This window comes from Maribacter antarcticus DSM 21422 (assembly GCF_000621125.1).
In the GTDB taxonomy this organism is placed as follows: Bacteria; Bacteroidota; Bacteroidia; order Flavobacteriales; family Flavobacteriaceae; genus Maribacter; species Maribacter antarcticus.
Window position 1 is genome coordinate 791,986 of sequence record NZ_KK211214.1, and the last position, 57,671, is coordinate 849,656.

The window sequence follows — 57,671 nt, forward strand, 5'->3', positions numbered from 1 at the left end:
TTTTAATAGGCCAGTGTTTTCTATGGGTAACATAAACATACCCTTTAAATATGAGCGGTATTCATTTGCATTAAATACAGAGGTAAAAACTAATTTAAAATGGAATACAGAGGATAATAGCGCCGTTATTTTAGAAGGTTTTTTCGAGCAATTAATCAAAATGATAAGAAACACGGTTTTTGTAAATAACGGAGCTGTTGAAAAAACGAAAATTATATGGTCATATCCTGCAAGCATGTCGGGCTTTCAACTTTCCTTACTTGAAGAGAAGTGGACAAGTTCTATTTTTAAATATTTTGGGAAGCAAGTAAGCATTCAAAAAGTTTGTGAAAGCCTTACTCCATTTTATTATTATACAGGGGTTTTAGGAGTTCCTTCATTTAAACCAGTAGTGTCTATAGATATAGGTGGCGGAACATCAGATATAGCGGTTTATCAAAATGACTCACCAATACTTTTTTCATCTTATAAATTTGCCGGCGATGCCATATTCGGTGATAATTATAAAAGAAATATAAATATTAATGGTTTTGTTAAAAAGTACTTTGATAAAATTCAATCAATTTTATCATCAAATAAAGAGACAAATTTATCTACAATATTAGGTGGAATTAAATCTAGAAATAACTCAAACGATATTATAAATGCGTTTTTTAGTCTTGAAAATAATAAACAACTTGTAGATAAAAATATCTTGATTAGTTTTCTAGATCGACTAAAAGGAGATGCCGAATTAAAGATCATCTTTTTGTTATTTTACACCTCGCAAATTTACCATGTAGCTCAGCTTTTGAAATCTAAAAATATTGCGATTCCACACACATTTATATTTTCAGGAACTGCGTCAAAATTATTGGCAGTTGTGGACTCTTCTAGTAACCACAAAAGCTTGCAAAAAATAATTAGTCTTGTTTTAAATCAGGTATTTGATTCTAATGAAACATATGCAATCAAGTTAGAATTACCAGACAATCCTAAGGAATTAGCTAGTAAAGGTAGTTTGTGTTTTAAATCTAATACAGATATAGATTTAAAGGATATTAAAGAAGTTCTGATAGCAGATAATGTCTTATTACAAAGAGAAAATGGATACACCTATAATAAGGTAAATCAGTTAGAAACGAAGGCTTTAGAAACGTATACAACCTTTTTAGATTTCTTTTTTAGCATGAATTCTAAAATTCCTTTCAGAGACACATTCGGAATTGAAAAGGATGTAATGGAGTTTTCTAAAACGTTTTTATATGAAAAGGCAGAAGATGGTTTGAAAATGGGTATTCAAAACAAAATATTAGAACTAAAGGGACAAAATGATGAAGAAATAGGGGAAACGCTGTTTTTTTATCCTCTTGTCGGTAGTTTGGGGCCCCTAGCATTCGAATTGGTAAAAAGAGAAAAATAATTATGAAAGCACTATACACACTTGTTTTTATTGCTTGCTTAATAGCTACTAGCCTTTTTGCACAGGATAAGAGTGTTAATAATAGAATAGAGATTTCACAAGAAGAGTGGAATGATATAGTTGATTATGTGAATGCAGAAGTTACTAGGTTCTCCATGGTAAAATATAAAAATGGTGGCACACCCATTAAATCGGAAGAACAAATTGATTTGGATAAGTTCAATAAAACGTTGGAAAGTAATTCAAAAGAAGAGCCAACACCTTTTATAGAGGTCAAAAATAATGTTGAACTAAACTGGAATAAAACTTTTAAAAACATTAGCACACCAATAGAAACTTTTAAAAGGTTATGCCCTAAAATATTTGATTCGTTATTTTTCAAGATTGAACATTTGGAATCTTTTGAAAGTTTGAAATTAAATGAATCTTCAGAATATGATGATTTAAAGAATGAATTTCTTCCAACTCAGCAACCTGAAAAAATAGAACGAAATGTAGATAGGCAGGAATCCGAACAGGCTGTTGTTGTAAGGGAATCTAATATACATAGAGGTAAAAAAAGGACATTATTTAATTATTGGATGATTCCAATATTACTATTTCTAGTATCAACAATTATTTTATTTATTAAGTGGAAAAAAGAAAGTAAAAAACATAATGACTTAAAGATTCTTAAGGATAAAGGTTGTGCAAAACGAGATAATAGTGTTAACACCTTGAATAACAATATTATTCATTTAAATAATGAAATTACCAGATTGAACTATGAATTGGAACAAGCAAAAAAAGTGAAATCACCTAATCAATTAAACGAGGGAAAAAGAATTTTTGAAGCAGAAAAAAAGTCGCCAGCGATAAAGGTAGTACCGGAACCAGTTGTTAAACTACCTAGAGTATTTTATTCAGGTAAACCGACTGCCGCTGGTAAATTTTCTCCGATTTCTTCTTCTCCTATATCTGGGGAAACTATTTATAAGTTATACGAACATGAAGATGGTCTTACTGCGGATTTTGAAATAGCGCTTGTTGATCAATTCATTACCAGAGAAGTTACTAATTCGCCCGATGAATATTTATATAGAGTATGTAGCCAAGAGAATTCAAATAAAGACTTTAGCAGAGAAATAATTACTACTAAAAAAGGACTTGCCGTACTCATTGATGGTAATTGGGTTGTAAAGGAAGCTAATAAAGCAACAATAAAATTTCAATAATGGACGAGCAAATTTTAAATATTATAATAGGTGCTATAATAGTTATACAAATCGTTGTATTTGCTGTAAATATAGCTCGTATTTGGTTCTATAAACAAGCTATTGGAAATATAGATAATTATACTATTAAGCATTCCAATATTCCCGAAGAGTATATAGAACAAATAAGTGTAAGAGAAATATTATCAAATAATATTCCTGAAAGCCTAAAGTCTGCTGTACTTGATGATGAAAAATCCGAAGAGGTTGAGATTATTGATATGGCAAGCGATTCTGAAGACAAGGAGATAGACTTCCTCTAAGTTAATATTTAAAAGAAACTAAAAGCGGTAGATAAATTTAAGGTTAGAGATGGAAAAGAGCATAGATATATCATTAATAGATTTTAAGGGGAAAAAAAATAAATCACAAAGTGAAATACTTAAATCAATAAATAATTATTTACTACGGAATAAGGGCGCTGTGAGCGACTTTATGTTGGTAAAGGATATTGTAGATAGAAATATTGATAAAACAGATGATCAAATATCAAACAACATACCTACACCACTTTATTTGGGGTTGATGGGGACCATGATCGGAATAATAGGAGGGTTGTTTTTTATGCCTTCTTTAGGCATAAAAAATAAAGTTACTTTACAAAATATCAATGAAACCGCAGCTGCCAACCTCAATAATGCTTCACAAAGTGACAATCTAATTCTAGGTATTGACTCTTTGTTAGAAGGGGTTGAAATAGCCATGATTGCTAGTGTTATAGGCCTGTTTTTGACTATTATTAGTAATTTATATTTTTTAAGGGTTAGGAGATCTGTTGAGAATCAGAAAAACGATTTATTTACCTTTATTCAGAGCGAATTACTACCAATTCTTTCAAAGAACACGGCTTCTAGCCTTCATACGTTACAAACTAATTTGCTAAAATTTAATAGTGATTTTACTACTAATATGCAGCAGTTTAGTGGGATTATTTCTGCTGTTAAAGATACTTTTGATAGTCAACTAGAAGTAGTTGAGGAATTAAAAAGGATAGATGTAGCAAATATTGCCAAGTATAATATTGACGTTATGCAGCAAATGAAATCCTCCTTTAAAAATCTTAATAATCTTTCAGAATATTTATTAAAAACAAACAGTTTACTCAGGAACACAGAAGAATTAAATCTTACTATTAATAAACAGCTAAATAAGGTCGGCGATATTTCTGAAATGGTTAAGAAATTCGATGGTCACGCATCCCATATTTCTGATAATTCCAAATACCTAGCTTCCCATTTTGAGAATTTTGATTCCAGAGAACAGGCTATCAATAATCGCATGATTGACTATGATAACAATACGGGGAAAATGGTTGATGAGCTATCACTTTCATTTGAGAATAGAAAAAATGAGTTTAATAAAAAAGACGTAGAGATAACATCTGACTTCAATAAGCTATTTGACAATTTAAAAACTAAAACAGAAAAGGTTTTTGATAACGAAAGTGGAAATATTAAAACGATAATGTCAAATGTTGGCGAGGTAAAAACTAATGTAGATAATCTACAAGACGTATCTACAGAATTATCTGAGCTGAAAAAGGGCGTGTTATTTCATGATGAAACCATAAAAGAACTTTTAGAAATTATTAGAACAAAATCTATTGTAGTTGAAAGGCCAAAGATGATCAATATTGGGGTGATTATTTTCCTCTGTTTTGGCATCTTAACATGTTCAGTTGCTATCTATAAATTATTAATTTACTAATGGCTGCTAAGAAAAAAAATAGTGATTTCTTCTGGGTAAGTTTCTCGGATTTAATGACCAGTCTTTTTTTTATAATGCTTGTCTTATTTGTTCTAACTGTTGTTTATCTCAGATTGGAACAGAACAAAATTATAGCTGAAAAAGAAGAATTAGAAAAAATTGTTCAACTAAAGGAGCAATTCAAAGTTCTACAATCAGACGAAGACTTTTACTATCTCGAAGATTGTAAAAAATATGTTGCAACTAGCTTAATGGGCATTGAAATTTTTGAGCCTAATGAAACTGAAATCCTATGTAAGTATAAAAAAACTACTATTGATGTTGGTGAAAAAATTGAAGGTTTTCTAAATGAACTACAAGAAAAATATCCAAATTTTTCTTACTTAATAATAATTGAAGGAAATATGGGTAATTCGTATGATATGAAATTTTCAGCTGACACGAAGTTTGGTTATACAAAAAGCTATGAAAGAGCACTCGCCGTCTATAATTTATGGATTGAAAATAACATCAATTTTAGAAAGACCAATGTAGAGGTTCTGATTTCAGGTAGTGGTTTTAATGGATTATGTAGAGAAGCTGATGAAGAGAAGAATAAGCGGTTTTCAATTCAGATTATTCCGAAGGTAAGTAGCAGGCTATGAGGCTATGTAAAATAATCATATGGGTACTAATAATCGGGGTTGTAAGTTGTAAAAGACCTAATAGAGCTGATAAAACTGATTCTCCTTCAGGGCGAAAATCTAATGAAGTCAATATTTCGGCTAAACGCAAAAGCCTAACTGGTTCAGAAATTAGAATGGTTTATGAAAATGGAATTTATAAAATACCAATAAAGATTAATGGTGTTTCTATGGATTTTATTTTTGACACGGGCGCAAGTATCATTTCCATTTCGGAAACTGAAGCCATATTCTTAATTAAGCAGGGGAAGATTTTAGAAGATGATATTCTTGGAAGCATTTACTATCAGGATGCAACAGGAAAAATATCGGAAGGGACACAAATAAATTTAAGGTCGGTAAGTATCGGAGAGAATGAAGTTTATAATGTGAAAGCTTCTGTGGTGCACAACTTAGAGGCGCCACTATTATTAGGTCAATCGGCCTTATCTAGATTTGGAAAAGTTACTATTGACTATAATAAAAATGTTATCAGTTTTGAATAGAAAATTCTATTATATTTTAGTGGTTATTCTTTCTTTGAGCTGTAAAAGAAATAGACCTGCCCAAGAAAGTGATAAAGTAATATTTGAAAAAGAACCGCCAAAAATCATTATAAAAAGTGAAGAAAAAGATACTGATGTAATATCCAAAAATAAAATTTTATCAGCTAGAGTTATAAGAATATTAGATGGAGATACAGTTGAAATTTTATACAACCAATTACCTATAAAATTACGATTAGAACATATTGATACACCAGAAAAAAGGGGTAAACAACCTTTTGGTAAAAGAGCTAAAATAGTGCTATCGGATTTATGTTTTAATCAAATGGTTAAGATTCATTCTGAGGGGGATTTTGATCGGAACGGCAGACTAATAGGTGTTATATTTAATAATAAAGGACTAAACCTTAATAAAGAAATGGTTCGATTAGGAATGGCCTGGCATTATAAAAAATATTCGAGCGATATAAGTTATGATGTTCTAGAAAATGAAGCTAGAAAAGCCAAAAAGGGCTTGTGGAGTGATCCTAACCCCATACCGCCTTGGGATTTTAGATAAATAGTCATATCCTTAATAGTATTGGTTTAATATCATTAAATAAAATTAACTTTATGTTTACTAAAAGTCCCAAAGGAGCTATTTTTTTACTTCTAGTTTTTCTTCATTTGAGTATTTACTCCCAAGAACCCATCAGCCTAATTTCCTGGAATATTAGAGATTTTGGCAAGACCAAAAACAGCGAAGAGCTGAATAGGATGGCAGACATAATCCGAGACGCAGATATTGTAGCTATACAAGAAGTAGTGGCGGGTTATGGCGGTGCGCAGGCAGTTGCGAAACTTGCGGATAACCTGAATAGGAAAGGCGCCAAATGGGACTATGTAATCAGTGACCCTACCAATAGTACCAAGTATGTAACGGAGCGGTATGCGTTTATCTGGAAAACCAAAAACATAAAAATTAGAAATAGGGGTGCCCTTATCGCAGATTTGGACTCTCTTGTAGACCGAGAACCCTTCTTTCTTGATTTTTACATAAAGGGTAAGAAGCTAACCGTAATGAATTTTCATTCCAGGCCGCATAATAAAAATCCAGAAAGTGAAATACTGGCGATTACTGAATACCTAAGAAGAAGCCCATCTCAGCATCCTATTATTTTGGCGGGAGATTTTAATATTGACGAAAAAGAAGCTGTTTTTGAAGGAATAAAGGCTTTGGGGTATAAGACTGCCATTTCTAACCAGAAAACAACACTGAAGCGTTTGTGTAACAAAAATGGGTACCTAAATTATGCTATTGATAATATTTTCTATTCTAATAGCATCACAAAATTAAGTGGTGTAGCCATTGATTTTGTAAGGGTCTGTGCTGCCCTTGAGACTGCCAGAACCTTATCCGATCACCTTCCTGTATTTTTTAAATTTAGTCTCCCGTAAATTAGCACATGCTACAGAATTTAGCATGTAGTATACCACCTGCATTGAGCACTACATAAATAATATGTTTGCTAAAGACAGAATACCCACCATCAAACAGGTGCCAAGTAAGATGAGTAGCGCAAAACGTATAATTCGTTCCTTAGGATTCATATTTGAATATCAAAAGCTTTTTTCAAATGTTAGTATTCTTTCAACATAGTATGACTTCTTTAATTGCTTATTTCAAGTGACACTTTAACTAAAATAAAGGCCAAACCTACCAAATCAGATATTTCCCCCGATCACCGTTCCAGTAGGCCGGCCTAAAAGCAATATGTTTGGATTTAGTATGTGAGATTTACGCTTGATTTTTTCATACGTTAAACCTAGGTCCTTAAAAGCAAAACCCCTTACGGGAATCCGTAAGGGGTTTTAAGTAGTTGAAATATATAGGATTTAAATGAGTCCCAAATCTTTGACTATCGCTACCAAATGAATGGCATTATTAGCATTGAATTGAATACGTAGTTTGTTAAGCCGTTTCTCTATAGCACTTAAACTAGCGGGAGAAATATGTTGCTCTTTATATAAAGCACTAATTTCCTCCTGTGACAAGCCATTACTAAGCTTATCTAAAAGTGAAATATCATAATCGTCAATTTCCAAATCGTTATAAGAACTTAAGGCATTTGATACTTCAGGGGAAAGAAAGGTGTTATTTACGTAAGATGCATGAATAGCTTTGGTTAGATTTTTAAGTCCAGACCGGGTCTTGCAGACATACGCCTGTATTTGATGTTTGTTAAAAAGGTTCCTTACTTTTTGTAATCGGTCTTCTACAGAATAGACGATTACTTTTAAATTGGGATACTCTGTTTTAATTTTTTCAACTAACGCTTCACCAGAAGGATATTTTTGCGACCGATGGTCGGCTTTAAAGGATAGATCAGAGATAATCAAATCGAAAGGTTCATTGTCCAATGCCGCTCTTTTGATTTTTAGGTAAGCATCATCGCAATATTGCACTTGTTGAATATCGGTTACACCTAATTCAGTCAATAGGGTATGGACACCTTTATTGATGTCTTCCATATCCTCCGCTATTAAAACCTTCTTGAACATACACTAAACTATTAGGGTTGCTTTAAACCCATCCTCTTTCTTAGAATCAAAATTAATGGTTCCATTAATGGAGGCGATACGGGATTCCGTATTCTGCAGTCCATTTTTTTTAAAAAGGTCACATCCTATGCCATTATCACGGTATTTAATTTGGATTTTGGTCCCTTCATTTGAGAAAATAAGGGCTACAGAAGAAGCGCTGCTATGTTTGCGCATATTGGTCATTAGCTCTTGTAAAACTCTGTAAACAACAGTTTTTCTGACATCTGAGATGCCTTCCCAATTAATTTTTGACAGATTACGGGTGACTACCGTTACTTTTTGACTTTTATAGCCCAACAATAAATCATTGAGCTGTCTGCCAAAATCTTCATCAAAATCGATGGCACTATTTTCCCGAGAAATATCCCTTGTTTTTGAATAGATGCTCTCCATTTCATCCAACACTTCCGTTTTTATCCCCGGATTATTTTCAAGGCAGGCCATTACTTTATAGATATCATTAGCTACTTCATCATGTACCTGTTTTGAAATCCGAGTCTCTGTTTTGTAGACTTCCTCAATTTTTGCTTTTCTATAGCGGTTTCTATAGAAAAAATAGGAGCTTACGAATACCAATAGAATGAACAAAGCCAAGAACTGATAGGTTAAACGTTTACGATATTCTACTTCTTGCATCAATTTGCTTGCTTGGGTTTTCTTTTGTTCCTCGGCTACGTTATATTTTAAAAAGGCATTTTTGTTTTCGCTAAGTTGCTTGGCATGGGAGATACTATCCGCCAAACGTTTATACTCCTTAATGATGGGATTTTCGTCTAATCGCATAAGAAATGAAAGCGCATCCAATTTAAGAGAGCTGCTATTTATTGTATTGGCTAATTCCAATGCCTTATTGGAATAGGCTCTTGCTTGTACGGTGTCTTTTCTATCCAAGTAGTATACTGCCAAATAGCTATTGCTTGCATGTTGGCCGCCCAACTCATGAGTATTTTCGTTTATTTTAAGTGCAATAGTCAGGTTTTCTAAGGCATCTGAAGCCCCAACTTTTCCTTGTACGTGTCCCAAATTATTAAGTACCATCGCAATTTGTAAACTATCCTGTGTTTCAATGCTCTTCTGGTAGAGCAATGAATAGATATCTTTCGCATTTTCAAAATCTCGTTCGTCTTTGAAAACATTAGCCTTATTATTAAGAATAATGATGCTGTCCTTGGTTTTTTGTGCAATTGACAAAGCTTCGTTAAAGGAGTTTATGGCCGGGGTCGGATTATCTGAGGCTCTGTACACTCTTCCTAATTGATTGTAAAGTCCCACTTTTTCATCAATTAAGGTGCCATGAGATGCCATGGAATTGATAAGACCTAAGGCCTCAACAATGTAGTTCTCGCTTTTGTAATAATCCCCGATTTTAAATTCACCTATGGCCAATAATCGCAAATCATGAATGGCGTTAAGGGTATCTTTTTTAATTAAATCTCGTTGTTTTTTTTTAAGGTAGAAAGTAAGTCCTGCTGTTAGATTTTCAGGTTGCTGTGGTGCCACAATATATTGGTAATAAATACCAATACTGTCTTTGGAAGATTGCGCCACAGAATTAGTTGGTGTACTTAATACCAAAATCATTTGTAGGGTATAAAAAAAGAGGAATGAAATTTTAAGATGTTTCATTCCTCTAATGTAAAAATAAATTAGGTATTAATTACCCGGAGGAGGTGGAGGAGGGGGTGGAATATCGCCACCATCGCTGCAACAGGCCTGTAATTCAATAGCTTCTTCCGCTACTGTTTCCGGGTCGCAAGAAAAAAGAGTTGCAGTAAGGAATACCGTAAATAAAATAATATATATTTTCTTCATTTTGTTTGAAAATTGGGGACATGCCTATGGCCGTCCGAGTTATTACTCAGTGCTTTTGAGCGATGTGTATCGCGTCTTAAAATGAAGGGACGTCTCCCCAGTTTGAGAAGTAGAAATTTAAATGCGGTAGTGCCTAACCTACCTCTCAATCGGGTTAGTAACCGACCGCACTTTAGATTTCCGAGAGACTGCTTTTTTATATGACTATGGTAGCAATGCAACGCCTAAAGCAATCTGAATCAAAGAAAAGTGAAGATGGGAGTTATAGTCTAGACAACGCTTAGACTTGTATTAGACATTTGTTCGACACTAATGTTATTGGGGCCTTAGAACTATTTGTTTAAACTTGATGTGAGTTTTAAATTGTATTTTTATAGGGATGAACGAGGCAATAATTAGGGGAATAGTTGAAAAGGTTTTTGAAAAGGCAAAGACTCAATGTCCTGTGCATTCAAAAAATGCGCTAAGCAATTATATTTCTGATGCTACAGCTTTAAGTTCTAAAACATTGGAAAGACTTTATGATAAGTATATTGACAGAAAGGGGACAGCAAGAAATCAGAGTGAACATACTATAAATGAGTTGTGCCACTATTTGAATTTTGACTCGTACACCGATTATATTCAAAAAAATGGTCGAAAAAAGGAGAATGCAAACGGCGAAAGGAACTGGAAACGGATAGCCGTAGTCAGCTTAATTTTAGGAGTAGGATTAATTCTGGTTTTACGTTATATTAAAAATGGGGGTGATTGCATGGTATGGAAAAACGACCATTTTGAAAAAACAGACTGCTCTGTAAGCTACAAGGAAAAAGTAGTTCCCTTAAATTGGGTAAGATTAGCGAATTTTAAAAAGGTAAAGGTGGATTTAACGACTACTTTCTTTAATGAGGATAACCAAAATCCTTTACTATGGTATCATAAATCAAGTACTAATAAAGTTGAATTTTTTACAGCCCCTGGTTTACATCCCGTCACCGGGAACACATTAAAAGCAATCACACCATATATTGTTCAAAAGTATGTGCCACTTCATGTATTTGACTCCAATTCTTTCACCAAATAATATGGGTGTTTAGATATTTACACTCATACTTTAACGATAAAATCCATTTTTTATGCTACAGCTTTAAGTTCTAAAACATTGGAAAGACTTTATGATAAGTAAATCGACAGAAAGGGGACAGGAAGAAATCAGAGTGAACATACTATAAATGAGTTGTGCCACTATTTGAATTTTGACTCGTACACCGATTATATTCAAAAAAATGGTCGAAAAAAGGAGAATGCAAAGGGTAAAAGGAGCTGGAAACGGATAGCCGTGGTCAGCTTGATTTTAGGAGTAGGATTAATTCTGCCAAACCTGTCATAGAAAAAGTTATCGTAAAAAACCTACAATAAGTGCTTTGTTTATTGATGTACAGCGTATGATTAGACACAAAAATAAAAAACGATTAATTATACGTATTAAAAAATAGTACTAGTTCCTTAAAATATAAACGATACATGGAGTATCAACTACATGAGGTATTGCCGGGGAGATGGGCATAGGATAAGAATGCTTCATATCATTGATTAGTGTAGTTGAGAAGCAGTAGGAATAGAATTGGAAATAAGTTTTCCCTCCTAAAGAGTGTGCGGGTTCTTTCTCAAGTAGCGTAGTAATAGCATGGATTCTAGAATCAATTTTTATGTATAACAATCAAACTGACCCATGTCACTTCTGGCTTCAAAAAGTAACTGTATATTTTCTTTTAAATAAGACATGAATTTCTGGACTACTATAAAAATGAGAAGGAAAGAAGTGCTGCTACAGGTTTCAAGTTTAGGTGCTTAAAAACCTTTTAACATAGGCTTAACCTGCGTTAGCCTAGAATTCGAAACCTATGCCGTATACTATAGAGGAACGCAAAATAGAATAGAAACAATGAGCGACACAAGAAAATTTAAGAGAAAAGTAAAACAATCAAATCCTACAAATCCGTCTGGGGGCAGCGATATCAAGAATAAGACATTTGATATTGACAAAAAAACTATAGATGAAAACCAAAGTAATAAATAGTTTCAAAAAGAATAATTGAACGGCACAGTTATAATGCTTCGTTACTATAGTTAAAAAATCACTCGATTAAAATTATATCAGATGAAAACTAACAGGCTTTCAGATAAGCGCGCAGCCGCATTATAGGAGCAAATGATAAATGCAGCGCATGCTTCTCAATTCTATTTATAATATGCCTTATGAGGTGACAACAATGGATATAGTGGCATTGTAAATTTTCTTTCTGGCATGCAGCGGAAAAGCGTGACCATATGAGGCAGTTGTTTGCATACATTTTAAAAAGAGGCAAAAGTGAAAGTGACTGCCATCCCAGCTCCCACAGCCGACCCTGTGCGTGTAAGTAATTTTTTTGAAAAAGCGGTTGAGCATGAAGTAAGTACTACTAAAGCCAATTACAACCTAGTAAAATTAGCCCATACTAAAGAAGATTGTGCTACATGGAGTTTCTTGCCATGGTTCTTGATGGAACAGATAGAAGAAGAAAATATTGCCATCAGTCTACTAGATAAAATTAAAATTGCAGGAGGTAAAAAGCCAGATTGGGTATGCTGCGTTTATTTGATAAAGATTTAGAAAATCCTCCCGATGATGCAAGATTGTCGCAGGAGGTAACAACGGATAATCTTTAATAAATGAATTCAAATACGCCCAAGTAAGACTGCGCATCTAGAATAAGCTCATTCAAATTTGAGTTATTAATATCTTGAAAGCATAATAGGGTTGGATTAGGCTCATTTACTTTAATTCAGTATTAAAATTTGAACTAATTATGAACGTATTACAAATAGTAACGTACGGTGAACTTAAAGACGGGTTGTCTTTCAGCGAAACCGCAAGACCATCAATTAACGCTACGGATATTCTTATTAAAACCAAGTCCGCAGGACTCAACCCTATCGATTATAAACTGGTGAGTGGCGGCCTAAAAGATATGGTTTCTTTGAACTTACCCAGCACCATAGGTTTTGACGTAAGTGGTATCATTATTGAAAAAGGAAAAGAGGTCTCCGGCTTTGAAGTAGGTGATGCGGTATATGCTCGAGTACCTCAAAATCAGATGGGCACTGTAGCAGAATATGTTGCTGTTGACAGCACAGTAGTTTCGAAAAAGCCAGAGAATATTTCGTTTGAAGAAGCGGCTGGCTTGCCATTAGTTGGGCTAACCTCTATACAAGCTTTAGAGCGTGTTGGTCTCAAGGAAGGTGACCGTGTGCTTATCCATGCTGGATCAGGTGGGGTAGGCAGCTTCGCTATACAATATGCCAAGACCAAAGGAGCCTATATTTATACCACCACCAGCACCAAAAATGTGGACTGGGTGAAAGCACTTGGTGCTGACCGTGTCATCGACTACAAAAAGGAAGATTACAAGACGATAGTATCGGACTTAGACATTGTGTTTGACACGCTCGGAGGCGATTATACTACGGACGCATTTCAGGTAATTAAAGGGGGTGGAAGAGTAACAAGCATTACCAGTGTTCCTGATGAGGAAACAGCGGATATGATGGGCATGGAAGGCTATCAACTGCCTGAAAATTTCTCCAAACTGATAGCTGCAAAGTCAGCTACTTATAAACTCACTTGGATGCAGCCCAATGGCGAGCAGCTAGATGCTATATTAGCGATGGTGAAAGACGAGAAAATCAAACCTATAATTGATAAGGTATACGCTTTCAAAGATTGCATCGAAGCCTACTTATACGTAGCCACAGGAAGAGCCAAAGGGAAAGTAATTATCAACTTGTCCAAAGCGGTTTAATAGGTTTTACTAAATTATTAATTTCTAATACATAGATAATATGACTAACGAAAAACAAAATATATTAATTGCCGGTGCGAACGGCACCACGGGAAGAATTATTGTTGAGTTACTGAAAGGTTCAGATTCCTATAGGCCTATCGCTATGGTTCGTAAGCAAAAACAAAAAGACTATTTTGAACAAGAGAATATAACAGCGGTAGTCGCTGATCTCGAAAAGGACGTAAGCCATGCTGTAAAAAATACAGATAAAATAATTTTTGCCGCGGGGTCTAAAGGCAAAAATGTGATAGGTGTAGATGAAGATGGAGCCAAACGACTCGTGGATGCGGCGAAAAACGCAGGAGTAACAAAATTTGTGATGTTAAGCACCATGGGAGCCGACAACCCTTCTGTTAGTGAAGAATTGGGAGCCTATTTACAAGCTAAACAAAATGCGGATGAGTACCTAAAAGCCAGTGGCTTGGAATACAGCATAGTAAGACCTGGTTCACTGACAGATGAAGAAGGCACGGGCAAAATTCAGCTAGAAGAAAAATTAGAAAGCGCTGGGACCATTTCTAGAGCAGATGTTGCCAAAACGCTTGTTGAAGTATTGGCGGGCGGTGTCATGCAAAATCAGGTTTTTGAAATATTAGCAGGGGAAACGCCCATTGAAAAAGCCACTACTCACCAATACATAAAAAACACACTTTAAATACTACAATAATGAAAGCGATGTGCTCAGTAGAAGTTATAACGACAGCTGGCCGAAATAGCTATGTAAAAAGTGATAATTACGTTTTGGACCTATACGTAAGATGGCCTAAAGCGATGGGCGGAGCAAGTGAAGATGTTGCCAGTAATTCATCTACCACGTTACCTAACCAGGTTACAGCTGCAACTGCTAGGCCAGCTCAACGTACAGCTTGTATTTTGTCAACGAGATAAGGAAACATAATACGGCTAAAATTATGGGGCACTCTGGGACAGATGTGGACGTATTTGACACCCTTTTAGCGTTTGCAAAACCTAAAGGAATAATCGCTTTGCCTTTACAAAAAGAACAGCTTGGCTATAACGTTTATTTATTACTTGCTCCTTTGTAAAGTGCAGGTCTTGACCTACTGGTAAACGGCGTTGCAGACGTTCGAACAATTTGTAAAACTGGGATGTGGCAACAAATGCGCCTACACTAGCTTTTAGAGTTTTAGATGTAGTAGGAATTACCACCGAATATAATATTAACAATATGGAGGTTGAAAAACTGGAGATTGAGCGAAACAAGACCTAGTGGATTACTTAAAAGAAAATTTCGTAAATTAAGGAAAATTAGGGCAACAAGAGGCGAATGTTTTATACCTATCCGACTCTTTCTTCAAAAGACGCCGACTTTTTAAAATAAAATTATACTAGTTTAAAATAAATACATTATAAAAATGACAAATTTAAATAAAGAGGAGATTCAGGACGGAATGAAAGAAATTGATGTTTCGTGGGTTCTAGAGGTTCAATTCATTCATAGAGAAATTATTTTCAAGGATTTTGTCGAAGCATTTTCTTTTATGACAGCAGTTGCAATGATAGCTGAAAAGGCAGGCCATCATCCAGATTGGAAAAATGTGTATAACAAAGTCAATATTACGCTCAACACCCATGATGCAGATGGACTCACAAAAAAGGATTTTCAATTGGCAAAAGGTATTGACCGGGTACTAAAAAATTATGGACAATAAAACCTATAATCAATAGCATTCTGTGGGAGGCTGATGCCCATAGCCAGGTTAAACGAAATAAATAGTATGATATTTGCCAATACTGATAAAGAGATAACACTGATTTATAATTCTGAAGATCACATCGGCCGGCAAATTCTGGCTTATGCGCAAATGGAAATTATACCTATTCGTGTCATAGATTTAAAGCATATGAAATTAACTACTACACATTGGGCAGAATTAGCTTCTAAAATGAAAGTTAATGTTCGAGACTTAGTAAACACGGAACATCCTAACTTTTCTCAAAAGTACGGACGGTTAAATCAATTATCAGATGAAGATTGGTTAAAATTATTGATAAATAATGCTGACATATTAAGGGCTCCTATTGTTATGAAAGGTGATAAAATAATAATGATGACTAACCCACAGGAAATGCTTTATTTCGTTAAATAAAGCCACTACCGTAGTGAAAATTTGATATGGAGAATACTCTTTACAAGGGTATAATCTTAAGCCATTATAGCAAATTTGAATAATTATCTAAGAAAAAAAATGCCCAAAATATATCAGATTATTTAGTAGAAATGTTTGTAGCAGACGGTGTAAAACGTGTTTACGTAATTATAAGCGATAGTGCAAACCCTTTGAATGGTGCTTTAAGAATGGGTGGAGGATTACAATGAATACATGACGAAAGCCATGCCCATGACTAGGGGGGCAGGGCTTGTATCCCACTCCGATAAACAAGTAATTACTTTTTGCGGAGATGATGGTACCGTTATGCTTTTGGGAGACTTAATGACCACTAGCCAATACAAAATACCTGTTAAAATTAGCATATTTAACAACAGATGCTTGGGTACGGTAAAGTTGGAAGTGATAGTAGAAGGCTATGTTGATTGGCAAACCCAGATTTTGTAAAACTGGTAGAAGCAATGAATACTCTAGCTTCGTAAGCTAAAGAATCCAAAGACGTAGCACAAGCAATGCGTACTGGTTTTAATCGTGATGGCCCTGCCGTTATCAATATTTATACAGATTCAGAAGCATTAGTAACTCCTCGGATAAGTGATAGGGACGGCTATTTTTATGACCAAGCTAATTATAAGAGGTAAAACTGCTGAAGTCATTGACCTAGTTAAATCGGATTTAAAACATCTAAAAGAACTATTTTAAAAAATCAGTTACGGTATTTGAAAAGAATAAAGGAGAAGGACATTTTAAGGGTTCAAATTTGGACAAAGCACAAATCTTTACAACACTAAATAAATAATAAAAACGGTTACAACAACTGATAAGAAGGTATAGACTAATTCATACACTGCATATCCAAGAACTTTGTACCCAATAAATTAAATAAATATGAAAAATTTAGATTTTACTCTTTTACGTGTTGTTTATGTGAACTGTACTTTGAAAAAATCGCCAGAAAATACGCATACCGGCTCCTTAATGGAAGTTTCCAAAGCAATAATGATAAAAGAAAAGGTCAAGATTGATGAAATTAGGTTAATCGACCATGAAGTAGCAAGTGGAGTATATCCAGACATGACGGAACATGGCTGGAAGACAGACGAATGGCCTTCCTTGTTTAAGAGAATTATAGAAGCGGATATACTTATTGTGGGAACACCTATTTGGCTTGGTGAAAAGTCTTCAGTAGCTCAAAAATTAATTGAAAGACTATACGCTATGAGCGGAAAAATGAATGATAAGGGGCAGTACATTTTTTATGGTAAAGTAGGTGGATGTATAATTACCGGAAATGAAGATGGAGTAAAGCATTGTGCAATGGGTATATTATATGCGCTTCAGCATGTAGGTTACTCTGTTCCTCCTCAAGCAGATGCTGGATGGTTAGGTGAAGTTGGGCCAGGCCCAAGTTATGGAGACAAGGAATGGAAGGGTAAAGAATTTAAAACTCCTATTGGTTTTGAAAGCGATTTTACCAATAGAAATACAACATTTATGACCTATAATTTACTCCATCTCGCATCTATGCTAAAGGCAAATAATGGTTATCCTAGTTATGGGAATTCTCGCAAAGAATGGGATGATGGAAAGCGTTGGGAATTTGAAAATCCTGAATACAGATAAATATACAACTGACTACAATAATGTGTAAAAATACATTTAAACGTATTTTATACTAAATGTAATGCATGATTGAAATGCAGCCATATCGTATAATATGGCTATTATTAATTAGAAATAGAACATCAATCAAGATGAAAATTAGCACTATTTTTTTCTGATATTTTTTTTGCCTTTGTTCACGATACTCACAAAACGATTATCCAGAACCAGCAAAAATACCTACCTAACTATTTTACATTCAACATAGCAATAACCATAGTACTTACGTAAATGATACAAATATAAAGGAAGTGATTAGTGACCCTTCTCAACCAATTAATCAGTACCGAATAGTTTACACTCAAAAGGTCATAAAAAAAAACTGTTGTTGGGTATACAAAAAAAATTCTCTTACGGAAGGATGCTAATAGAAGCAGAACCTGATTTATTCAAATTTCGTCTTGCTTCTAGGAAATGATTATTTTTTTATCTCAATTATGATTCAATTGAAGGCGCTAGAATTTAGGTGACTGTTAATAAGCATAAGATGTATTTAGACAAGATGTCTACACAATTCAAAAATGGAATTTTTGGTATCAATGTTAAAGCCAAATATGTTCTATTTTATGGTGAAGATTATAATTCTGCCAAACCTGTCATAGAAAAAGTTATCGTAAAAAACCTACAATAAGTGTTTTGTTTATTGATGTACAGCGTATGATTAGATACAAAAATAAAAAACGATTAATTACACGAATTAAAAAATAGTACTAGTTCCTCAAAATATAAACGATACGTGGAGCATGAACTTCATGAGGTATTGCCTGGGAGATGGGCATAGGATAAGAATGCTTCATATTATTGATTAGTGCCGTTGAGAAGCAGTAGGAATAGAATTGGAAATAAGTTTTCCCTCCTAAAAAGTGTGCGAGTTCTTTCTCAAGTAGCGTAGTAATAGCAGGGATTCTAGAATCAATTTTTATGTATAACAATCAAACTGACCTATGTCAGTTCTAGCTTCAAAAAGTAAATACATATTTTCTTTTAAATAAGACATGATTTTCTGGACTACTATAAAAATGAGAAGGAAAGAAGTGCTGCTACAGGTTTCAAGTTTAGGTGCTAAAAAACCTTTTAACATAGGCTTAACCTGCGTTAGCCTAGAATTCGAAATCTATGCCGTATACTATAGAGGAACGCAAAATAGAATAGAAACAATGAGCGACACAAGAAAATTTAAGAGAAAAGTAAAACAATCAAATCCTACAAATCCGTCTGGGGGCAGCGATATCAAGAATAAGACATTTGATATTGACAAAAAAACCATAGATGAAAACCAAAGTAATAAATAGTTTCAAAAAGAACAATAGAATCGTATCGTTATAATGTCAATATCAATTGGAAAACAGCCGTATGGGCATTATATGTTCTCCACAATTAGAAAGAGAGAAAGACTTTCGCACAGAAGTGGCCATTCCAACTGAGTTTCACAAAGGGATTGAAGGAATTTCGTCTCTTTAACACTTTTTATCGGCCTCCGTGAACGGTTGTTTAATGACTGCTTTTTTAGCCATAGCTGAAAACGCATTAATCAAAACATATGAAAACTAAGATAGAATTGGAACAGAATATAATAAGCATCACCGCTAAAATTCATAGGGAATTCCCCGAGTTATCCAAACACATAACTGAAATACCGGTAAATGATTCCGAAGAAGATGAAATAAATATCAAAAACCTTGAGGGTTATTATCATTCTTTAAATGAGATTGTAAGTAAATATGCTAAAACACATAGATAAGTACAGAAAGGATAGCTCATTGAACGAAAAGGATGTTAAAGAAGAGAACGCTTGAAAACGAATAATTAAACTAAGAAAATACAATTATGACAATACAACTTAACACTGATAAAACGATAAGCGGTAATGAAAAAGATCATCATTATTTTACCTCTATGATTGAAGAAGGGCTAAAAAATGTTGAATCCCATATTACAAGAATAGAAATTCATCTATCAAATGAAAAAGGAATAAAGGAAGGATTTAACGATATGCGATGTTTGTTGGAGACCAGAATTGAAGGTAGACAACCGATAGCTGTTTCATGTCAGGCCGATACCGTTGAACAAGCAGTATCTGGTGCGATTGATAAACTCACAGCTTCTTTAGAAACAATCCTCGGAAGAATGCAAAATCATTAAGAATCCACCTAATAAAATGAAAAAAACTAGGAATTTGGAGGAAGCATTCAACCGCAAATTTGATTGATTTAAATTTCAAGAAATATAGTTGTTCCATAACATCAGAATTTTCGTTTAATACAAAAGAAGAAGCGTTGAACAGAAGCAAAAGTCTTATGCATAATAAATGGAAGCAAATGCAGGAAGCCTATTACAAAGAACTTGCAGGTGTCATTACGAAATATGACAATGTTTTTTTATTTGGCCTGACAAAGGCAAAAATTGAACTATATAAGTACTTGAATAAGGATTCATATTTTAGGGATATAAGTATTGCCATCCAATCCACTGATAAGATAACGGAGAATGAAAAAGAGGCTTTTGTGGTAAATCATTTTGAAAATATATAGTGGTTCTTTGAATTATATTTTCGTTTTGCCATATTGAATTCCAAATCGCTTCAACAGGCCGGATTTTCCTTTTAATTTACTGCAGAAACGTTTCGCTTTACGGGTTAATAACAAAAGAAGACTATCTGGACGTAAAACGTAATTCCTGAAAAATAAACTAGTTGCTTTCAAATCATAAAAAAATAATACTGGAAAATATTCAAAGCAGGATATACACCTAGAAGTATTATTTGAATAAAAAATGTATGGGTAGTACCGATACATTTTAAAAATAAACAAAATGAATATAGAAAAATTAAAACTACCCCCCCAACTACAAAAAACACTTCAGTTCTGGCGACCTATTGTTTCATTACTATTTTTGGTGCTTATTCTGTGGTCATCACTTTTTCAGATTAGTACTGAAGAGGTAGGTGTTATTACACGATTTGGGAAGTATGTGCGACAAGTAGAACCTGGATTAAATTTTAAAATACCTTTAGTAGAAGATGTTTATAAAGTTCCAGTAGAAAGACAACAAAAACTAGAGTTTGGTTTTCGTACGGCTCAAGCCGGAGTAAATACGCGATACAATAATCAATCATCAAATACAAAAGATGAATCATTAATGCTTACTGGAGATCTTAATCTTGCAGAGGTGCAATGGGTTGTGCAATACAGGGTAGATAACGCGTATAATAACTTGTTTGAAGTTAGAAACCCTCAAAGTACACTGCGTACGCTTTCTGAAGCTGCAATGCGACAAATTGTCGGTGACCGAACCGTAAACGAAGTGCTAACGGTTGGCCGTACAGAAATAGGAAGTAAGTCTCAAGAACTTATTCAGCAAATATGCAGAGAGTATTCTTTGGGTATCAAAATAGAACAAGTCGTACTACAAGATGTGAATCCACCAGAGCCCGTAAAAGCAGCTTTTAATGCTGTAAATGAAGCGCAGCAAGAAAAGGAAACACTTATTAATCAAGCAAAATCAGAATACAATAAAGTAATACCTAAAGCAAGAGGTCAAGCAGAAGAAACTATTCAACAAGCCGAGGGATATGCGGCTGAGCGTGTAAATAATGCAGACGGAGAAGCTGCTAGATTTACAGCGCTGTATAATGAATTTGTGAAGGCGCCCGAGGTAACAAAAAGAAGGGTTTATCTGGAAACAATGTCAAGCGTGATGCCTAAAATAGGTAATGTGGTCATCACAGATGATAAAGGCAATAATGTATTACCATTATTACAAATGGAGATGAACAAAAAAAATATAAAATAATGAAAACTAAATCAATTTTAATTACAGCGATAGTCATTATTATTTTGATAGGCTTAAATAGTAGTGTTTTTATTGTACAAGAAAAAGATCAGGTAATCATCACTCAATTCGGAAAGCCAGTTGGTGAAGCCATTACTGCTCCTGGGATACATTATAAGGTACCTTTAATACAAGATGCTAATTATTTCGAAAAGCGTGTTATGGAATGGAATGGTGATCCAAATCAGGTACCAACCAAAGATAAAAAGTTCATTTTTGTAGATACGTATGCAAGATGGCAAATTACAGATCCACTTCAATTTTTTAAACGATTAACGAACGAACGGGGTGCACAATCACGTATCGACGATATTCTAGATGGAGATACAAGAGATTTTATAGCAAATAATGACATTGAAGAAGCGGTACGTACCAGTAACAGAGTTCCTGAATCATCGGATACTGATATTATTGGTGATTCTTTGGCAAAGATTAATGTAGGTCGAGATAAGATTCAGCAAATGATACTAGAGTCAGCAAATGAACAGACTGCAGACCTGGGGATTAAAATACTGGATTTTCGATTTAAACGTATCAATTATGTGCAAGAAGTGCAAGATCAAGTGTACGAGCGAATGAAAAGTGAGCGTTTTAGAATTGCTGATAAATTCCGATCAGAAGGTCAGGGAGAAGCTTCACGTATTAACGGTGAAAAGGAACGAGAGTTAAAAAACATACAATCTATTGCATTTAGAGATGCTGAAATGATTAAAGGTAAGGCAGATGCTACCGCAGCCTCAATTTATGCAGAGGCCTATAATAGATCTAATCAATCGAGAAGTTTTTATGGCTTTCTGAAATCTATGGAAACATTTGAAAAAACTTTTGATGGAAAAACATCTATTTTTATTTCAACAGATAGCGAATTGTACAGGTACTTGAAAAAGATGAATTGACGTTCTGTGAAAAAATTGATACATACCATTTATGCTTACTTTGACATCGTCATCCTGAACTTGTTTCAGGATGACGATGTCAAAAAGGAGTATCAATTCCTAATTGGTTGTAGTAATAGGTGATGATGTTATCTGTGGTTGCCATTTCTTTACCTATAGCTTTGAGCGCCTTGGAAACGGCTGTCAAGTCGATTCGTTTTTCTTCCTCGAAGGTATTTACATAGCTTGATATGCTTAGGTTATAGTCGTTTTCGTCCACTTAACTTGGCGCCATAGCTGTATTTATCTTGCGTGTTTCGGTTCCTTTTTTACGTTGAAAGTTCAAGTCTTATTAAACAAAACTTATTTATAGCTAGTGGAACTCCTCGAAGGAGACTTTAATCTGGATAAGCCAGTCAAAGTGAACCACGCGCGCCAGATGAACGTGTGCATAGCAAACTAAATGCCCAAAGTCTAGTACCTTGTGATTAAATGTATTGTTTGGTTTTTAGTTCGTTTCGCATAGATTCTCCCTTGATATTGCTTCGGTGAACTGTGTGTAGAAATCTATCCAACATTGCATCCGCAGTAGTCTGTTCTCCTATAATCTCATGCCATGCCTCGATGGCTAGTTGAGAAGTGATTGTAGTTGACTTTTTTCCATGTCTATCTTCTATGATTTCCATAACAGAGTATCTACTGATGTTGTCCAGACCTTTGAGACCGAAGTCGTCAAGTAGGAGTAGGTTTTGCTTTTCGATTCTGTTTATTTGCTTTACATAAGAACCATCTGTTTTTTATGTTTTGAGCATGGTAAATAGTTTGGTAGCATTGAAGTACATGACCTTGTAACATAGGGTACATGCTTGATGCCCTATGACCGATGCCATATAACTTTTACCTGCACAGGTACTTCCTGTGATGAGGATGTTATCTTTCTGATTTATAAAGGCACAACTGTTGCAGCGTTGTATTTGGTTTTATCAATTTTCCTGGTTGGTTCGTAATCAATATTCTCCATAACGGCACTATACCTAAACTTGGCTGATTTGGTCAAGCGTTCTATCTTTCTGTTTTATTTGTAATAATGGCCTCCCCTGATGTTACCGTGGTTAGGTATATCGATTGCTGGTTCAATGTTCTCATCTAGGAAGTTTTATCCTTTCTCAAGGATACGGTCTATGCTATTGTAATTGTACGCGCCGAAGTCCGACGTCCTTTTACAGACATTGTCCCTAGGCTTGTAAGCGCTAGTTGGTAATACGGCTGTTTCATAGTACTCGGCAAAAGTCTCGTGACCTTTGGTTTGGAACGCCTTTTTTTGATGACTGCGTACTTAAGGGTCCTAGGCACACCCCTTTAGAACTAAAGTGGGTTCTCAACAGGCTGTATAAAATCTTCTTTCTTTTGGCTCGCACTAGCTTCTACAGGGGTATATTGACTCGTGCGCAGTACGCAACCAAATACCTCAAGGCTCTTTAGTTCGCCCATATGACGGTCTACAATGGTGAGTTTCTTTTCTGTATAATCAATGAACAGTTTATCGCCTGCTTTATGGGTAAAGTGTATGACGCGCGATACCTCCTTGGTCCATTTGGTGTACCAATACTTACACTGTGGTACCTTTAACCCATCAAAGTATTTTGCATAATATTCCGACCAGAGCAGTTGTCTAGTCACTCCTGTTTTACGTAATTCCTTAGCAACATAAGGAAAGTACTTTTCTAAGGCAGGAGCTGTTTGCTTTTAGGTCGCTGTAATGACCTTATAAGTGGTGCGTTGGTAACGCTTGAAAAAGGAAATGTATTTACGAATGGTGTTGCGCGATAGCCCCCTAGCCTTGAACTTATCTGGCGTTTGCTTACACCCTCACTATGTAGCTTAAAATCTGTTTTACTTCTCGCATAGCTATTTGTTTGCTGGCCAACGTCTTTTTAACAAAAAAAGACCTTTAACTTTTGCAACTAGAATCCCCTCTTTTAGTGGTTCAGTTTCGTCCGGCAAAGGTGGTATACTATGCCGGATTTTTGCACATAAGCGGGGTAAATTAGATGCGTAAGGGTTGTATTCTCCGATTAAGTGAAATGAGCGTTTTGCTATTGGTCTGCTTTACGTACTGTTCACCTTACGGAAGTACTGTTAAGCATTGTTTTAGGACCATAGGACAAGTAAGTTGTTATTACTGTATAAAGTGTCCATAACTTTGTTTTGAATCTAAAAACCATTCTCATGAAAACAGTCCTACTTGTGCAGCAAATTTATTCTCAAGGCTTTAAAAACCTGGGAGGCTTCTTAGCCAAACGTTACTTTAAATTTTTCGCATGGTTTAGTTTTATAATGTTTGCCGTTGTAATGTATGCCTTTATTTATAGGCTAGCCACCGGATTTGCTTTTGACTAAACATCGCTAATAGAAAAGCCTGAGTTTACGATTAAAGGATTGCTTTTGTGGCTGCTTGTTTTGGATTATCGATGCTATTATTGCTTTTCATTTGGCTTTATTGCTAAATCTTGGTCAAGTTCTGTTGAACGAGTGGTTCCCAGTTTTACATCAGTATTATCAATCAAAACGAATACCACTTTCGATAAATTACGTCCTTTTTTTTAAGGCTAAACAGGTTTTCTATTGAGATTACTTCCTTATCTGATTCTAAAAACTACCATGAATCATTAATCCAAATTCATTAAAAAAATGAATACGGTGTATGGACTGACGTAAATTTTTGGGTGTTAACCCTTGGTATACCCCTATTGAAGCGTTACCGTTGGATAGAGTGGTGTTTAGCTGCTGAACTACTATACCCTATGGCGTATTTTAGTATGAAGCCTACGCCTATATGTAAGTAGTATTTGAAGCGAAGTATCCGTTAGTAAATTATAATTCATTTAGTTGAAATATTTTGTAAAATTCCATAGCTTACACCTTCCATTTGAAATACATACAATGCGAATACTACTCCCGGAATTATCTTCTTTAAAAACCGCTACGAAAACATTTCTTTTTATTCTAGTCTCCTTGTCCATTGTATCCTGCAGCACCAGAGCAACGGAAATTTTAGTTTTTAGCAAAACTGAAGGTTTTAGACATGGCTCCATTGAATCAGGTATTGTCGCTATTGAAAAAATGGGAAGGGAATCTGGATTTAGTGTAATTGCTACAGAAGATGCGAAATACTTTGAAGAAGACTCCTTAAAGCAATACGCGACCGTTATCTTTCTGAATACTACTAAAGACGTTTTGAATGATGTACAGCAGGCCGATTTTGAACGCTATATTCAAGCAGGGGGTGGTTTTGTAGGTATACACGCCGCTACAGATACCGAATATGATTGGCCTTGGTATACAAAGTTGGTGGGCGCTGTTTTTGATAGTCATCCAAGAATACAAGAAGCACAACTTCTAATTAACGAAGCCAAGCATCCGACAACCAAACATCTAGATTCTGTTTGGATAAAAAGCGACGAATGGTACAATTTCAAAAATATAAACCCGGACATAAACATTCTAATACGTATTGATGAAACGAGCTACGAAGGCGGAACCAATAAGAACAACCACCCCATTTCTTGGTATCATGAGTATGATGGTGGCCGTGCCTTCTACACCGAGATGGGGCATACCAATGAAACTTTTGAAAACCCTAAATTTTTGGAACACCTAAAGGAGGGTATCGAATATGCAGTTGGAAATGGTACGTTAGAGTATGATTTAGCCACTACCGATAGAGTTCCACCAGAAGACCGTTTTGTTAAAAAGGTACTTGATTTTAACCTGAACGAGCCGATGGAACTTGATGAACTGCCAGGGAAGGGTATTTTATTTATCGAACGTAGAGGTATATTAAAGCTTTTTGATTTTGAAACGGAAGAGACAAAGACTATCGCCGAATTAGAATTATTTTACGGTAACGAAGATGGACTTATAGGTCTTGCTGTTGATCCTAATTACGAGGATAATAATTGGATTTATCTATTTTATTCGAAAGCTGGTGAAATCTCACAACAGCATATTTCGAGATTTGATCTGGTCGAAAATAAACTCGATTTAGATTCTGAAAAAATACTACTTACCATCCCTACAGACCGTCATTGTTGCCATAGCGGAGGTTCCTTGGAGTTTGGTCCGAATGGTAATCTGTTCATTGCGGTGGGGGATAATACAAACCCGTTTGAATCCTCGGGTTTCGCCCCTATTGATGAGCGGGAAGGAAGAAAAGCGTGGGATGCGCAAAAATCTTCAGCCAATACAAACGACCTACGGGGTAAGATTCTTCGTATTAAACCAGAAACAGATGGATCTTATAGTATTCCTAAGAACAATCTTTTTCCAGAAGGAACGCCAAAAACGAGATCTGAAATCTATGTGATGGGTAATCGCAATCCCTTTCGGCATTCCATAGACAGTAAAACAGGGTATCTATACTGGGGCGATGTAGGCCCGGATGCTGGAAAGACAGACCCAAATCGCGGTCCAAGTGGTATGGGTGAATATGATCAAGCCCGTCATGCTGGATTTTGGGGCTGGCCATACACAAGAGGGTATAACGAGCCTTACAACGATTTCGATTTCACCTCAGAAACAGCGGGACCAAAGTTTGACCCAGATAATTTAGTCAATGATTCTCCTAACAATACCGGAATTCAAAACTTACCACCAGCGCAAAAGTCCATGATACCCATGACCTATTATCGCTCTGAAGAATTTCCGTGGATGGGTGATGGCGGTATAAATCCGATGGCAGGACCCGTGTACCGAGCTTCTGATAATCCCAATGCTGAGATAGCCTTCCCAAATTATTTTGAAGGTAAATTGTTTGTTTATGAGTGGATGCGTGATTGGGTGTATGTAATTACGATGGATGAAGACGAGAACTATGTGAAAGCAGATGCCTTTATGCCCAACACAGAATTTTCCCACCCAATGGATATGATTTTCGGTGTTGATGGGAAAATGTATGTTTTGGAATACGGTCAAAAATGGAATTCACAAAACTTAGACGCCCGTCTGAGTAGCATTTCCTATTTGTCAGGAAACCGAAGCCCCATTGCTAAAATAGGAAAGGATAAAATCGTAGGAGCCTCTCCATTAACCGTGCAATTTACAGGAAGCGAATCTTTGGATTACGATGGTGATGAACTAAGCTATGAATGGTCCTTTACCGATGATGCTATGCAATCTTCCGAAGAGAACCCCAAATTTATTTTCGAGAATGATGGAATCTATAACGTACGATTGAAAGTATCCGATACTAAAGGAAATGCAACAACTAGCAATACGAAAATCTTGGTTGGTAACGACGCTCCGACATTATCTATTGAAGTTTTGGAAAATGATTCGACCTATTGGCATGGTAAAAAAATAGACTATAAGATTATCGTAAACGACAGGCAGGATGGAACCACTTTGGATAATTCTATTTCTCCTAAAAATGTTAAAGTAACTTTTGATTATATACCTGAAGGAAAGGATATGGTAAAAGCGACAATAGGACATCAAAGAAATGTTATTCACGAAGGAAGAAGGATAATAGAAGCTTCTGACTGTAAGGCCTGCCATGCCACTATTGAAAACGTGAATGGTCCTAGTTATACTGAAATCGCAATGAGATACGGAAAAGCAGATACTGGTTACCTGGTGTCTAAAATTATTAAAGGCGGTGGTGGTGTTTGGGGTGAAAGTGCTATGTCTGCACATCCGCAATTGAATATGGAAGAGGTAACCCAAATCGTTAACTATATTCTCACGTTAAAACCGAATAAAGAAGAGGTCCAAGCTTCGTTACCCTTAGAAGGCACATTGACGTTCAACAAACATGCCCCTTCAAAGGGCGAGGGTACCTATGTGCTCATGGCCTCTTATAGAGACCAAGGAAACGCTGGGCAGCCAGAATCGGAGTTGAACATTCAAGGGCAATTTATTTTCTATAGTCAAAAAATTGAAGCGGAAGATGCCAATGAAATAAGTGAAGGAACAAACACGTGGAGCACTAATGCTGTAAAAATTGTTGGTGGGTTAGTTCATAATTCTTTTCTACGATTCGATAATGTGAACCTAGAAAATCTGCACCACCTGAAATATGCTGCTTTCTATGCCGGAAACTATGACTATAAGGGTGTTTTAGAAATTAGACAAGGGGCAGTTGATGGTCCTATTATCGGTAAGCAATCACTACGTTATTCGGGCGCGGCAGAAACTATTTATTATGAAATCCCTGTAACACCGACCTTAAAAAAAGAGACCCTATATCTTGTCTTTAAGAACCCAGAAAATGAGTTGCAGTATATTGGACATGCGGATTGGATTTCTTTTGATTTCCGAAGATAATTCGCCTTTAACTTTTGGTTACTTATTTAAAGCCTACAGGATTAAGATAACCAAACGATTTGGGGAATAGATACATGGCCGAAATCAAAAAAACCGCTTTATGCCAGCCGATGGCGTGTAATATAGACCTATCCGTAAGGCCCTCTTGCAAATTTGGGTCATTAGGGTTGGTACTATAATCAATATCAGGAAACCGTTTTTTTAATTGTGAGATATAGATTACCGTAACCTCCTGTCCTTGATGCACTGGAACAGGAGTTAAATATTTGCTTAACACATAACCTGCTTGGTCATCACAACTAATTTAATACACCCCCCGTTTAATGTACTCTACTGTAATGGCTATTTTTAGGTTCATTAGTTTGTATTTAAATTTCAAATAGCGTGCTATTTCTATGGTTGTTTTCTATTTGGTAATGAAACCTAAGAATTGATTTGTAATCCGTAAAAAACGAACCTTTATTTATTTCGATAAATAGCTAATAATTGTAGGGCGGCATTAAAAGGCGAAAGTGTTCCATTCATTACTTTTTCTTCCAAATTAGGAAGCATCTTTTTGATTTTTGCATCTCGGTTAAAATCGTTTTTAAGGCTTTGTTCTATGTGCTGCAACAACCAGCTTTTGTTTTGTTCCTGTCTGTTCCGTTCAAAAAATCCATTTGCTTTGCTCGTTTTTACAAACTCTTCAATCACATCCCAGATAGGTTCTAAACCCTTGTTTTGCAAAGCGGAACAGCGCATGACCTTAGGAATCCACCCATTTTCTTTGGGAGGAAATAATTGCAAAGCTCTTCTAAACTCTACTTCGGCGAGTTTTGCGGCTTTAAGGTTTTCGCCGTCCGCTTTGTTGATGGCGACCGCATCTGCCATTTCCATGATACCTCTTTTTATCCCTTGTAATTCATCGCCTGCGCCAGAAAGTTTTAATAATAAAAAGAAGTCCACCATACTATGGACGGCAGTTTCGCTTTGTCCCACCCCAACAGTTTCTATAATAACAATGTCGTAGCCAGCGGCCTCTAAAAGAATAATGCTTTCTCTGGTTTTTCTGGTCACCCCGCCAAGAGAACCTCCGGATGGCGACGGTCTTATAAACGCATTAGGGTCTTGCACCAATTCTTGCATACGCGTCTTGTCTCCAAGTATGCTCCCTTTAGTTTTACTGCTAGTAGGATCTACAGTGAGTACCGCTACTTTTTTTTCCATTTGGGTAAGCATCTTTCCAAAACCTTCTATGAATGTGCTTTTTCCAACACCTGGTACGCCGGTAATGCCAATGCGGAGTGTTTCTTTTTTTTGAGATAAACAGGACTCGATAATACGATTCGCAATTGCTTGATGTTCTTGTTTTGTGCTTTCAACCAGAGTAATTGCTTTACTCAGGGCAGCTATGTTATTGCTAAGAATACCTGCAACAAGTTCTTCTGGTGCATAATGCTTTCCAGAGCTTCCTGCTTTTGGTTTTTTGAAAGTAGTAATCTTGGTACCGTTCTCGTTCAAGGTTTATTTATTGATGGGAATACGAATCTTTATGGTATCCCACGATAGGTTTAGATACAACTGATTGTCGTCTTCAAATAACATCGTAAAATCTTCTACCGCTATGGTAAGTTCCCTTGTTGGTATTTCTACTTGAAGTACATCCTGATCAGCATCTCTTGTGGTTTTCTGTCCACCACTCAATAGAGTAACACCCCAATCGGGAACCTCTTTGTTAAAGATCACGTTCCAGCTATTTTTTTCTGGTATGGTCCATATGGAATAGGTTCCCGGCGGAAGGTCCTTATCTATAATTTTCACGGTTTCTGAATTGGTAAAGGTCGTTGGTTCGTTGGCTCCTGTTCGCCAAACTTCACCAAACGGCACCAATTCTCCAAAAATCACTCTATTTTTTTTTGATGGACTCGAGTAGTTTACCTGTAGTTCTGCACCCTTTAGAACGTAGGACGTGGTTTTTTCAGGACTATGCTTCTTGGTTTGCGTTTGTAACAAAGGCATACCTACAAAGAAGAATAAGGCTCCCAGAACTACTAAAAAAATAAGTAATCTTTTTAAAAACTTCATAACTGTTGTTTTGGACTGGTTCAATCGAATTCATTTCTAAGGTACTAAATCAAACTTAAAGATGGTAATGTTGTTGTAGGTTTCGCCCGGTCTTAACACACTGTTTGGAAAGTCAGGTTGATTAGGTGCATCGGGATAGTTTTGTGTCTCAAAGCAAATTCCTGGAAAATCCAAAGGCGTATACACCACAAGCGCAGGTTGATTTGTGTATACTTTCATGGAAATACCCGATCTAGCAGAATTAAGTTCTGCAACTTTTTCACTACCTAAATCTTTAACAAATACAGTATCCAATCGTTTAATGCCAATAGGTTTTGGTAATAAAAAATTATTGTCCGTAGCCCTTACAGGAATTATATTCCCCGTAGGCAATAGGTTTTCCTTTAATTCTAGATAATACGGGCAATTGAGTTGTAGTTCGTAATCGTCTACATACGGACTCCCATCTATTTTAAAATAGGAATGGTTGGTAAGGTTGACTGTAGTGCTGCGGTCGGTTACCGCCTCATGAATAATCTGTAAGGTATTATTTACTAGTTTGTACGTAATGTTTGCTGCTAGGTTTCCGGGATAGCCTTCTTCCAAATGTTTACTGCGATAGGATAGCGTTACAAAGGGATCGTCGGTGTGATGTACCTCTTCAATATTCCACGTTTTCTGGTTAAAACCTTCTTTACCGCCATGAAGATGTACACCGTCCTCTTGATGTATAAAGAATTTTTCCCTGTCCAGCTCAAAACCTCCGTTAGAAATACGGCCTGCGTAACGTCCCACACAGGCACCAAGGCAGTTTTCGTCTAACTTATACCTGCTGGGGTGGTTGTAACCAACCACGGTGTTCGTATAGTTGCCATCCTTTCCTTTTACCAGTAATTTTTGGATAATGGCACCGTAATCCAGCACAATAAGGGTAATAAACTCGTTGGAAATCGTAACTTGTTTCAAGTGGTATGGTTCTAAGAATCTATGTAAAAATAGAAGAATTTTGTCACAACCATTTTTTTCTTTCGTCCTTTAGATAACAACAACTCAAAAATCAATACCAGACCGGACAATGTTTAAAATTGATGTCGTAGCGAAATGTAAGGCAAACGACCGGAAAGCGCAGCTAAAATTATATGAGCAATACTGTGATGGTATGTATATCGTGGCCATGCGATTTTTACAGAATTCTGATGACGCGGAAGACGCGCTACAAGATGCTTTTATCAGTGCATTTCAAAAAATACATCAGTTTAGCGGTGAGGTTACTTTTGGGGCTTGGTTAAAGCGTATCGTAGTGAACAAATGCATCGATTTTCTAAAGTCCAAAAAACAGGATTTACTTTCCTTAGAAGAACACCATATGCAAGCTGTTGATGATGACGATTGGAGTGTAGGTTCGGAAATCTGTATAGATGAGGTAAAGGGGGCTATCCAGAATTTACCAGGAAAATATAGGTATGTAGTACTCATGTATTTGGTAGAGGGATTTGATCACAAGGAAATTGCGCAGGTTTTGGAGTTGACCGAGACCACTAGCAGAACCCGTTTGTTGCGAGGGAAAGGATATTTAAAATCAGCATTAATAAAGAAAGGCTATGGGACAGGATCTTAGGGAAATGTTCGATCGAGAACGTAAAGAGGCTCGGTTTGCATTAAAGAAAGGACATGATAAACGATTTTCAAATAAGTTGGATAAGGCCTTACCTAGAGCCAAAAAACGCTTTGGTTTACTGAAGATTGCAGCATCGGTATTGGTGCTCTGCGGTCTTGGAATTACGGCTTATGTACAAGTTACAGAGAAGGATAGCATTTCGACTACAGTAGCGAACAAGCAGCAGGAGAATAGTCCTTTTTCGCTAGGCGATTTATCTCCCGATTTAAAAAAGGTGGAAAATTATTATGTCGCAAACATCAACCTAGAGTTTTCAAAATTGGAAGTTTCCGAACATAATAAGGCAGTGGTAGATAGTTTTATGGACCGATTATCTGAGTTGAACGACGAGTATGAATCGCTCACGATAGAATTGAATCAGATGGGCCCCAACGACCAAACTATATCCGCATTAATAGAAAATTTACAATTACGCTTGCAGTTATTACAGAAATTAAAAAAGAAATTAAAGCAATTAAAAACATCAAAAAATGAACAGACCTACAACAATAGCATCTAGGCAACTCATCATTGCACTAGGTTTTTTTGCCATTCCATTTTGCCTTGGAGCACAAAAACAAACGAAGACGTTTACCGAAAGTTTTGAGGTAAAAAAGGATGCCGTTCTGGATATTAATACCAGTTATGCGGATATTGAATTTGAAACATGGGACCAAGATAGGGTTACGGTAACTGCTATATTTGAGCTGGAGGGTGCTACCAAAGAAGAGGCTAAGGATTATTATGACAACGTGCCTATTGAGATTTTAGGGAATAGCAAAAAAGTGTCTATTACCGCTAAATCAGAGCGAATGGGCTTATTCCCTGACCGAGAATTTAATATTGATTTTGAGGATTTTGACATCGATATTCCAGATGTTTCCTCTTTTGTGGTAGAGATGTCTCAAATAGCACCCTTTCCAGAAATACTAGACATGCCACCCTTGCCCATGACGACTGCGTTCCGTTTTGATTATGATGCCTATAAAAAAGATGGAGAAAGGTATATGAAGAAATGGCAGAAAAACTTTGAAAAGAGTTTTGACAAGAAGCATCAAAAAAGACTGGAGGACTGGGGCGAGAAAATGGAAAAGCGCGCGGAGGAATTTGAAGGTCGCATGGAGGAACAGGAGGAAAAAATAGAAGTTTATGAGAAACAAAGAAATAAATTGTTAGAAGCTAGGATAGAAAAGCGCAATCAAAAAATGGAAGCGTATGAAGAAAGAAGAAACGTATTAGTGCAAAAAAGAGAAAAAGTTATTGTGGAGCGTTTGAGAGGACGAGATTCTATCCGCTTTTTTAGAACAGATAGCATAAGGTCCTCTCCAAATACTTTTTACTTTTTATCTGACGGTCGAAACAAAAATTATAAAATAAAAAAGACTATTAAAATAAAACTGCCAAAGACAACACGTATTCAAATGAACGTGCGCCATGGAGAGGTGAAATTAGCAGAGAATACAAACAATCTAAACGCGACATTGTCCCACTCAAGTTTATATGCCAGCAGCATAGACGGCGGGGATACCAAGGTATTCGCCTCTTATTCCCCTGTTAGCGTTCAAAGATGGATCCGGGGGCAACTACAGGCCAATTATTCCAAAAATGTGTCTTTGTCTCAAGTTCTGGACCTACAATTGAACACGACTTCTTCTGATGTAGCTATAGATGAACTTTTGGGAAAAGCCTTTATAAAAAGTGATTTTGGTCCCTTGGTCATAAAATCATTAGGGAATACGTTCGAAGAATTGGACCTATCCTTGAAAAATGCTGAGTTACGGTTGCCGCTGCCCAATAGTCCTACCGCTATATATATTAAAGGAACAAACTCCGAACTAACGACACCTAGCAGTTTACAACTGGTAGCCACAAAAAACGGAAACACTATCATTCATAAGGGAAACCATCTGAAAGGTAATGGTGGTGCTATCATACACATCACATCTGAATATAGTGATGTGGTGATAGAGTAATAGAGACCTTCAGAAATATCCAACTAGGTACGCATGGGTATCAGCAAAAGAATACTCGTTTAATGTGCATCCTTCTTTAGAAAATCCCCAAAGTTCTCTTTAAATCGGTTCAATCTTGGAACAGATACATTACGAACGTACGCGTTGTTCGGATTCTTCCGCTCATAATCCTGATGGTATTCCTCAGCTTTCCAGAATTTTTCAAATTTTGTTACTTCCGTGGTAATGGGATTGCCCTCGTAAATATCCATCTCGCGTGCCACTTGGATATACCCTTCAATTATGTTCTTTTCTTTTTCGTTCTTGTAAAAAGCGATAGACCTATATTGACTGCCACGATCAGGTCCTTGCTGGTTTAAGGTCGTAGGGTCATGTGAGCCAAAAAATACCTGAACCAGTTCGGTAAAGGAGATGATTTCTGGGTCGTAATATACTTCTATAGCCTCGGCATGTCTTGTGATGCCATTCCCTATAATTTTATAATTGGGGTTGTCCTCTATGCCACCAGCGTATCCCGATACAGCTTCCTTGACACCTCTTACACTTTCAAAAATAGCCTCTACACACCAAAAACAACCGCTAGCAAAGTAAGCAGTTTCATAAGTACCGAGTTCTTGGGGACTCAATTTTATAACCTCAGGTGCAGATTCCTGTGCTACTGCCTTGGAATCTGCTGTACTATTTTGTTTTGTGTTGGACTTGCAGCTCGTTACCATTAATAAGGTAAGTGCTAAGAATACTACTTGTGTGTATTTCATTTGTTTTCTATTTCTACCATTTGTAGGCAATTTACAAAGTCCTTACGGTAGAAAGGGTTAAAAAATGTTAAGGAAATGATACGAAGTATTATTTTTACGAAATGGATTCATATACGGAGCTACTATCTTCATTTTCTAAAGACCCAATCTCCATATTGGACGGTAGCATTCTATTCAAAGACTATACGCCTTTGGACCTGTCTATCAATAACATCGAACTAGCCGGACTGGAAATCACGAATCCGGAAACTTGCCAAGACTATATAACTAAGGTGCTGAAACGTAGCAACGGTCGCATAGCCCACGGTGGCTATTTGGAAATGCGAAACCTATATACGGATAAGGCCAGCTTCTCCGATACTCCTTCAGTACAGCGTAACATACATTTAGGAATAGATTACTGGTGTGACGCAGGTACTACAGTATTGGTTCCATTAGCCAGTACAGTGCATAGTTTCAAAAATAATAGTACTAAAGGGGATTATGGTCCAACAATTATTTTGGAGCACCAATTGTACGGACATACCTTTTACACTTTATACGGACATCTATCTTTAGAGTCCATGGAGGGCTTGTATGCTGGAAAGCAGTTTAAAGCAGGTAGTGTATTAGCGAAATTGGGCACACCCGATATAAATGTAAATTATGCACCACACCTACATTTTCAGATAATTCGGGATATGAACGGATATGTAGGAGATTATCCAGGGGTTGCTGCAGCTATTGATTTAGATTATTATAAGAAAAACTGCCCAGATCCCAATGTTTTATTAAAAATAGAATCCTAAACAATCGTTTAAAGACCACTTTTTTCGATATGTAGTTTTTGGTGTTCGTACCGTTTATCGAGCAGATTTTGCACTTCAACAGACCTTCTGTTAGACACCGATTAATATAGGTTGTTCGGCGAACGACCCCCCTACAGAACACACTTGCATGCGTTATAATAGTGTAACAAACGCAAGTCATGAAAACAATAGCTACCATCTTCTTTATCTTCTTCATCGGAATGAACGCACAAGCTCAGAACAATACAACAGCTGTTAAAGTAGAAACTATGGAAATGACTATCGGTATCGAAACTACTACTGTATTGAACTTGGAGAACACTACGGAAGTTGCAAGGCTTTACAAGTTTAAAAATGCTAGAGTAACTAAAGCATTGTCTTTTACTACAAAAAGAAACAAGGCTCAAATGGCTTAGTATAATCAAAACTAAAATATAGGCAAGTGAAGAATTTAATAATAAAAAATATCAAGACCTTTTTTGAGAAATTAATAGTATCAAAATAGCCTACTAGGAAGAGCAAGCTAGTGCCAGTTTATGTAAGGGGAACGGATAGTGTACAAAGATAAATTCCATAACCTATCGGATAATAAACACAGTGTTTAAAACTCTCGCTTACCAAATTCACTTTCTATAAACTTAGATTCGTCCTTATTTTTGTTGAAGGAATAAGACAAGTTTAACAGCACCATATCTACTTCGTAGACATAATTCGTGGTTGTAAAGAATTTTCCAGGTCTAGCCGTTGTGATGCGCTGCTCGTTCGTATTCAATACACCTAGGTCTATTTGTTGCCATTGCAGCGTAGCAACCAGTCTATTATCTAAAAACGATTTTCGGAAGCTAAGGTTGGGAGAGTAAAATTCCGAATCTTCGCCCTGTGCGGTATTTCTAGCAGATAAATAGTTGAAGGTAAATTGTAATGAAGCACTATCAGAGAACCTTAGGGTACTGTTCGCATTTACCGAATAGATAAACGCATTGGTGTTTATGGGCCTATTGTCAAAAGCACCATCTATGGTATTGGAGTAAAAATTAGCGCCAATAAAAGTACTCCAGTTTTTGGAAGCTCGTAATTGGGTGCCTAGTTCTAGCCCTAATGCTTCCCCACGACCAACATTGGAATAAATGCGATTTAGGATGGTATCGTTAAATATAGTGTTTACCCGATTCACTATATTTTTGACGTTTCTATAATATGCTGTTGCGAAAAGCGAATTCCCTCCTTTAAAATTCTTGGTAATTCCCACTTCTACCAAATCTATAAATTCAGGCAGGAGTTCTGGGTCGCCTTGCTCCAAAGTCTCAGAATGTTCCCGTTCTGGAAACGGATTCATCTTAAAGGTAGTGGTCCGTTCTATTCGTTTGCTGTAAGCGGCCTTTATCTTGGTGTTTTTTGAAGTGGTGTATTGTACCGATGCCGAAGGAAAGGGTCGTACAAAATTATAGGTATAGGTGGTATCAATGGTATTATTTCGGTCCCTAAGGTCAAAGTTACGATCCATAGCTTCTATACGCAAGCCGGCGGAATAATCCCATTGATTTTTTTTTCCACTCAGCTGAGCATAGCCGGAATGTATAGTTCTACTCAGGTCTACGGCACTTGAAAATTCGGGTACTAGTTCAAAAAGCCCGGTTGCATTGTTGCGTCTTTCGTATATAAAATCTCCTTCATGATTTAGACTTCGGTATTGGTATCCGGTTTCTAAGGTGCCAAAGGAAAATGGTTTCCATTCGTAATCCAAGGAAAAACGAATTCCGTACAAGGGATTATCATTCGTATTAAACTCGTCCTGTAACATAGTGGTCGTATCCGGAAAGCCTAAATTTTTGTTCGTCGTTGGCCCTCCTAATAAGGTATATTCATATAAGAGGGAAGCGTTTAGTTTTGAGCTATTTGTAAAGCTATGGCCATAATCAAAACTTCCTAAAACAAAATCACCTTTTCGTATGCGTAGATTTTCATTAAAATATTGAAAGGTGTAAAGGGAGTTCCCATTAAGAGCTGGCGTGCTTCCGGTGTTATTAAAGTAGAGGATATCGGCTGTGCGGTCCTTACTTCGTTTCCCACCATAAAATCCTAGGGAATAGTTGTTGCGTTCGTCCGGAGTATAGTCAATCGTAAATCGACCGCTATAATTGAGCTCGTCAAAACTGCGTTCTCCATCTGATGGAAATTGTGTTAGGGTGTCATTGATGATGGTAAATACATCGCCTTCCCGTCTTCCGGCCAGATCATTACGTTGGTAGTTTGCGCCAAAGGCAAAATTCCATTTATCTGTTTTTAGGGTATAGGTGGCATCCAATCCATAGCGTTGTGCTCCTTCGGTATTGCTATAAGATTCTATAGATGGCATTCCTGTCTTTAGATTTACTTGAGCAAATGTGCCGTTGACAGCTCCCTTTTTAGTCAGAATATTAAGTATGCCCGCTTTGCCTTCGGGGTCGTATTTTGCAGAAGGAGCCGTAATGACCTCTACACGTTCCACGGAGTTTGCCGGTAGTTGGTTCAACAAGGTGGTAGGGTTTCCTTGAACTGGTTTGCCATTTAGTAAAACTACAAACCCCGAGGTGCCCCTAACCTGTATTTCTCCCAGGCCGTTCAAACTTACTGACGGAAGATTACGCAGTACATCGGTTGCCGAACCTCCTTGGGCATTTTGGAATTTATTTGCATCGAATACTTGCCTGTCTATTTTATTAATGACCGTCGCACTTTCTGTAGTAACCACCACTTCGTTTAATTGATTGGTTCCGAGAACCAAAGCCATGGTACCCAAGTTTATAAGCGTTTGGTTTGCTGTTACGCTTATATTTTCTATTCGTTTTTTAGTGTAGCCTATAAATGAGACTTCAAGAATATAGGTGCCGTTTTTAATGGTGTTAATTATAAAACTTCCGTCGGATGTAGTAATCACTCCGGTAATTAGGGCCGCGTTGTCTTGATTATATAAGGCAGCTGTGGCATATTCCAGTGGCTCTTGGGTGGCCTTGTCAATTAATTTCCCTGTAATTTGTTGTGCTGAAATACTGCTTAGAGAGAATAGTATTAGAAACAAGGCAATGGAATTGAATTTCATTTTGGTGCTGTAGTGGGTTGGACGTTCTTAAATCTAAGGTATAAAAGTATAGCCAAAAAGGGGGATACTCGCTCTTGACGATTGTTTAAAATAAATTTTACCTGGTCTAATTGATATATTTGTAGGAAAAATATTAATAAATCGATGAAGTGTACTATTATATCGATAAAAGTAAAGCAAGTTTGTAGGAATTTTGATATCTAAAAGGGTTGTTCATCGAATAGTTTGAATTTCAACGGTAAAACATGACCTTTGGTCGAAAGGGGAAATGTATAATAGGGTAGTGGCGAGTTATATAGAAACAAAATCACCTACCAATGCGTAAACTATTCTTTATTGCTTTTATCATTTCTACAGGTAGCCTAGTTCAGGCACAGGATGTACATAATAGCTCCAAGTCTGTTCAACTAAAAGTGAACACTACTTCGATTTCCATCATAAATGTGCTAGAACAACCTACGCTACCAAACAGAAAGGCAACAACACTCGTCGGAATTTTTGTCATGAAAAATTCAAGGGTCAAACGCGCTTTGAGCTTTAAAGTGAAAACAAAGAAGCCTAAATTAGTCTAATATGATAATGTACGTAACCATCAGTTTTCTAGTACTAGGGATTGCAATACGTTCCAAACGGTCTTTGCAACAATTTTCTGGCCTTCAGCCGTTGGGTGTATACCATCTTCCAAGTTTAGTTCCGGTACGCCAGCAACACCTTGCAGTAAGAACGGTATCAGTGCAACATCGTTTGCCGTAGCCAGTTCGGGATACATATTCTTAAAATCCGCAGTATAGTCTCTACCTAGATTCGGTGGAATCTGCATGCCAGCCAACACGATTTTCGTTTGTGGGTTTTTTGCACGTACCATATCGATGATGGCTTGTAAATTAGCACGAGTTTCTGTAAGTGGAATACCGCGAAGGCCATCATTTGCGCCTAGTTCCAGTACAAAAATATCCACGGCTTGGTTCAGTACCCAATCCAGTCGGTTACGTCCGCCAGCAGTTGTTTCTCCGCTAAGACCAGAATTTATCACGGTATAATCCAGCCCCAAAGAATCCATTTTAAGTTGTATCCTGTTGGGAAAACCTTCTTCGGTATCCAAACCGTACGCAGCGGTTAGGCTATTTCCAAAAAAGAGCAGCACCTTATCGCCTTCGGTTACTGTTTCGTAAGAAGTTGTTGTTTCTGTTTTAACGACATCTTCTGTCGTTGCTTTCTTTGGTTTTTCTCCACAGTTCCACAATACTAATAGTATCAAAAAATAACGAAACTTTAATACTTTGCCCATAGTCATCTACCCTTTAAATTGAAATCATTTCGTTATTTTGTCAGCTTGACCGAAATGACATATGACAAAGATATTAAACGTAAGCAAGCTTAGGAAAACCTATAGCAGTGGTTCCAAAAATTTAACGGTTCTTGAGGACATTTCCTTCAGTATAGACGCTGGTGATACCTTCGCCATCGTGGGCCCGTCCGGAAGTGGAAAGACCACACTTTTAGGTCTTTGTGCGGGACTAGACCGTTCGGATGACGGTATCGTAAGCCTTTGTGGGGAAGATTTAAGCGCTTTAAATGAGGACGAGCGTGCTTTTTTACGTAACCAGAAAGTGGGTTTTATTTTTCAGGATTTTCAATTACTATCGACACTTACGGCTTTGGAGAACGTAAGCGTACCCTTAGAGCTTCAGGGCGCTACCAATGCCGCTGAGGTAGCTATGGAACTGTTGCAAAAAGTAGGTTTAGGAAATCGTCACGATCATTATCCATCCCAGTTATCAGGAGGGGAACAACAACGTGTTGCTTTGGCAAGGGCTTTTTCTACTAAACCCGAAATTTTGTTTGCGGACGAACCCACAGGGAATTTAGATGAGGAAACAGGGGAGAAGGTCATTAAACTACTGTTCGACCTGAACAAGGAAGCGGGCACGACGCTCGTTATTGTAACCCACGACCTGGATTTGGCCCGACGCAACAACCACGTCTTACGATTGAAAGGTGGAAAAATTAGTGCTAACGAAACTACCGCAGTATCTTGAATAGTATAAAAAAACAAAACAAAGCTCCTTTTAGCTGGTTGCTAAAAATGGCGTGGAGAGATGGTAAAGCCAGTGGAAAACGATTGCTATTGTTTATGGCCTCAATTATTCTGGGTATTGCGGCCGTCGTTTCCATACAATCGTTTAGTCAGAATTTAGAGGAGAACATCGGCCTACAATCCAAAGCCTTGATGGGAGCGGATTTTCTAATTGATAGCAATCAGCCCGCGAACGAGCGGGTAGTGCAACTCATAGATTCGCTTGGTGGTTCGGATGCGATGGAAGTGAAATTCGCTTCAATGGCCGCTTTTTCTAAAAACAGCGCCACTAAATTCGTCCAAGTTCGAGGTGTTCAAGGTAGATTTCCTTTTTATGGAGAACTGGAAACAGCTCCAAAAGATGCTGCAAAAACCTATTTAGAAAAGGGAGGCGCTTTGGTAGATGCCACGGTCATGCTCCAATTTGGATTAAAACCCGGCGATAGTGTAACGCTAGGCACTACGCGTTTTCCAATTATTGGCTCTTTAATCACCGCACCCGGAAGCACAGGAATAGGAACCTCCGTAGCACCACCTATTATGGTGCCCTACCGTTTTATGGAAGGGAGCGGACTCTTGGAAAAGGGGAGTCGATTACAATATGCCTATTACTTCAATAATCCCAATGCCGATTTAAAGGCCTTGGATGAAACCGTAGCTCCACAACTAGATGCCGAGAACGCGGATATGGATACGCATACGTCTACCAGCGAACGCTTGGGCAGGCGTTATAATAATGTAGGTCGCTTTTTGAACCTCGTCGCTTTCATTGCCCTTTTATTGGGCTGTGTAGGTATTGCCAGTTCTGTTCATATATACATTAAAGAAAAATTACGGGCGGTTGCGGTTCTAAAATGTTTGGGCGCTAGCAGAAAACAGACCTTCTTTATTTTCTTGATTCAGATAGCGGGGATGGGACTTATTGGAGGAATCATTGGAACCCTACTAGGCTTAGTATTACAACAATCATTTCCTTTGATATTACAGGAATTTTTACCTTTTGAGGTTGTTATTGGAACCTCGGTACAGGCGATTGCTGTCGGACTATTATTAGGCATTTTTATGTCGGTCTTGTTTGCGTTGTCACCCTTGATTAATACTTGGTATGTGTCGCCCTTGCAGGTATTGCGCGTGCAGGAAAACCTAGGCTCCAAATCCAGACCCGCACAGATAGGGGTCATTGTGGCCATAGTTCTCTTTATTTTTCTTTTTGCCTTTTGGCTTTTGAATAATTTCCGCTATGCCGTAGGTTTTGTTTTGGGTATTGCTGTTACTTTTACAGTGTTGGGTGGCGTTGCGCTTTTGTTCATGCGGCTGGTAAAACGCTTTTTTCCGAAGTCTTGGAGTTTTTCTGCACGGCAGAGTTTGTTGAACTTGTTCAGACCCAACAACCAGACCGCTGTGCTCATTTTAGCGATAGGCATAGGTACCTTCCTGATCAGTACCTTGTATTTTACGAAGGATTTTTTATTGTCCAAAGTAAGCTTGGAAAGCAGTGAACAAACACCTAACATTATTCTTTTTGATGTGCAGACGAACCAAAAGGAAGCCGTTGCCCAGACCATTACGCCAAACGGATTGCCCATCTTGGACAACATTCCTATTATAACCATGCGTTTGCAAAAAATAAAGGACCGCAGTGTAAACGATATTAGGACCGACAGCACAAGCACCATTCGCGGTTGGATATTAAGTCATGAATTCCGGGTTACGTACCGGGATTCCCTCATAGCCTCCGAACAATTACTAGATGGCAAGTGGAACGCTGAGGTCTTACCCAATCGTCCTGTGCCCATTTCCTTATCGGATAACGTGGCTGCGGATGCTCAAGTAGTCGTGGGCGATACCTTACAGTTTAATGTACAAGGGATGCTGATGGAAACCGTTGTGGCCAGTATTCGTAAAGTGGATTGGGGACGCATGCAGCTCAATTTTTCCATTGTTTTTCCAACAGGTGTTTTGGAAAAAGCACCTCAATTTCATGTACTAAGTACGCATGCGCCGGACAAGGCAGCATCGGCTTCCTTGCAGCGAGAACTAGTGCAAAAATTCCCCAACGTATCGGTGTTGGACTTACGGCAAGTGCTAAAGCTTGTAGAAGGTATATTAGACAAAATTTCTTGGGTCATTAGTTTTATGGCTTTCTTTAGTATCATTACCGGTATTATTGTGCTCATAGGTTCTGTACGAAATAGCAAATACCAGCGTATTCGAGAAAGCGTATTGTTGCGAACCTTAGGTGCAAAAAGTAGTCAAATACTAAAAATCACGGCCTTTGAATATTTGTATTTAGGTATTTTAGGAAGCAGTGTAGGTATTTTATTGTCCCTTCTAGGGAGTCAGTTATTGGCCTATTTTGTCTTTGATACCGCCTTTGTGCCGTCATGGGTGCCCTTTTTGGTGGTTCTGCCGGGAATTACCGTGCTTGTACTTGCTATAGGGCTTTCTAATAGTAGGAGTGTACTGAATAGTCCTCCATTGCAGGTGTTGCGAAAGGAAGGGAAGTAGAGTAGGATTGCTTTTTTTAAAGAATAACTACAAAGCATCTAGTATCTTAGGTTTTATAAGTTGGGTATAAGTACTACCAATATTCAATCATTATACTGGTTTTTGAAGGTTTTAGTATTTTTTTAATTTTACCTAAAACCTGAGGTTTTAATTATAAAATGAAGTGCCATGAATACTAAGTCAATTTATATTATCCTTATAGGTATGATTGTTTTGTGGGGTTCATGTGTGCTAGTCAGTTATTTTTCTAATCCTTTAGGATTTCTTTCCTATTTAGGATTTATAAATAGTAATAACGGAACTATGTTGAGTTGGTTATTGGCCTTGCTCATCGTAGTTTTATATTGTTTTAGTGCAGCAAAAATAGCAGATGTAAAGCGCTATATGTTTAAAATGGATAGGCTAAAATTAGTCGCAATTTGTGCAGCTTTGTTCGCAGGGATAATGGAAGAGGTGATTTATAGAAAATGGATTTTGGATTATCTCAACGCCCATGATTTCTCTGTCGTATTGCAGGTCATCATATCAGGGGTAGCTTTTGGAGTTATTCACCTGATGTGGGGATTAAAAAATATAAAGGCAGGAGTAAATGCTTTTATTTCTACATCGATATTAGGCGCTGCATTAGCCATTGTTTACGTAGTCTCAGGGCGCAGTTTAGCACCGTGTATAGTTGCTCATTTTATTATCACGGCACTTATAGAGCCTGGTTTATTAATTGCGGCAAAAAATGATACATTAGGGTATTGGTAAGAAAAACTAAAGATATAATCTGACGGAGTCAGATACCCACGAGCGTAAGCATCTTCTGCTTGTGCTGTCAGTACATCACTAGTATGAAGCAGAAACCTTAACCGTGTTGTTTTTTAACATCAAATAAATTTGAAATGAAAAAATATATTTTTGTAGTTTTTGTCGTGGTGTTGTTTTCTTGTCAACAGGAAAAAATACCGCCATCAGAAGATAGTACCGAGGCAATCAAGGCAATTGTGGTCGGGGAAACGTATGCCTATATGGAGAAAGATTATCAGAAATGGGCATCGTATTGGGACCATGGTAGCGATGTATTGCGATTGGATGTATCTAAAGCAGGTTTCGCCCAAAAAAAGGGATGGGATGAAAGCGGTGGAAAATTAGAATTATTTTTTAAGGAGAACCCGGAGCCCATAACCTCTACATTCGAAAACTCCAACTATCTTATTTTTTATGATGTCAATTTAGCATGGGTCGCATTTGACCAAACATGGACAAGCTTTGGAGGAGATAAAACCGTTGCAAAAGCAACTGCTACCCTAGTTAAAAAAGCGAACGCTTGGAAAATAGTATCCTATACTGCTATTCAATATGAAACTGGTAATCAAAATGTAGATACCTTAGGAAGGGAGTAAATCCTCACGCTAACGCAAGCATCTTTCTACTCGTCCCGTCAGGTATCAGAAAACAGTAGTTCAGTACAAAAAGTCCGAAGGTATTGAAATTTTAAAGGGATAATGTGTTTTGCGCTATAAACGTTCTAAACGTATACGTGTTCTGAATTGGTAGTTTTTTCAGGTGATGTGAAGATAGGCTGGATAGTTGTGCTTTCATTTTAGGAACATAACTACAGTGGATTTGTTATCTTAGATTTGAAAAGTGGGATATACATAATAATGAGTTCTAATTGTTGTCTCATATTTTGAATAACCCTTAACCCCGTTTTACTATGAAAAACATATCTTTCAATCTAATAATCGGAATTTTAGCTGCCGCACAAGTGATTTATAGTTTCTTCGAAGACAGTGCAACCCCGCATATATTATCATTCGAAGTGAATATCTGGATGTATAGATTATTTTGGGCCGTATTGGCTGCAGGTTGTATTTATGTCCACTTTAAAAACTTAAAAAAAGAAACGAATCAATAATTTCCCACTACCGCAAGTATCTTTTTGCTCAGGATGTCAGGAGTAGGAAAATGGGAATTCAGTTCAAAAAACGCGACGGAATTAAAAATGTAAGGTGGACAAAGCACTTGGCGTTCGTCCGAGCTCCGGAATAGGTAATTATAGTTTGGTGCCAATGTTCAATCCCTGTCATATAGATGCTGAATCCCTATTTAATTCCCTATTTTTAATCTACTTGAAACCACCAACTATGAAAAAAGCAATCCTTCTTTTGGTACTAGTAATTACCGCTCAAACCTTTGGACAAGAAGCCATGCGCCGCTGGCGTAAACTGAATCAGGTACGCGCGGATAAATTTGATTTGGTATTGCCCGAGGCGATGCGTGAAAACAACATTGCCATGTGGATTGTTACCAATCGTGAAGGAAATCTAGATCCGCTATACACCGATATGGGTGAAGGTTATGTAACTGGGAATGGGTATTATATTTTTACAGATACGGGAGAAGACCGAATTGAGCGTGCCGCGCTTGGCGTGGGAGGTTATTTGCTTGAAGAAGGTGGTACCTATGACTATTTCGGTTCCGCAGACGAGCTGAAAGAATTTGTTGCGAAACGGAATCCCAAAACCATCGGTCTCAATATTTCGAAAAATTTTGGAGGTGCAGACGGACTAACGCATTCCTCGTATTTGGAACTAGTTGATATTTTAGGGGAACCCTATACAGCACGTTTTGTTTCTGCAGAAAAACTGGTCTCTGATTTTAGGTCTAGGCGCGTTGCGAGTGAAATTGCTATTTATGGGGAAGCGGGAGAGTTTTCGTATACCATTGCAGAGAAGGCTTTTTCTAATGACGTAATTATACCGGGAGTCACCACCTTGGAAGATGTTGCTTGGTTTATGAAGGATCAGCAATTCAAAAATAATCTGGGTTCTTCGTTTGGCATGCCATCTGTTTATGTTACAGGCCCTGACGGGGTTATCGCTACGTCAACAGACCGTATTATTCAACGCGGTGATGTATTAATGCTGGATTGGGGTGTAGGGTTAATGAATATGTTTACTGATATGAAACGCATTGCCTATGTATTGAAAGATGGCGAAACTGACGTGCCAGCAGGAATTAAGAATGCATTTAAGCAAGGCGTGAACGTCCGTGATATTATCAAAAAAACTATCAAACCTGGCGTTACGGCGCAAAAGGCCGAGGATGCCGTTTACGCCGCCCTCACCAACGCGGGATTCAACAAAATGAAAGGTTTTAACAAATACACCGATCTGGATAAAACCGATGTCATTATCGGTTGCCATTCTGTAGGGAATTGGGGACATGGTATTGGGCCCTCTATTGCGTTTTTCAACCCTGTGAGGTTAGGTTATGAACTAAAACCCTCAAATTTGATTTCTATCGAGTTGTTCGCATATACCAAAATACCGGAATGGGGTGGTAAAAAGTTACGTATTCCCTTGGAAGACGATGCGCTTATTACGGAGCGCGGTGTAGAATGGCTATATCCTATTAACTCTAAAATTTTGGTAATTAAATAGTGTAGTATGTTGCCGTTTAAATGGCTGTAGCCTTTCTCGTATTCCAAAGGGTTCTCGATACAACCCCTCTTTCATGACTTCACTCAAAACGCTACCATCTTTATAATTCACAAGAAAAATAGCCCAAGCGAACTAAATAACAAGGAGGAAACGTATTATTAATGTAAAGACCAAACCCAAGCCTCATATTATGTGTCGAATTACCCTGTTTCTCAGATTATCCACATAGCTTTGCAGTAGCACTAAAAAAGCCGCTCGTATGTCCGCATTTAACGACTTTAAAATATCGAACCTCCTTCGTAACGCTCTGGGTGACTTAGGTTTTGAGAACGCAACCCCAATTCAGGAACAAGCCTTTCCGGTAGCTATGAGCGGGAAGGATATTGTGGGTATTGCACAGACCGGTACAGGAAAGACATTTGCCTATCTATTACCTATACTCAATACACACTCCTTTTCAAAGGATATTCATCCAAAGACCTTAATCTTAGTTCCTACACGGGAACTGGTGGTACAGGTGGTGGAGGAAGTGGAGAAACTGGGTAAGTATGCATCCGTTCGTGTTTTGGGTGTTTACGGTGGTACCGGCATGAACAAGCAAAAAGAGGCCTTGGCCATGGGTACGGATATTGTAGTGGGAACGCCAGCTCGTTTATACGACCTCGTATTATCCCGAGCCTTACAGCTCAAGAGCATAAAAAAATTAGTGATTGATGAGGTAGACGTAATGTTGGATTTGGGTTTTCGGTTTCAGCTGATTAATATTTTTGAGCTGTTGCCAAAACGGAGGCAGAACATTATGTTTTCTGCAACCATGACGGATGATGTGGAATTACTTATAAACGATTTCTTTTCTGGTGTGGAAAAAATTTCGGTAGCCGTAAGCGGAACACCATTAGAAAATATTGCCCAATCTACCTACGCCGTGCCTAATTTTTATACCAAGGTTAATTTATTGATACATCTGTTACAGGACACAGAAGCCTTCCATAAGGTATTGGTCTTTGTTTCCAGTAAGCGAACCGCAGATTTACTCTTTCAGGAGTTAGCGGAGTTTTTTAGCGAGGAGCTTTGTATTATCCATTCCAACAAGACCCAGAATTATAGAATGCGCTCTATTAAACAGTTCGACTCTGGTCAGAACCGAATTCTAGTCACGACCGATGTTATGGCCAGAGGTCTCGATTTAGAAGAGATTTCCCATGTCATTAATTTTGATACGCCAGCATATCCAGAGAATTATATGCATCGTATTGGTCGTACGGGTAGGGCAGAGAAGGAAGGTAAATCTATATTGCTGTATACTGAAAAAGAGGAAGAGGCCAAAGAGGCGATTGAAGCCCTTATGGCAACAGAAATTGAGGAAATAGCACTTCCCAAGGACGTAGAAATCGCCAAACGCTTAACGCGTGATGAACAGCCCAAACACATAGAGCACGAAAACCCATTACGCGAAAACGAAGAGGAACGAGGCGCCAGCTTCCATGAAAAGTCTGAGAAGAATAGCAAACAGAACCAAGGCGGTTCTTATAAGTGGATTATAAAAAAAAAATATTCCAAACCCAAAACCAGAGGCGATAAGAATTTTGGTAAGAAGGGTAAAAAAAGATAACGGATTCCTAAGGCTTATTCTGGTGTTCTTTGCTTGTAATTTTTTGTATTCAAGTGTTTCTTTTGAGCATCTTTTTTTAGTGACCCTGCTGCAGCATAATCAAAAAGGGAAGCCTTAATACTTTTAGAGCTGCAAAGTTGAATTTAGTATTGTATTAGTCGGTATTGTATATACCCTAATTAATAAAAGTGGAAATTAATTAGCTATTAAACTATCCAACAACTTCCTAACCTTTGGACTATTCCAATCTGCCGCTCCTGTTTCTTTTATTATAATTTTTCCGGAGGCATCAATGATATAGTTGGTGGGAATACTAGTTTCATAAAGTACTTCTGGGGTTGTTATACTGGGGAAATATACCGGTAGCTTATAGCGCTGCTTTTCTAAAAAACGACGCACAACTGCTGGGTCTTCATTCGTAAGCAATATAAAATCCATTTTATCGCCATAATCCACATGTAGTTTTTGAATGCTGGGTAGTTCTGCAATACAGGGTGGACACCACGTTGCCCAATAACTAAGAAACGCAACCCTTCCCATCCCAACTTCTACCATAGTTGAAGTGCCATTTAAATCTTTTACTTCATAGTTAAATGGCTGTAGCTGAGTTTGTTCAACTTCATCTATAGCGGATGGCGATAACACTAACATTTTAACTCTATTAATTGCAACCTGAATAGGCGTTCGTGTTTGGGGAATAAGTAATAAGGCTAAAAAGACCAGAAGAATGCTATTGCTGACGCTGAATATTTTCTTTTTCATTACTAGCTAAATTATGAATTTTTATGTTTTGAAGTATATAATAGTTGTTTTTTGGTCATAGCGAAATAGCGATATAGGCGCTACTTTTTATGAGTTTTACTTGTATCTGACCTACGACACCGGACTTTTGAATACTTAAAATCATCGGTGAATGACTATGCTTTAAAGATGATTGGTTTTGAACCCTTTTCCAGTTTACCGACCCTTCTTTACGCTTTATCCAAGATGTTTACAAACAACGAAAAAGCTAGTATTTCAGCGGTATACAAAAAGAGTGAACTTAAATCAGGGTCATCTTTGAGTAACCCAAACGATTATTATGAAAGCTGTTTTAACCGTATTTATACTTCTTTTTCTTAACGCTGCCGCAGTAGCACAAGACGGGAAAACCAATGATAAAGTTAGCACTGCTCAAATAGATGTCGTTTTGGTTACTGACCTTCCTATTTTTATCTCTTTGGAAAAAGTTGGGACGAAAACGCAGAACAAGGTAGCTCGTTTGTACCGGCACCAAAATTCTAGAGTAAAAAAGGCTTTATCTTTCAAAACAAAAAAGGATAGACCAAAATTGACCTAGTCTTTGTTTACTAATTATTGAGAGTATACTACTGTACTTTCCTAAAAACGAGTTATATGATTTTAGTTATTCTTTTAGTTTCTTTGGCTTTAGTAGTTATGTACAAAACCCTTTTGCTAAAAACAAAAAAGGTACTTCGGCCTATTAAAGTTCGAAGCACCTCTAAAAAATTCTAAATTAGGAGGCCTTAGTCTTTCATTCCCGGTTGTTTGATAGTATAGTTGGCTTCGCTTTTAGCTTCGTCAACTTGCCTTTTCACATCAGCCAATAGTGCTTTGGCGTCATATATAATGCCATCTTTTATCGTGTATTTGACACCGCCAGCGCGTATCACTTTATTATCCTCGGTAAGTCTAATAGCTCCAGTTCCGTAAAGTACTTTTAGGTTTTTAAGTGGATTTTCTTCGACCACTACAAAATCTGCTAATTTTCCTATGGAAACAGAACCAATTTTATCAGCCATTCCTAAAGCCTCTGCTCCATTTAAGGTGGCTGCTCTAATAACTTCTAAAGGATGAAAACCAGCTTCCCGTAGTAGTTCCAGTTCTCGCACATAAGCAAAACCATATAATTGAAATATAAATCCAGAATCCGAGCCCGCGGTTACGCGGCCGCCTCTGTTTTTATATTCGTTGATAAAGGTCATCCAAAGTTTATAGTTCTTTTTCCATGCCACTTCCTGTTCCGTACCCCAGTCGTGCCAGTAAGACCCGTGCGATATCTTGCTAGGTTGGTAGAACTCCCATAAAGATGGCAAGGTGTAGGTCTCGTGCCATTCGGCTCTTCTTGCACGCTGTAAATCTCTACTCGCTTCATAGATATTAAAAGTAGGATCTAAGGTAAAGTCAAGCTCCAATAGTTCGTTCATAACGGCATTCCAATGATCGGAATAGGGTTCTGCTGCTTGTTCCCAAAGTTTACCGGCATTTTCAAAACGGTGTTGCTCGTTTTGGTAGTTGTAATCTAGCGGGTAGTTTTGTACTGTTCTATCGTCAAATAGGGCTTCTGGGAGACCGTACCAGTGTTCCATAGATGTAAGTCCTGCTCTTGCAGAATGTAGCACATTCCATCTCGCAACGCTCATTTGTGCATGGTGACATGCAGAACCTAGCCCTAACTTTTTATTCTCGTCCAAGGCAGCAGCCATTATTTCTGGTTCGGCTCCAAAAAACTTGATACCGTCCGCTCCTTTCTTTGCATTCGCTCGTACCCATTCTCTTGCTTGTTCCGTTGTAGAGATGGGAATATCGTTCAAGGGGTTAAACGTCTTACTTGTCTGTCCGAAACCGGTATAAGACTGAATACGTGGCGCTATTATTTCATTTTTTGCACTTTTTCTTTTTAAATCCAAAGCAAAATCGATACCTCTACCGCTTGGCTCCCTAACGGTAGTAATACCATGTGCCATCCACAATTTAAATACATAGTCGGGTTCTGCTCCTTGAGATGTTCCACCAATATGACCGTGCATATCAATGAACCCAGGCAACAGATACATGCCGCTGCAATCGAGTTCTTTACCACCAGGTTTTAATTGTGGTCTTTTACTTTCATTTATGGGAACGCCGTCATAACCAACGACCTCAATCTTTTTTATAATATTATTTTCAACAACGATATCTATGGGACCTTGTGGTGGTGCTCCATTACCATTGATAAGCATAACACCTCTAATAATCAATTGGGAGTGTGGTCCGTCTCCTTGCATCGACTGCGCTAGCAGCGTACTTGCTGTTAGAAGGGACAAGAGTAAGAATAACTGTATTTTTTTCATCATGTATGTTTTGGAATGAATATGTATTGGTCAGGAAGTTTTAATCTTCTGAAGGTATATTTATTTTATCCCCAAGAAAAAGCGCATTCAAGAAGAGTCTATTCGTACCGTACCAAGAACCTCTAAAGTTTGGATTATCGGCAAAGAGGACTACTCTTCCGCTACCGACTTTGCTGACAAGTAAAGAGGCAGAGGTTTTTATGTTTTCCTCCATGTTTTTTTTCGTAACGAAGCCATCAATAAGCGGCTTTTTAGCATACCTGGCCACCGTAGCATAGGAGTTTTTACTCGGAGTTAGCCACACCGTATTGTTTTTATATACCGGAATGGTCGTGTCTCGATAACCGTAGGCTAGGGGATGGGTTATATCCAAATCGACTTTTAGGATAATACCACCAACACTTTCTTTGCCAATATTCTCACGGGCATCTACATAGGGTTTCCTTTCCGTGATTTTAGTAGAATCCTTTTCTGTTTTAGTGAGCTTTTCGTCTACTATTTTTTTGTCGATAACCCATTTGCTTGCTGTTCCGATAGTAATCAAGGTATTGCCTTTACTCGTCCAGTCTTTTATTTTGGCTACTTGCTTCTCCGATAGGTCGTATTTGCCAGAAACCATAACTAGACTTGTATACTTGTCCAAGTTTACCTTATTGAAATTACGCATTGGAATTTTGGTAATTGGCATGCCTACTCTGGTATCCAACAAATGCCAAACTTCTCCGGCCTCATAGGAACGTACACCATCTCCTATAAGCATGGCTGCCTTAGTTTTTTTAATAGGACGGATATTACTACTGCCTAAATCAATGCCTTTAAGGTTAAGCCCAGAATCCACTGCAAAAATGGGGACATCGAATTTATCCTGTGCTTCTCTAATCGCTTTATGTACCGATGCTGCATCCTGTTTTTGAAGACTCACGCTAACCAAAACTGCACCATAATTAAAATTTTTCACCTCTTTTCTGGTCTTAGAAGTAAACGGTTTAGCCGCAGAGGAAGCAACGATACCTTTTTGTTGTAAATAATGTAGAGCTGCCGGGGCATTGTAATCGTCCCAATCCATCACATAGGCATAATCTGATTTTTCAACCGGAGGTTGCTTAGCAAGATTTTCTGCACTGGTGATTTTATCCCCAAGTTGAAGCGTATTTACCGACTTGTATTTCATATTATAGAAATTACCCAAAGACCATGCTGAAGCATCATAATAAACGCTGTCCCTATACTTGTTATAGGTTTCAAACATTGTTTGCACCATTCTGTACTGTGCCTGATTTGTAGGCACCGTGTACTTATCTCCAGAACGGTACACTTCAATTTTATGTAATAATAATTTATCTATGAAGGCCTTGGTACGGTTTTGGTCATGCACATCGCCAAAAGTATAGCCCTTGATTTTACTCTTTGCAGCATTCGTAAGGCCACTTTTAAAGAACTGCTGCTGATATTTGCGCATGTACGCTTTATTATTTACTGCAGTTTTCACTGTAGTAATACTTGATGTGTATTGATTCCTTATGGTAAATGCAAAGGTGATTTCGCCAAACGCGGTGGTTTGTCTGTGTCCGCGAGAACTTGCTTGCTCAAATAACAATCCTAGGCCTCCTTGTAAATCTGGATACGAAGACCCGTAGCCGGGATACGTGCCATCAAAAACTTCTTTTGTAAAATATAGCGAACCGATACTATCTAAAGCTTTAGCAAATTCGTTACCAAAAAGTGTGTTGAGATCCTCATAGTTTTCTTTGGGCATAATCGGATCCATAGACGCGTTAGCTTTCATAGGTTCAAAAAAATAGGTGCTTTGGGTGCCCATTTCATGAAAGTCTGTTACTACGTTTGGATACCATTGGTGGTACCAATTCAATTTGCCTCTACTTTCAGGGTTGATGCCTAGTAGCCAATCTCGGTTGAGATCAAACCAATAGTGATTTGTCCTTCCTCCTGGCCAGTATTCGTTGTGTTCGGCATCTTGTGGGTCTGCTACCTCAGGTGTACCTTGGTAGGTATTTGCCCATTGGCTATGACGATCACGACCGTCTGGATTAATAGTAGGGTCTATAAATATGACCGAGTGTTTTAGATAATTCAGGATTTCTGGATTTTCTGAAGCCGCAAAGGTATATGCCGACAATAAAGCAGCTTCTGAGCTTGATGGTTCGTTTCCGTGTACGTTGTATGCAAGATTAATGAAGATAGGTACCTCATCATAATTGGAAACTGATTTTGAAGGATCAGTGAATGCTAAATGAGCTTCTTGTAGTTGCTCTAAGTTGTTGCCATTTTCCGGAGCGGTAATGGTAAGCATAACGAGTTTTCTGCCCTCGTGGGTTTTTCCGTAGTATTGAATCCTAGCACGGTCAGAAACTTCTGCTAATTTTTCGAAATAGGCAACGATGAGATCGTGCCTGGTATGGTGCTCTCCGATACCGTAGCCTAAAAAAGCTTCTGGAGATGGAATGTTCTCGTTAAAAGGTTTAAATTTTTGATAGAAATAATCCTGAGCGTTTAAGGTACTCCCAAAGAGGACTACTAAGAGTAGTAATTTTCTTAACATGTAACGTTGTTTTAATGTTGCTGCTTAAATATACCTATTATCCCTTTAAAATGCAGCAGAGAGAAGTAATTTATACTAAGCACTATGAAGATAAAATCTAAAATAAATTTTAGTTTACACTGCTGGGTGCAACTGCTGCGTTATTTCGTGGAATCTGATGATGTAGTTAGTTCCTTTTTTACTAACGTCTCTTTGGATAGTACCTTTTAATTGCCGAGTGAGGTTATGGATGAGCTTTAGCCCTAATGACTTGGAATTTTTATGGGTTATTGTTTCTGGGAAACCTTTACCGTTGTCACCAATATTAAGTACATATTGTTTGTCCAGTTCTTTATTTAAGACAATATATATTTCACCTTCTTCTTCATCAGCAAAACCATATTTTAAGGCATTAGTTACCGCCTCGTTAATCAAGAGCCCCAATGGTATGGCCGTATCTATGCCTAATTTTATATCTGGAATATCGATTTTTAGCTGCACCTTACTGTCCAGTCCTTTAATAGACCTTATGAGGTACTCGCTCAATTCCTGTACATAAGATTTGTACTCTATTTGAGTAATATCATTTCGCATGTAGAGCATTTCGTGAACCATTGCCATAGAAATAACCCTGTTCTGTGTGCTTTTAAGTAGGGTTTTCATTCTTGCCTCTTCCACATTACGTGACTGCAGACTCAGTAAGCTGGATACGGTTTGTAAGTTATTTTTTACTCGATGATGTACTTCCTTTAGTAGCGTTTCCTTTTCTTCCATTTGTGCAGTAAGTTCTTTTTTGGAACGGTACAGCGCATGGTGTGTTTTTAGTAAGTTCTTACCGAATATATTACCTAGAAGAAACATAGAGAATAAAACGGAAAGGAGGTTAAACAGGTCTTTTGAACCCTCTGGAATTATATTTTCTGTGATACTAAGGTCAGGAATGCTTTGCAAAAAAATTAAGAGTACCAGACAAAAAACAAGAATAAGGTACACCTGTCCGTATCGTTTCGTGGTAACATAACCAGCAAAGACAATCAAGGCCAGCGTAAAAATAAAGGGACTATTGATGCCGCCGCTATAGAGGGTAATGATTAAGGCACTAATAAGCGCCATTATAGAGGAAATATTATAGGTGGTAGTGATGTTTTTATACTTGTGAAATGCCCAAGTATTTAGAAGGTTGCAAATACCAAAAGCCACAAAAATAACAGGAATTATCTGCTTTATGTTTAGTCCGAAATAGCAGATAGCCGCAAAAATTAGGGACAAAGCACTAGAAACGTAGTTTACCTTTAAAATAAGAGAAACCTTATCTTTAAGACGTTCTTGATCTACATGTGAATCGTTCATATAAAACGTTTTGATTCGATATTAGTTTTTGTTACCCAAATGTAAAACTAATCATGTTTACTCAATAATTCCAATACTTTTTAACATTCCGAAAGTAGGAAGCTAAAAAAAACTTTACATCCTTCTCTTTATTGGCTTTAAATCTGTTAAATCACCAATAGAAATGGGTTTTTTCTCCTGCACGCTTTTATGTGTTGCAATACCAATTAAAATTGACATGGCACCGTCTCGTAGTCCCGACTGTCCTATCAAATTTGTCAGTAGTATCTTGGTATACGAATATTTTATCATGCAAACGCTAAACGCCGCCACCGTGCGCGCTTTTTTCCATTTGTACGTCTACGGTCTCGTGCTCTTGGCAAAGTTTGTGCATAATTATGGGCTCTATATACCTTTCTTCTTGTTGCGACTGTTCTATTTCCTTGGCGTGTTTCTCTGCCTCGTCTACGGTATTCATTTTATGGTAGGGAATATCTTGCCAAGCCACTATTTGGCCTTTGGTGCCGTTAAGGGCTATACGCCAACCCTCAAAAGGGGACTAGGTGGTTAGGGAGTAATTGAGGATAGTATTGTCGGTATATTTTACTTGAGCGGACATCTTATATTAAATAGCTATGTTTTCACTAAACAGGCAATTATCACGTATATAACCATCTTCATGTTCCACGTAGCGTTCTTTGGAAAATTCATCGGTTGATGTCCCAATAGAACTTGCAGGAATCCGTAAAACCACAGGTTCTGCAGTTTGGCCCCCGTTGTGTTCCGTTTTTACCATAAAACTCAAGATCACCGTTGGCAAAAACTTTATTTGGTTCTGAATTTATCCACCAATTCAGTAAGTCGAAATGATGGGTAGCTTTATGTACCCATAACGAGCCGCTACTTTCCATTTCACCATGCTAGTGTCTAAAGTAAAAGGCACCGTGGTAGGTGTTTAAATACCAATTAAAATCAACCGAAACCAATTCTCTTACAGTGTCATTTTGTAACAGTACTTTTATTTTGGTGGCACAAGGACTCCAACTATAATTGAAACCGACGATTAGGTTTTTTTTAGACATTTTTAAACTTTATAATACTTTGGCATTTAATTTCGTCCGTGTCCATTGGTTTTTCCGGTAGCACATCACAACCCATTTCCAGACTTTTTATCATAAATTCATGATGATTGGAATCTTTGATGGTGACAATAACTAAATCTGGTTTGGTCTATTTTACCATTTTATCAAAGTCAGTAAACAGTGGGCAGTTGGTTCTTATATACCCTTTTCCACAAGATAGTCGATTTGAATTGCTATCGTAAAGACCCACGAATTCTAAAATATCAGAGTAAGTGTCCAATAAGTGTTTCCCCAAAAGGTAGTACCTCTTATGCCGGTTCCCACTAAAACTATCTTTAATTTGGAGGTCTTTCCAAAAGCAAAACTGTTTAAGGGCAATACCCCCACTTGCGACGAGCATATTTATAGAACTAAGAAACTTCGTTCTTGAATATGTAATAGGTAGTCGGAATTAATTACACTACAAGTTACTTAGATAATTGGCTAGATGTACATTGAAACGGGGCTCCTGACGGTATATCGATAACTCAAGAAGGTCTAAACAGTAAACGATAGAGCCCTATTTATTTTCTTACGTTCTCTTATAACGCAAATAATAAAGGGTATAACAGAAGATTTGGCTTATTCTATAATCTCGTAGTCGATGCTTAATTTTCGTAAAGCCCTTAAAGCAGAACCAGAATTTTTGTCTTCCATCAGTATATCTACAGGGTCTCCTTCTAGTAGTATATCTGTAAGTTCATTCGACAAGGATGCATCAATATTAGATGAAACGGCTTCAATACATTTAGCAATAGCCCTTCTATCTGGTTTCTGAGCGTCACAGGATAATAAGTTTAGTTTCATAATATAGTTTAGTAATTCAAGGATAAGAGGTTGGGTTCTATTGAATGGAAGTTGGATTATTATCCATGTTAAAAACCAGTGACAAAAGAAATATAAATCATTAAAGGTCTATATTTCTTTTGTTAGTGAAATTAAATTAAAATTTAATTTCACCATTAAACAAGTTATTTGAGGTAATTACGATACTACTTCGACTTCTTTAATCTCTTTTCTTCTTTCTT

The 57,671-nt window shown here is 37.4% G+C and carries 63 protein-coding genes and 1 pseudogene (1 of these 64 running past the window's edge); 41 read left to right on the forward strand and 23 right to left on the reverse strand.

The window, feature by feature from the left end:
- The 8 genes in view from Q360_RS0119935 to Q360_RS0119970 are tightly spaced (at most 53 nt apart) and all read left to right on the forward strand, a layout consistent with a single transcriptional unit that may run on beyond the window.
- On the forward strand, positions 1-1,402 hold the final stretch of the coding sequence (locus Q360_RS0119935) for a hypothetical protein (RefSeq protein WP_027078663.1). 1,952 nt of this gene lie to the left of the window's left edge; 1,402 of the gene's 3,354 nt are visible here — the last part of the coding sequence; its start codon lies off the left edge, out of view; the stop codon is at positions 1,400-1,402.
- A 2-nt stretch (positions 1,403-1,404) separates the two neighbouring features.
- Entirely contained in the window at positions 1,405-2,616 is a 1,212-nt protein-coding gene (locus Q360_RS0119940; protein ID WP_027078664.1) for a hypothetical protein, read from the forward strand.
- Entirely contained in the window at positions 2,616-2,918 is a 303-nt protein-coding gene (locus Q360_RS0119945; protein ID WP_027078665.1) for a hypothetical protein, read from the forward strand. Before Q360_RS0119940 ends, Q360_RS0119945 begins: the two co-directional genes overlap by 1 nt.
- Positions 2,919-2,967: 49 nt before the next feature.
- Positions 2,968-4,362 carry a hypothetical protein gene (locus tag Q360_RS0119950; RefSeq protein WP_027078666.1) on the forward strand — a complete coding sequence of 465 codons (1,395 nt, stop codon included), beginning with the start codon at positions 2,968-2,970 and terminating at the stop codon, positions 4,360-4,362.
- The gene (locus Q360_RS0119955; RefSeq protein ID WP_027078667.1) at positions 4,362-5,006 is read left to right on the forward strand and encodes a membrane protein; all 645 of its coding nucleotides are present in this window, start codon (positions 4,362-4,364) and stop codon (positions 5,004-5,006) included. Before Q360_RS0119950 ends, Q360_RS0119955 begins: the two co-directional genes overlap by 1 nt.
- A complete protein-coding gene (locus Q360_RS24005; RefSeq protein WP_051554821.1) occupies positions 5,003-5,530 on the forward strand; it encodes a retropepsin-like aspartic protease family protein in 528 nt (175 codons plus the stop codon). The genes Q360_RS0119955 and Q360_RS24005 overlap by 4 nt, the downstream gene beginning before the upstream one ends.
- Positions 5,523-6,089 carry a thermonuclease family protein gene (locus tag Q360_RS0119965; RefSeq protein WP_027078668.1) on the forward strand — a complete coding sequence of 189 codons (567 nt, stop codon included), beginning with the start codon at positions 5,523-5,525 and terminating at the stop codon, positions 6,087-6,089. The genes Q360_RS24005 and Q360_RS0119965 overlap by 8 nt, the downstream gene beginning before the upstream one ends.
- Before the next feature lie 53 nt (positions 6,090-6,142).
- Positions 6,143-6,967 carry an endonuclease/exonuclease/phosphatase family protein gene (locus Q360_RS0119970; protein WP_036196334.1) on the forward strand — a complete coding sequence of 275 codons (825 nt, stop codon included), beginning with the start codon at positions 6,143-6,145 and terminating at the stop codon, positions 6,965-6,967.
- Positions 6,968-7,405: 438 nt separating this feature from the next.
- Here Q360_RS0119970 and Q360_RS0119975 read toward each other — a convergent pair whose 3' ends face one another.
- The 3 genes from Q360_RS0119975 to Q360_RS26030 are packed head-to-tail and all read right to left on the reverse strand — an operon-like array spanning position 7,406 to position 9,925.
- A complete protein-coding gene (locus Q360_RS0119975) occupies positions 7,406-8,071 on the reverse strand; it encodes a response regulator (RefSeq protein ID WP_027078670.1) in 666 nt (221 codons plus the stop codon).
- Between the two features lie 3 nt (positions 8,072-8,074).
- Positions 8,075-9,739 carry a tetratricopeptide repeat-containing sensor histidine kinase gene (locus Q360_RS0119980; RefSeq protein ID WP_156950191.1) on the reverse strand — a complete coding sequence of 555 codons (1,665 nt, stop codon included), beginning with the start codon at positions 9,737-9,739 and terminating at the stop codon, positions 8,075-8,077.
- Between the two features lie 27 nt (positions 9,740-9,766).
- Positions 9,767-9,925 carry a hypothetical protein gene (locus tag Q360_RS26030; RefSeq protein WP_156950193.1) on the reverse strand — a complete coding sequence of 53 codons (159 nt, stop codon included), beginning with the start codon at positions 9,923-9,925 and terminating at the stop codon, positions 9,767-9,769.
- A gap of 379 nt (positions 9,926-10,304) precedes the next feature.
- Here Q360_RS26030 and Q360_RS0119990 point away from each other — a divergent pair, with 379 nt between their 5' ends.
- The 18 genes from Q360_RS0119990 to hflC all read left to right on the forward strand — a co-directional run bounded on the left by Q360_RS0119990 (position 10,305) and on the right by hflC (position 22,312).
- Complete coding sequence (locus Q360_RS0119990; protein ID WP_027078672.1) at positions 10,305-10,991, forward strand: hypothetical protein; 687 nt, start codon at positions 10,305-10,307, stop codon at positions 10,989-10,991.
- 861 nt (positions 10,992-11,852) lie between these two features.
- Positions 11,853-11,987 carry a hypothetical protein gene (locus Q360_RS27045; protein ID WP_262493241.1) on the forward strand — a complete coding sequence of 45 codons (135 nt, stop codon included), beginning with the start codon at positions 11,853-11,855 and terminating at the stop codon, positions 11,985-11,987.
- Between the two features lie 291 nt (positions 11,988-12,278).
- Positions 12,279-12,560: a ferritin-like domain-containing protein gene (locus tag Q360_RS26845; protein WP_051554822.1), complete on the forward strand. Its 282-nt coding sequence runs from the start codon at positions 12,279-12,281 to the stop codon at positions 12,558-12,560.
- Positions 12,561-12,756: 196 nt separating this feature from the next.
- Positions 12,757-13,749, forward strand: a complete 993-nt coding sequence (locus Q360_RS0120005) for an NADP-dependent oxidoreductase (protein WP_027078673.1) — start codon at positions 12,757-12,759, stop codon at positions 13,747-13,749.
- 40 nt (positions 13,750-13,789) lie between these two features.
- Entirely contained in the window at positions 13,790-14,446 is a 657-nt protein-coding gene (locus Q360_RS0120010) for an SDR family oxidoreductase (RefSeq protein ID WP_027078674.1), read from the forward strand.
- An 11-nt stretch (positions 14,447-14,457) separates the two neighbouring features.
- Positions 14,458-14,679, forward strand: a complete 222-nt coding sequence (locus Q360_RS24965; protein WP_027078675.1) for a hypothetical protein — start codon at positions 14,458-14,460, stop codon at positions 14,677-14,679.
- A gap of 23 nt (positions 14,680-14,702) precedes the next feature.
- A complete protein-coding gene (locus Q360_RS27050) occupies positions 14,703-14,837 on the forward strand; it encodes a hypothetical protein (RefSeq protein WP_262493242.1) in 135 nt (44 codons plus the stop codon).
- A gap of 330 nt (positions 14,838-15,167) precedes the next feature.
- Positions 15,168-15,464, forward strand: coding sequence for a 4a-hydroxytetrahydrobiopterin dehydratase (locus Q360_RS0120030; protein ID WP_027078676.1), 297 nt, complete (start codon positions 15,168-15,170; stop codon positions 15,462-15,464).
- 66 nt (positions 15,465-15,530) lie between these two features.
- The gene (locus Q360_RS0120035; RefSeq protein WP_036196410.1) at positions 15,531-15,902 is read left to right on the forward strand and encodes an arsenate reductase family protein; all 372 of its coding nucleotides are present in this window, start codon (positions 15,531-15,533) and stop codon (positions 15,900-15,902) included.
- 234 nt (positions 15,903-16,136) lie between these two features.
- A complete protein-coding gene (locus Q360_RS26365; RefSeq protein WP_027078678.1) occupies positions 16,137-16,370 on the forward strand; it encodes a thiamine pyrophosphate-dependent enzyme in 234 nt (77 codons plus the stop codon).
- Between the two features lie 441 nt (positions 16,371-16,811).
- Entirely contained in the window at positions 16,812-17,546 is a 735-nt protein-coding gene (locus Q360_RS0120050; protein WP_027078679.1) for a flavodoxin family protein, read from the forward strand.
- 290 nt (positions 17,547-17,836) lie between these two features.
- Entirely contained in the window at positions 17,837-17,953 is a 117-nt protein-coding gene (locus Q360_RS26850) for a hypothetical protein (protein WP_245603309.1), read from the forward strand.
- Between the two features lie 651 nt (positions 17,954-18,604).
- A complete protein-coding gene (locus Q360_RS24025; protein ID WP_036196337.1) occupies positions 18,605-18,877 on the forward strand; it encodes a hypothetical protein in 273 nt (90 codons plus the stop codon).
- Positions 18,878-19,125: 248 nt separating this feature from the next.
- Positions 19,126-19,326 carry a hypothetical protein gene (locus Q360_RS0120065; RefSeq protein WP_027078680.1) on the forward strand — a complete coding sequence of 67 codons (201 nt, stop codon included), beginning with the start codon at positions 19,126-19,128 and terminating at the stop codon, positions 19,324-19,326.
- An 86-nt stretch (positions 19,327-19,412) separates the two neighbouring features.
- Positions 19,413-19,727 (forward strand): HPF/RaiA family ribosome-associated protein, encoded by a 315-nt coding sequence (locus Q360_RS0120070; protein ID WP_027078681.1) that lies wholly within the window; start codon positions 19,413-19,415, stop codon positions 19,725-19,727.
- Positions 19,728-19,861: 134 nt separating this feature from the next.
- Positions 19,862-20,116, forward strand: a complete 255-nt coding sequence (locus Q360_RS0120075; protein WP_245603310.1) for a hypothetical protein — start codon at positions 19,862-19,864, stop codon at positions 20,114-20,116.
- Between the two features lie 280 nt (positions 20,117-20,396).
- A complete protein-coding gene (hflK, locus tag Q360_RS0120080; RefSeq protein WP_036196338.1) occupies positions 20,397-21,377 on the forward strand; it encodes an FtsH protease activity modulator HflK in 981 nt (326 codons plus the stop codon).
- On the forward strand, positions 21,377-22,312 hold the full coding sequence (hflC, locus tag Q360_RS0120085) for a protease modulator HflC (protein ID WP_027078684.1): 936 nt from the start codon (positions 21,377-21,379) through the stop codon (positions 22,310-22,312). Before hflK ends, hflC begins: the two co-directional genes overlap by 1 nt.
- Positions 22,313-22,391: 79 nt before the next feature.
- Here hflC and Q360_RS0120090 read toward each other — a convergent pair whose 3' ends face one another.
- From Q360_RS0120090 to Q360_RS24970, 3 genes and pseudogenes are all read right to left on the reverse strand, one after another.
- Positions 22,392-22,571 carry a hypothetical protein gene (locus Q360_RS0120090; RefSeq protein ID WP_027078685.1) on the reverse strand — a complete coding sequence of 60 codons (180 nt, stop codon included), beginning with the start codon at positions 22,569-22,571 and terminating at the stop codon, positions 22,392-22,394.
- 208 nt (positions 22,572-22,779) lie between these two features.
- Positions 22,780-23,265 (reverse strand): annotated as a pseudogene (locus tag Q360_RS25505) (ATP-binding protein).
- Positions 23,266-23,656: 391 nt separating this feature from the next.
- Positions 23,657-23,971 (reverse strand): hypothetical protein, encoded by a 315-nt coding sequence (locus Q360_RS24970; RefSeq protein ID WP_027078687.1) that lies wholly within the window; start codon positions 23,969-23,971, stop codon positions 23,657-23,659.
- A 549-nt stretch (positions 23,972-24,520) separates the two neighbouring features.
- On the opposite strand from Q360_RS24970, the gene Q360_RS27300 reads away from it, so the two are divergent.
- Together Q360_RS27300 and Q360_RS24035 are read left to right on the forward strand one after the other, a co-directional pair.
- On the forward strand, positions 24,521-24,691 hold the full coding sequence (locus Q360_RS27300) for a DUF6747 family protein (RefSeq protein ID WP_169734679.1): 171 nt from the start codon (positions 24,521-24,523) through the stop codon (positions 24,689-24,691).
- A gap of 543 nt (positions 24,692-25,234) precedes the next feature.
- Positions 25,235-28,615 carry a ThuA domain-containing protein gene (locus tag Q360_RS24035; RefSeq protein ID WP_051554824.1) on the forward strand — a complete coding sequence of 1,127 codons (3,381 nt, stop codon included), beginning with the start codon at positions 25,235-25,237 and terminating at the stop codon, positions 28,613-28,615.
- 22 nt (positions 28,616-28,637) lie between these two features.
- On the opposite strand, the gene Q360_RS0120115 is transcribed toward Q360_RS24035, so the two are convergent.
- The 4 genes from Q360_RS0120115 to Q360_RS0120130 form a co-directional block, all read right to left on the reverse strand.
- Positions 28,638-28,892 carry a hypothetical protein gene (locus Q360_RS0120115; RefSeq protein ID WP_027078688.1) on the reverse strand — a complete coding sequence of 85 codons (255 nt, stop codon included), beginning with the start codon at positions 28,890-28,892 and terminating at the stop codon, positions 28,638-28,640.
- 182 nt (positions 28,893-29,074) lie between these two features.
- On the reverse strand, positions 29,075-30,115 hold the full coding sequence (meaB, locus tag Q360_RS26035; protein WP_051554825.1) for a methylmalonyl Co-A mutase-associated GTPase MeaB: 1,041 nt from the start codon (positions 30,113-30,115) through the stop codon (positions 29,075-29,077).
- A 3-nt stretch (positions 30,116-30,118) separates the two neighbouring features.
- A complete protein-coding gene (locus tag Q360_RS26040; RefSeq protein WP_027078689.1) occupies positions 30,119-30,679 on the reverse strand; it encodes a DUF2911 domain-containing protein in 561 nt (186 codons plus the stop codon).
- A 36-nt stretch (positions 30,680-30,715) separates the two neighbouring features.
- The gene (locus Q360_RS0120130) at positions 30,716-31,624 is read right to left on the reverse strand and encodes an aldose epimerase family protein (protein ID WP_027078690.1); all 909 of its coding nucleotides are present in this window, start codon (positions 31,622-31,624) and stop codon (positions 30,716-30,718) included.
- A 109-nt stretch (positions 31,625-31,733) separates the two neighbouring features.
- On the opposite strand from Q360_RS0120130, the gene Q360_RS0120135 reads away from it, so the two are divergent.
- The 3 genes from Q360_RS0120135 to Q360_RS0120145 are packed head-to-tail and all read left to right on the forward strand — an operon-like array spanning position 31,734 to position 34,288.
- Positions 31,734-32,276: an RNA polymerase sigma factor gene (locus tag Q360_RS0120135; protein ID WP_027078691.1), complete on the forward strand. Its 543-nt coding sequence runs from the start codon at positions 31,734-31,736 to the stop codon at positions 32,274-32,276.
- Complete coding sequence (locus Q360_RS0120140; protein ID WP_027078692.1) at positions 32,260-32,835, forward strand: hypothetical protein; 576 nt, start codon at positions 32,260-32,262, stop codon at positions 32,833-32,835. Before Q360_RS0120135 ends, Q360_RS0120140 begins: the two co-directional genes overlap by 17 nt.
- Positions 32,807-34,288, forward strand: coding sequence for a hypothetical protein (locus Q360_RS0120145; RefSeq protein ID WP_027078693.1), 1,482 nt, complete (start codon positions 32,807-32,809; stop codon positions 34,286-34,288). The genes Q360_RS0120140 and Q360_RS0120145 overlap by 29 nt, the downstream gene beginning before the upstream one ends.
- 59 nt (positions 34,289-34,347) lie before the next feature.
- Here the strand turns inward: Q360_RS0120145 and msrA are convergent, their stop codons facing one another.
- On the reverse strand, positions 34,348-35,046 hold the full coding sequence (msrA, locus tag Q360_RS0120150) for a peptide-methionine (S)-S-oxide reductase MsrA (RefSeq protein ID WP_027078694.1): 699 nt from the start codon (positions 35,044-35,046) through the stop codon (positions 34,348-34,350).
- 101 nt (positions 35,047-35,147) lie between these two features.
- Here msrA and Q360_RS0120155 point away from each other — a divergent pair, with 101 nt between their 5' ends.
- Both Q360_RS0120155 and Q360_RS0120160 read left to right on the forward strand, forming a co-directional pair.
- A complete protein-coding gene (locus tag Q360_RS0120155; protein WP_027078695.1) occupies positions 35,148-35,834 on the forward strand; it encodes a peptidoglycan DD-metalloendopeptidase family protein in 687 nt (228 codons plus the stop codon).
- A 179-nt stretch (positions 35,835-36,013) separates the two neighbouring features.
- The gene (locus Q360_RS0120160; RefSeq protein WP_027078696.1) at positions 36,014-36,250 is read left to right on the forward strand and encodes a hypothetical protein; all 237 of its coding nucleotides are present in this window, start codon (positions 36,014-36,016) and stop codon (positions 36,248-36,250) included.
- Between the two features lie 185 nt (positions 36,251-36,435).
- On the opposite strand, the gene Q360_RS0120165 is transcribed toward Q360_RS0120160, so the two are convergent.
- On the reverse strand, positions 36,436-38,913 hold the full coding sequence (locus tag Q360_RS0120165) for a TonB-dependent receptor domain-containing protein (protein WP_027078697.1): 2,478 nt from the start codon (positions 38,911-38,913) through the stop codon (positions 36,436-36,438).
- Positions 38,914-39,230: 317 nt separating this feature from the next.
- Here Q360_RS0120165 and Q360_RS0120170 point away from each other — a divergent pair, with 317 nt between their 5' ends.
- On the forward strand, positions 39,231-39,485 hold the full coding sequence (locus Q360_RS0120170) for a hypothetical protein (protein WP_027078698.1): 255 nt from the start codon (positions 39,231-39,233) through the stop codon (positions 39,483-39,485).
- 20 nt (positions 39,486-39,505) lie between these two features.
- Here the strand turns inward: Q360_RS0120170 and Q360_RS0120175 are convergent, their stop codons facing one another.
- Positions 39,506-40,201 (reverse strand): arylesterase, encoded by a 696-nt coding sequence (locus Q360_RS0120175; protein ID WP_027078699.1) that lies wholly within the window; start codon positions 40,199-40,201, stop codon positions 39,506-39,508.
- Positions 40,202-40,262: 61 nt separating this feature from the next.
- Here Q360_RS0120175 and Q360_RS0120180 point away from each other — a divergent pair, with 61 nt between their 5' ends.
- The 6 genes from Q360_RS0120180 (at position 40,263) to Q360_RS0120210 (ending at position 48,541) form a co-directional block, all read left to right on the forward strand.
- Positions 40,263-40,952 (forward strand): ABC transporter ATP-binding protein, encoded by a 690-nt coding sequence (locus tag Q360_RS0120180; protein WP_027078700.1) that lies wholly within the window; start codon positions 40,263-40,265, stop codon positions 40,950-40,952.
- Between the two features lie 47 nt (positions 40,953-40,999).
- Positions 41,000-43,498, forward strand: coding sequence for an ABC transporter permease (locus tag Q360_RS0120185; RefSeq protein WP_036196413.1), 2,499 nt, complete (start codon positions 41,000-41,002; stop codon positions 43,496-43,498).
- A 168-nt stretch (positions 43,499-43,666) separates the two neighbouring features.
- On the forward strand, positions 43,667-44,251 hold the full coding sequence (locus Q360_RS0120190) for a CPBP family intramembrane glutamic endopeptidase (RefSeq protein ID WP_027078702.1): 585 nt from the start codon (positions 43,667-43,669) through the stop codon (positions 44,249-44,251).
- Between the two features lie 134 nt (positions 44,252-44,385).
- Positions 44,386-44,886, forward strand: coding sequence for a hypothetical protein (locus Q360_RS0120195; protein ID WP_027078703.1), 501 nt, complete (start codon positions 44,386-44,388; stop codon positions 44,884-44,886).
- Between the two features lie 744 nt (positions 44,887-45,630).
- The gene (locus Q360_RS0120205; protein ID WP_027078705.1) at positions 45,631-46,929 is read left to right on the forward strand and encodes a M24 family metallopeptidase; all 1,299 of its coding nucleotides are present in this window, start codon (positions 45,631-45,633) and stop codon (positions 46,927-46,929) included.
- Between the two features lie 259 nt (positions 46,930-47,188).
- Positions 47,189-48,541, forward strand: a complete 1,353-nt coding sequence (locus Q360_RS0120210) for a DEAD/DEAH box helicase (RefSeq protein WP_027078706.1) — start codon at positions 47,189-47,191, stop codon at positions 48,539-48,541.
- A gap of 195 nt (positions 48,542-48,736) precedes the next feature.
- Here Q360_RS0120210 and Q360_RS0120215 read toward each other — a convergent pair whose 3' ends face one another.
- On the reverse strand, positions 48,737-49,303 hold the full coding sequence (locus tag Q360_RS0120215) for a TlpA family protein disulfide reductase (protein ID WP_027078707.1): 567 nt from the start codon (positions 49,301-49,303) through the stop codon (positions 48,737-48,739).
- A gap of 319 nt (positions 49,304-49,622) precedes the next feature.
- On the opposite strand from Q360_RS0120215, the gene Q360_RS0120220 reads away from it, so the two are divergent.
- Positions 49,623-49,880, forward strand: coding sequence for a hypothetical protein (locus Q360_RS0120220; protein WP_027078708.1), 258 nt, complete (start codon positions 49,623-49,625; stop codon positions 49,878-49,880).
- A 187-nt stretch (positions 49,881-50,067) separates the two neighbouring features.
- On the opposite strand, the gene Q360_RS0120225 is transcribed toward Q360_RS0120220, so the two are convergent.
- The 9 genes from Q360_RS0120225 to Q360_RS0120255 all read right to left on the reverse strand — a co-directional run bounded on the left by Q360_RS0120225 (position 50,068) and on the right by Q360_RS0120255 (position 57,450).
- Positions 50,068-51,654, reverse strand: a complete 1,587-nt coding sequence (locus Q360_RS0120225) for an amidohydrolase family protein (protein ID WP_027078709.1) — start codon at positions 51,652-51,654, stop codon at positions 50,068-50,070.
- Between the two features lie 40 nt (positions 51,655-51,694).
- Positions 51,695-54,214: a M14 metallopeptidase family protein gene (locus tag Q360_RS0120230; RefSeq protein WP_027078710.1), complete on the reverse strand. Its 2,520-nt coding sequence runs from the start codon at positions 54,212-54,214 to the stop codon at positions 51,695-51,697.
- A 114-nt stretch (positions 54,215-54,328) separates the two neighbouring features.
- Positions 54,329-55,543, reverse strand: a complete 1,215-nt coding sequence (locus Q360_RS0120235) for a sensor histidine kinase (RefSeq protein ID WP_027078711.1) — start codon at positions 55,541-55,543, stop codon at positions 54,329-54,331.
- 114 nt (positions 55,544-55,657) lie between these two features.
- Positions 55,658-55,834 (reverse strand): hypothetical protein, encoded by a 177-nt coding sequence (locus Q360_RS26855; protein ID WP_245603313.1) that lies wholly within the window; start codon positions 55,832-55,834, stop codon positions 55,658-55,660.
- Positions 55,835-55,841: 7 nt separating this feature from the next.
- Complete coding sequence (locus Q360_RS26860) at positions 55,842-56,030, reverse strand: hypothetical protein (protein ID WP_027078712.1); 189 nt, start codon at positions 56,028-56,030, stop codon at positions 55,842-55,844.
- 117 nt (positions 56,031-56,147) lie between these two features.
- Entirely contained in the window at positions 56,148-56,342 is a 195-nt protein-coding gene (locus Q360_RS26865) for a hypothetical protein (protein ID WP_245603366.1), read from the reverse strand.
- Between the two features lie 100 nt (positions 56,343-56,442).
- Positions 56,443-56,604: a hypothetical protein gene (locus Q360_RS26875; RefSeq protein WP_245603317.1), complete on the reverse strand. Its 162-nt coding sequence runs from the start codon at positions 56,602-56,604 to the stop codon at positions 56,443-56,445.
- The gene (locus tag Q360_RS26880) at positions 56,597-56,698 is read right to left on the reverse strand and encodes a hypothetical protein (protein WP_245603319.1); all 102 of its coding nucleotides are present in this window, start codon (positions 56,696-56,698) and stop codon (positions 56,597-56,599) included. The genes Q360_RS26875 and Q360_RS26880 overlap by 8 nt, the downstream gene beginning before the upstream one ends.
- Positions 56,699-57,225: 527 nt before the next feature.
- Positions 57,226-57,450: a hypothetical protein gene (locus Q360_RS0120255; protein ID WP_027078713.1), complete on the reverse strand. Its 225-nt coding sequence runs from the start codon at positions 57,448-57,450 to the stop codon at positions 57,226-57,228.
- Positions 57,451-57,671 lie beyond the last annotated feature (221 nt).

Bases quoted from the DNA above. Each gene is read 5' to 3' on its own strand.
- Q360_RS0120140 (WP_027078692.1), top strand. From the start codon at position 32,260: ATGGGACAGGATCTTAGGGAAATGTTCGATCGAGAACGTAAAGAGGCT.
- Q360_RS0120170 (WP_027078698.1), top strand. From the start codon at position 39,231: ATGCGTAAACTATTCTTTATTGCTTTTATCATTTCTACAGGTAGCCTA.
- Q360_RS0119945 (WP_027078665.1), top strand. From the start codon at position 2,616: ATGGACGAGCAAATTTTAAATATTATAATAGGTGCTATAATAGTTATA.
- Q360_RS0120035 (WP_036196410.1), top strand. From the start codon at position 15,531: ATGATATTTGCCAATACTGATAAAGAGATAACACTGATTTATAATTCT.
- Q360_RS26365 (WP_027078678.1), top strand. From the start codon at position 16,137: ATGACGAAAGCCATGCCCATGACTAGGGGGGCAGGGCTTGTATCCCAC.
- Q360_RS0120065 (WP_027078680.1), top strand. From the start codon at position 19,126: ATGAAAACTAAGATAGAATTGGAACAGAATATAATAAGCATCACCGCT.
- Q360_RS26855 (WP_245603313.1), bottom strand. From the start codon at position 55,834: ATGATAAAATATTCGTATACCAAGATACTACTGACAAATTTGATAGGA.
- Q360_RS0119940 (WP_027078664.1), top strand. From the start codon at position 1,405: ATGAAAGCACTATACACACTTGTTTTTATTGCTTGCTTAATAGCTACT.
- Q360_RS0120155 (WP_027078695.1), top strand. From the start codon at position 35,148: ATGGATTCATATACGGAGCTACTATCTTCATTTTCTAAAGACCCAATC.
- Q360_RS26880 (WP_245603319.1), bottom strand. From the start codon at position 56,698: ATGATAAAAAGTCTGGAAATGGGTTGTGATGTGCTACCGGAAAAACCA.
- Q360_RS0120135 (WP_027078691.1), top strand. From the start codon at position 31,734: ATGTTTAAAATTGATGTCGTAGCGAAATGTAAGGCAAACGACCGGAAA.
- Q360_RS0120185 (WP_036196413.1), top strand. From the start codon at position 41,000: ATGGCGTGGAGAGATGGTAAAGCCAGTGGAAAACGATTGCTATTGTTT.
- Q360_RS24965 (WP_027078675.1), top strand. From the start codon at position 14,458: ATGAAAGCGATGTGCTCAGTAGAAGTTATAACGACAGCTGGCCGAAAT.
- Q360_RS27045 (WP_262493241.1), top strand. From the start codon at position 11,853: ATGAGCGACACAAGAAAATTTAAGAGAAAAGTAAAACAATCAAATCCT.
- Q360_RS26040 (WP_027078689.1), bottom strand. From the start codon at position 30,679: ATGAAGTTTTTAAAAAGATTACTTATTTTTTTAGTAGTTCTGGGAGCC.
- Q360_RS0120225 (WP_027078709.1), bottom strand. From the start codon at position 51,654: ATGAAAAAAATACAGTTATTCTTACTCTTGTCCCTTCTAACAGCAAGT.
- Q360_RS0120145 (WP_027078693.1), top strand. From the start codon at position 32,807: ATGAACAGACCTACAACAATAGCATCTAGGCAACTCATCATTGCACTA.
- Q360_RS0120160 (WP_027078696.1), top strand. From the start codon at position 36,014: ATGAAAACAATAGCTACCATCTTCTTTATCTTCTTCATCGGAATGAAC.
- Q360_RS0120235 (WP_027078711.1), bottom strand. From the start codon at position 55,543: ATGAACGATTCACATGTAGATCAAGAACGTCTTAAAGATAAGGTTTCT.
- Q360_RS0120050 (WP_027078679.1), top strand. From the start codon at position 16,812: ATGAAAAATTTAGATTTTACTCTTTTACGTGTTGTTTATGTGAACTGT.
- Q360_RS0120255 (WP_027078713.1), bottom strand. From the start codon at position 57,450: ATGAAACTAAACTTATTATCCTGTGACGCTCAGAAACCAGATAGAAGG.
- Q360_RS24025 (WP_036196337.1), top strand. From the start codon at position 18,605: ATGAGAAGGAAAGAAGTGCTGCTACAGGTTTCAAGTTTAGGTGCTAAA.
- Q360_RS0119970 (WP_036196334.1), top strand. From the start codon at position 6,143: ATGTTTACTAAAAGTCCCAAAGGAGCTATTTTTTTACTTCTAGTTTTT.
- hflK (WP_036196338.1), top strand. From the start codon at position 20,397: ATGAATATAGAAAAATTAAAACTACCCCCCCAACTACAAAAAACACTT.
- Q360_RS26030 (WP_156950193.1), bottom strand. From the start codon at position 9,925: ATGAAGAAAATATATATTATTTTATTTACGGTATTCCTTACTGCAACT.
- hflC (WP_027078684.1), top strand. From the start codon at position 21,377: ATGAAAACTAAATCAATTTTAATTACAGCGATAGTCATTATTATTTTG.
- Q360_RS0120230 (WP_027078710.1), bottom strand. From the start codon at position 54,214: ATGTTAAGAAAATTACTACTCTTAGTAGTCCTCTTTGGGAGTACCTTA.
- Q360_RS27050 (WP_262493242.1), top strand. From the start codon at position 14,703: ATGGGGCACTCTGGGACAGATGTGGACGTATTTGACACCCTTTTAGCG.
- Q360_RS27300 (WP_169734679.1), top strand. From the start codon at position 24,521: ATGAAAACAGTCCTACTTGTGCAGCAAATTTATTCTCAAGGCTTTAAA.
- Q360_RS0120205 (WP_027078705.1), top strand. From the start codon at position 45,631: ATGAAAAAAGCAATCCTTCTTTTGGTACTAGTAATTACCGCTCAAACC.
- msrA (WP_027078694.1), bottom strand. From the start codon at position 35,046: ATGAAATACACACAAGTAGTATTCTTAGCACTTACCTTATTAATGGTA.
- Q360_RS24005 (WP_051554821.1), top strand. From the start codon at position 5,003: ATGAGGCTATGTAAAATAATCATATGGGTACTAATAATCGGGGTTGTA.
- Q360_RS0119950 (WP_027078666.1), top strand. From the start codon at position 2,968: ATGGAAAAGAGCATAGATATATCATTAATAGATTTTAAGGGGAAAAAA.
- Q360_RS26875 (WP_245603317.1), bottom strand. From the start codon at position 56,604: ATGTCTAAAAAAAACCTAATCGTCGGTTTCAATTATAGTTGGAGTCCT.
- Q360_RS0120195 (WP_027078703.1), top strand. From the start codon at position 44,386: ATGAAAAAATATATTTTTGTAGTTTTTGTCGTGGTGTTGTTTTCTTGT.
- Q360_RS0120165 (WP_027078697.1), bottom strand. From the start codon at position 38,913: ATGAAATTCAATTCCATTGCCTTGTTTCTAATACTATTCTCTCTAAGC.
- Q360_RS0119990 (WP_027078672.1), top strand. From the start codon at position 10,305: ATGAACGAGGCAATAATTAGGGGAATAGTTGAAAAGGTTTTTGAAAAG.
- Q360_RS0120220 (WP_027078708.1), top strand. From the start codon at position 49,623: ATGAAAGCTGTTTTAACCGTATTTATACTTCTTTTTCTTAACGCTGCC.
- Q360_RS0120180 (WP_027078700.1), top strand. From the start codon at position 40,263: ATGACAAAGATATTAAACGTAAGCAAGCTTAGGAAAACCTATAGCAGT.
- Q360_RS0119955 (WP_027078667.1), top strand. From the start codon at position 4,362: ATGGCTGCTAAGAAAAAAAATAGTGATTTCTTCTGGGTAAGTTTCTCG.
- Q360_RS0120175 (WP_027078699.1), bottom strand. From the start codon at position 40,201: ATGGGCAAAGTATTAAAGTTTCGTTATTTTTTGATACTATTAGTATTG.
- Q360_RS0119980 (WP_156950191.1), bottom strand. From the start codon at position 9,739: ATGAAACATCTTAAAATTTCATTCCTCTTTTTTTATACCCTACAAATG.
- Q360_RS0120210 (WP_027078706.1), top strand. From the start codon at position 47,189: ATGTCCGCATTTAACGACTTTAAAATATCGAACCTCCTTCGTAACGCT.
- Q360_RS0120215 (WP_027078707.1), bottom strand. From the start codon at position 49,303: ATGAAAAAGAAAATATTCAGCGTCAGCAATAGCATTCTTCTGGTCTTT.
- Q360_RS24035 (WP_051554824.1), top strand. From the start codon at position 25,235: ATGCGAATACTACTCCCGGAATTATCTTCTTTAAAAACCGCTACGAAA.
- Q360_RS0120010 (WP_027078674.1), top strand. From the start codon at position 13,790: ATGACTAACGAAAAACAAAATATATTAATTGCCGGTGCGAACGGCACC.
- Q360_RS0120190 (WP_027078702.1), top strand. From the start codon at position 43,667: ATGAATACTAAGTCAATTTATATTATCCTTATAGGTATGATTGTTTTG.
- Q360_RS0119975 (WP_027078670.1), bottom strand. From the start codon at position 8,071: ATGTTCAAGAAGGTTTTAATAGCGGAGGATATGGAAGACATCAATAAA.
- Q360_RS0120005 (WP_027078673.1), top strand. From the start codon at position 12,757: ATGAACGTATTACAAATAGTAACGTACGGTGAACTTAAAGACGGGTTG.
- Q360_RS0120070 (WP_027078681.1), top strand. From the start codon at position 19,413: ATGACAATACAACTTAACACTGATAAAACGATAAGCGGTAATGAAAAA.
- Q360_RS0120030 (WP_027078676.1), top strand. From the start codon at position 15,168: ATGACAAATTTAAATAAAGAGGAGATTCAGGACGGAATGAAAGAAATT.